The 56,086-nt window shown below is 70.6% G+C and carries 51 protein-coding genes and 2 pseudogenes (1 of these 53 cut by a window edge); 20 read left to right on the top strand and 33 right to left on the bottom strand.

Annotated features, from left to right (window positions below):
- The first annotated feature begins 418 nt into the window (after window positions 1–418).
- On the top strand, window positions 419–1,468 hold the full coding sequence (locus tag QSK34_RS29680; RefSeq protein WP_285588853.1) for an AI-2E family transporter: 1,050 nt from the start codon (window positions 419–421) through the stop codon (window positions 1,466–1,468).
- A 246-nt stretch (window positions 1,469–1,714) separates the two neighbouring features.
- Here QSK34_RS29680 and QSK34_RS29685 read toward each other — a convergent pair whose 3' ends face one another.
- From QSK34_RS29685 to QSK34_RS29705, 5 genes are all read right to left on the bottom strand, one after another.
- Window positions 1,715–3,139 carry a putative hexosyltransferase gene (locus QSK34_RS29685; protein WP_285588854.1) on the bottom strand — a complete coding sequence of 475 codons (1,425 nt, stop codon included), beginning with the start codon at window positions 3,137–3,139 and terminating at the stop codon, window positions 1,715–1,717.
- Between the two features lie 294 nt (window positions 3,140–3,433).
- Window positions 3,434–4,981, bottom strand: coding sequence for a cellulose binding domain-containing protein (locus QSK34_RS29690; RefSeq protein ID WP_285588856.1), 1,548 nt, complete (start codon window positions 4,979–4,981; stop codon window positions 3,434–3,436).
- Window positions 4,982–4,992: 11 nt separating this feature from the next.
- Window positions 4,993–6,759 carry a chitinase gene (locus QSK34_RS29695; RefSeq protein ID WP_285588858.1) on the bottom strand — a complete coding sequence of 589 codons (1,767 nt, stop codon included), beginning with the start codon at window positions 6,757–6,759 and terminating at the stop codon, window positions 4,993–4,995.
- Entirely contained in the window at window positions 6,760–8,379 is a 1,620-nt protein-coding gene (locus QSK34_RS29700; RefSeq protein ID WP_285588860.1) for a chitinase, read from the bottom strand. It abuts the gene before it with no gap.
- A gap of 234 nt (window positions 8,380–8,613) precedes the next feature.
- Entirely contained in the window at window positions 8,614–9,087 is a 474-nt protein-coding gene (locus tag QSK34_RS29705) for a GbsR/MarR family transcriptional regulator (protein ID WP_161481233.1), read from the bottom strand.
- 83 nt (window positions 9,088–9,170) lie between these two features.
- On the opposite strand from QSK34_RS29705, the gene QSK34_RS29710 reads away from it, so the two are divergent.
- The gene (locus tag QSK34_RS29710) at window positions 9,171–10,052 is read left to right on the top strand and encodes an ABC transporter ATP-binding protein (RefSeq protein WP_161481234.1); all 882 of its coding nucleotides are present in this window, start codon (window positions 9,171–9,173) and stop codon (window positions 10,050–10,052) included.
- Window positions 10,049–11,608: an ABC transporter permease gene (locus QSK34_RS29715; protein WP_285588868.1), complete on the top strand. Its 1,560-nt coding sequence runs from the start codon at window positions 10,049–10,051 to the stop codon at window positions 11,606–11,608. Before QSK34_RS29710 ends, QSK34_RS29715 begins: the two co-directional genes overlap by 4 nt.
- Before the next feature lie 72 nt (window positions 11,609–11,680).
- Here QSK34_RS29715 and QSK34_RS29720 read toward each other — a convergent pair whose 3' ends face one another.
- Entirely contained in the window at window positions 11,681–12,775 is a 1,095-nt protein-coding gene (locus QSK34_RS29720) for a YeiH family protein (RefSeq protein ID WP_285588870.1), read from the bottom strand.
- The gene (locus tag QSK34_RS29725) at window positions 12,772–12,900 is read right to left on the bottom strand and encodes a hypothetical protein (protein ID WP_269750632.1); all 129 of its coding nucleotides are present in this window, start codon (window positions 12,898–12,900) and stop codon (window positions 12,772–12,774) included. The genes QSK34_RS29720 and QSK34_RS29725 overlap by 4 nt, the downstream gene beginning before the upstream one ends.
- A 58-nt stretch (window positions 12,901–12,958) precedes the next feature.
- On the opposite strand from QSK34_RS29725, the gene leuE reads away from it, so the two are divergent.
- Window positions 12,959–13,594, top strand: coding sequence for a leucine efflux protein LeuE (gene leuE, locus QSK34_RS29730; protein ID WP_161481237.1), 636 nt, complete (start codon window positions 12,959–12,961; stop codon window positions 13,592–13,594).
- Here the strand turns inward: leuE and QSK34_RS29735 are convergent.
- From QSK34_RS29735 to QSK34_RS29755, 5 genes are read right to left on the bottom strand one after another with little or no spacing between them, the layout of a single operon-like run.
- Window positions 13,591–14,055, bottom strand: a complete 465-nt coding sequence (locus tag QSK34_RS29735; protein WP_285588874.1) for a hypothetical protein — start codon at window positions 14,053–14,055, stop codon at window positions 13,591–13,593. The genes leuE and QSK34_RS29735 overlap by 4 nt on opposite strands.
- The gene (locus QSK34_RS29740) at window positions 14,052–14,591 is read right to left on the bottom strand and encodes a hypothetical protein (RefSeq protein ID WP_285588876.1); all 540 of its coding nucleotides are present in this window, start codon (window positions 14,589–14,591) and stop codon (window positions 14,052–14,054) included. The genes QSK34_RS29735 and QSK34_RS29740 overlap by 4 nt, the downstream gene beginning before the upstream one ends.
- Window positions 14,581–15,606 (bottom strand): hypothetical protein, encoded by a 1,026-nt coding sequence (locus QSK34_RS29745; RefSeq protein WP_285588878.1) that lies wholly within the window; start codon window positions 15,604–15,606, stop codon window positions 14,581–14,583. Before QSK34_RS29745 ends, QSK34_RS29740 begins: the two co-directional genes overlap by 11 nt.
- On the bottom strand, window positions 15,606–18,731 hold the full coding sequence (locus QSK34_RS29750; RefSeq protein WP_285588879.1) for an Hsp70 family protein: 3,126 nt from the start codon (window positions 18,729–18,731) through the stop codon (window positions 15,606–15,608). Before QSK34_RS29750 ends, QSK34_RS29745 begins: the two co-directional genes overlap by 1 nt.
- Entirely contained in the window at window positions 18,732–21,059 is a 2,328-nt protein-coding gene (locus QSK34_RS29755; protein WP_285588881.1) for a hypothetical protein, read from the bottom strand.
- 290 nt (window positions 21,060–21,349) lie between these two features.
- Between QSK34_RS29755 and QSK34_RS29760 the strand changes: the two genes are divergently transcribed.
- Together QSK34_RS29760 and QSK34_RS29765 are read left to right on the top strand one after the other, a co-directional pair.
- Entirely contained in the window at window positions 21,350–21,982 is a 633-nt protein-coding gene (locus QSK34_RS29760) for a VC0807 family protein (protein WP_161481243.1), read from the top strand.
- A 28-nt stretch (window positions 21,983–22,010) separates the two neighbouring features.
- On the top strand, window positions 22,011–22,481 hold the full coding sequence (locus tag QSK34_RS29765; protein ID WP_285588885.1) for a TspO/MBR family protein: 471 nt from the start codon (window positions 22,011–22,013) through the stop codon (window positions 22,479–22,481).
- On the opposite strand, the gene QSK34_RS29770 is transcribed toward QSK34_RS29765, so the two are convergent.
- On the bottom strand, window positions 22,478–23,413 hold the full coding sequence (locus QSK34_RS29770; RefSeq protein ID WP_285588887.1) for an ROK family transcriptional regulator: 936 nt from the start codon (window positions 23,411–23,413) through the stop codon (window positions 22,478–22,480). The genes QSK34_RS29765 and QSK34_RS29770 overlap by 4 nt on opposite strands.
- 52 nt (window positions 23,414–23,465) lie before the next feature.
- On the opposite strand from QSK34_RS29770, the gene QSK34_RS29775 reads away from it, so the two are divergent.
- The 7 genes from QSK34_RS29775 to QSK34_RS29805 all read left to right on the top strand — a co-directional run bounded on the left by QSK34_RS29775 (window position 23,466) and on the right by QSK34_RS29805 (window position 29,950).
- Window positions 23,466–24,602, top strand: coding sequence for an MFS transporter (locus QSK34_RS29775; protein WP_285588889.1), 1,137 nt, complete (start codon window positions 23,466–23,468; stop codon window positions 24,600–24,602).
- A gap of 11 nt (window positions 24,603–24,613) precedes the next feature.
- Window positions 24,614–25,345, top strand: a complete 732-nt coding sequence (locus QSK34_RS29780; RefSeq protein WP_285588893.1) for an SDR family oxidoreductase — start codon at window positions 24,614–24,616, stop codon at window positions 25,343–25,345.
- Window positions 25,346–25,554: 209 nt separating this feature from the next.
- On the top strand, window positions 25,555–26,370 hold the full coding sequence (locus QSK34_RS29785) for a DMT family transporter (protein WP_285588895.1): 816 nt from the start codon (window positions 25,555–25,557) through the stop codon (window positions 26,368–26,370).
- A gap of 11 nt (window positions 26,371–26,381) precedes the next feature.
- On the top strand, window positions 26,382–27,605 hold the full coding sequence (locus QSK34_RS29790; protein ID WP_285588897.1) for a glycosyltransferase: 1,224 nt from the start codon (window positions 26,382–26,384) through the stop codon (window positions 27,603–27,605).
- A gap of 12 nt (window positions 27,606–27,617) precedes the next feature.
- The gene (locus tag QSK34_RS29795) at window positions 27,618–28,253 is read left to right on the top strand and encodes a DUF998 domain-containing protein (protein ID WP_285588900.1); all 636 of its coding nucleotides are present in this window, start codon (window positions 27,618–27,620) and stop codon (window positions 28,251–28,253) included.
- Between the two features lie 145 nt (window positions 28,254–28,398).
- Complete coding sequence (locus QSK34_RS29800) at window positions 28,399–29,061, top strand: hypothetical protein (protein WP_285588902.1); 663 nt, start codon at window positions 28,399–28,401, stop codon at window positions 29,059–29,061.
- 52 nt (window positions 29,062–29,113) lie between these two features.
- Entirely contained in the window at window positions 29,114–29,950 is an 837-nt protein-coding gene (locus QSK34_RS29805) for a phosphotriesterase family protein (protein WP_285588903.1), read from the top strand.
- Here QSK34_RS29805 and QSK34_RS29810 read toward each other — a convergent pair.
- The 7 genes from QSK34_RS29810 to QSK34_RS29840 form a co-directional block, all read right to left on the bottom strand.
- Entirely contained in the window at window positions 29,907–30,803 is an 897-nt protein-coding gene (locus tag QSK34_RS29810) for an alpha/beta hydrolase (protein WP_285588905.1), read from the bottom strand. The genes QSK34_RS29805 and QSK34_RS29810 overlap by 44 nt on opposite strands.
- A 24-nt stretch (window positions 30,804–30,827) precedes the next feature.
- Window positions 30,828–32,225: an NAD(P)/FAD-dependent oxidoreductase gene (locus QSK34_RS29815; protein WP_030455695.1), complete on the bottom strand. Its 1,398-nt coding sequence runs from the start codon at window positions 32,223–32,225 to the stop codon at window positions 30,828–30,830.
- 306 nt (window positions 32,226–32,531) lie between these two features.
- The gene (locus QSK34_RS29820; RefSeq protein WP_062344010.1) at window positions 32,532–33,320 is read right to left on the bottom strand and encodes an ABC transporter permease; all 789 of its coding nucleotides are present in this window, start codon (window positions 33,318–33,320) and stop codon (window positions 32,532–32,534) included.
- A complete protein-coding gene (locus QSK34_RS29825; RefSeq protein ID WP_285588911.1) occupies window positions 33,317–34,168 on the bottom strand; it encodes an ABC transporter permease in 852 nt (283 codons plus the stop codon). The genes QSK34_RS29820 and QSK34_RS29825 overlap by 4 nt, the downstream gene beginning before the upstream one ends.
- Before the next feature lie 4 nt (window positions 34,169–34,172).
- Complete coding sequence (locus tag QSK34_RS29830) at window positions 34,173–35,372, bottom strand: ABC transporter substrate-binding protein (RefSeq protein ID WP_285588913.1); 1,200 nt, start codon at window positions 35,370–35,372, stop codon at window positions 34,173–34,175.
- Between the two features lie 60 nt (window positions 35,373–35,432).
- Complete coding sequence (locus QSK34_RS29835) at window positions 35,433–36,527, bottom strand: ABC transporter ATP-binding protein (RefSeq protein WP_285588915.1); 1,095 nt, start codon at window positions 36,525–36,527, stop codon at window positions 35,433–35,435.
- 16 nt (window positions 36,528–36,543) lie between these two features.
- On the bottom strand, window positions 36,544–37,971 hold the full coding sequence (locus QSK34_RS29840; protein ID WP_285588917.1) for a gamma-aminobutyraldehyde dehydrogenase: 1,428 nt from the start codon (window positions 37,969–37,971) through the stop codon (window positions 36,544–36,546).
- A 182-nt stretch (window positions 37,972–38,153) separates the two neighbouring features.
- Between QSK34_RS29840 and QSK34_RS29845 the strand changes: the two genes are divergently transcribed.
- A complete protein-coding gene (locus QSK34_RS29845) occupies window positions 38,154–38,636 on the top strand; it encodes an Lrp/AsnC family transcriptional regulator (protein ID WP_030455690.1) in 483 nt (160 codons plus the stop codon).
- A 53-nt stretch (window positions 38,637–38,689) separates the two neighbouring features.
- Complete coding sequence (locus QSK34_RS29850) at window positions 38,690–40,078, top strand: Nramp family divalent metal transporter (protein WP_285588920.1); 1,389 nt, start codon at window positions 38,690–38,692, stop codon at window positions 40,076–40,078.
- Between the two features lie 37 nt (window positions 40,079–40,115).
- Here QSK34_RS29850 and QSK34_RS29855 read toward each other — a convergent pair whose 3' ends face one another.
- Window positions 40,116–41,501: a M1 family metallopeptidase gene (locus QSK34_RS29855; RefSeq protein WP_285588922.1), complete on the bottom strand. Its 1,386-nt coding sequence runs from the start codon at window positions 41,499–41,501 to the stop codon at window positions 40,116–40,118.
- Window positions 41,502–41,558: 57 nt separating this feature from the next.
- Here QSK34_RS29855 and QSK34_RS29860 point away from each other — a divergent pair, with 57 nt between their 5' ends.
- Together QSK34_RS29860 and QSK34_RS29865 are read left to right on the top strand one after the other, a co-directional pair.
- The gene (locus tag QSK34_RS29860) at window positions 41,559–42,260 is read left to right on the top strand and encodes an ABC transporter ATP-binding protein (RefSeq protein ID WP_285588924.1); all 702 of its coding nucleotides are present in this window, start codon (window positions 41,559–41,561) and stop codon (window positions 42,258–42,260) included.
- A complete protein-coding gene (locus tag QSK34_RS29865) occupies window positions 42,257–42,922 on the top strand; it encodes a hypothetical protein (protein ID WP_285588926.1) in 666 nt (221 codons plus the stop codon). The genes QSK34_RS29860 and QSK34_RS29865 overlap by 4 nt, the downstream gene beginning before the upstream one ends.
- Here the strand turns inward: QSK34_RS29865 and rlmN are convergent.
- A complete protein-coding gene (rlmN, locus tag QSK34_RS29870; RefSeq protein ID WP_285588931.1) occupies window positions 42,912–44,024 on the bottom strand; it encodes a dual-specificity RNA methyltransferase RlmN in 1,113 nt (370 codons plus the stop codon). The genes QSK34_RS29865 and rlmN overlap by 11 nt on opposite strands.
- A gap of 84 nt (window positions 44,025–44,108) precedes the next feature.
- Here rlmN and QSK34_RS29875 point away from each other — a divergent pair, with 84 nt between their 5' ends.
- Entirely contained in the window at window positions 44,109–45,143 is a 1,035-nt protein-coding gene (locus tag QSK34_RS29875; protein WP_285588933.1) for a suppressor of fused domain protein, read from the top strand.
- Here QSK34_RS29875 and QSK34_RS29880 read toward each other — a convergent pair.
- From QSK34_RS29880 to QSK34_RS29905, 6 genes are all read right to left on the bottom strand, one after another.
- Window positions 45,140–45,973, bottom strand: coding sequence for a phosphatidate cytidylyltransferase (locus QSK34_RS29880; RefSeq protein WP_285588935.1), 834 nt, complete (start codon window positions 45,971–45,973; stop codon window positions 45,140–45,142). The genes QSK34_RS29875 and QSK34_RS29880 overlap by 4 nt on opposite strands.
- A 72-nt stretch (window positions 45,974–46,045) precedes the next feature.
- Complete coding sequence (frr, locus tag QSK34_RS29885) at window positions 46,046–46,603, bottom strand: ribosome recycling factor (RefSeq protein ID WP_030455681.1); 558 nt, start codon at window positions 46,601–46,603, stop codon at window positions 46,046–46,048.
- 10 nt (window positions 46,604–46,613) lie between these two features.
- Window positions 46,614–47,429 (bottom strand): UMP kinase, encoded by an 816-nt coding sequence (pyrH, locus tag QSK34_RS29890; RefSeq protein ID WP_202610317.1) that lies wholly within the window; start codon window positions 47,427–47,429, stop codon window positions 46,614–46,616.
- A 33-nt stretch (window positions 47,430–47,462) separates the two neighbouring features.
- Window positions 47,463–48,296, bottom strand: a complete 834-nt coding sequence (gene tsf, locus QSK34_RS29895; protein ID WP_030455679.1) for a translation elongation factor Ts — start codon at window positions 48,294–48,296, stop codon at window positions 47,463–47,465.
- An 85-nt stretch (window positions 48,297–48,381) separates the two neighbouring features.
- Window positions 48,382–49,287: a 30S ribosomal protein S2 gene (rpsB, locus tag QSK34_RS29900; RefSeq protein ID WP_285589778.1), complete on the bottom strand. Its 906-nt coding sequence runs from the start codon at window positions 49,285–49,287 to the stop codon at window positions 48,382–48,384.
- A 204-nt stretch (window positions 49,288–49,491) separates the two neighbouring features.
- Window positions 49,492–50,079, bottom strand: a complete 588-nt coding sequence (locus QSK34_RS29905) for a helix-turn-helix domain-containing protein (RefSeq protein ID WP_285588940.1) — start codon at window positions 50,077–50,079, stop codon at window positions 49,492–49,494.
- Between the two features lie 72 nt (window positions 50,080–50,151).
- Here QSK34_RS29905 and QSK34_RS29910 point away from each other — a divergent pair, with 72 nt between their 5' ends.
- Window positions 50,152–51,432 carry an MFS transporter gene (locus QSK34_RS29910; protein WP_285588942.1) on the top strand — a complete coding sequence of 427 codons (1,281 nt, stop codon included), beginning with the start codon at window positions 50,152–50,154 and terminating at the stop codon, window positions 51,430–51,432.
- Here the strand turns inward: QSK34_RS29910 and QSK34_RS29915 are convergent.
- Window positions 51,365–52,630: a CoA transferase gene (locus tag QSK34_RS29915; protein ID WP_285588944.1), complete on the bottom strand. Its 1,266-nt coding sequence runs from the start codon at window positions 52,628–52,630 to the stop codon at window positions 51,365–51,367. The two genes, QSK34_RS29910 and QSK34_RS29915, sit on opposite strands and share 68 nt — an antisense overlap.
- A gap of 383 nt (window positions 52,631–53,013) precedes the next feature.
- Between QSK34_RS29915 and QSK34_RS29920 the strand changes: the two genes are divergently transcribed.
- Complete coding sequence (locus QSK34_RS29920; protein WP_285588946.1) at window positions 53,014–53,454, top strand: M23 family metallopeptidase; 441 nt, start codon at window positions 53,014–53,016, stop codon at window positions 53,452–53,454.
- A gap of 24 nt (window positions 53,455–53,478) precedes the next feature.
- Here the strand turns inward: QSK34_RS29920 and QSK34_RS29925 are convergent.
- The 4 genes and pseudogenes from QSK34_RS29925 to QSK34_RS29940 form a co-directional block, all read right to left on the bottom strand.
- Window positions 53,479–53,979, bottom strand: a pseudogene (locus QSK34_RS29925) (tyrosine-type recombinase/integrase); the annotation flags it as partial.
- A 705-nt stretch (window positions 53,980–54,684) separates the two neighbouring features.
- Window positions 54,685–54,945: pseudogene (locus QSK34_RS29930) on the bottom strand (site-specific integrase); the annotation flags it as partial.
- A gap of 6 nt (window positions 54,946–54,951) precedes the next feature.
- Window positions 54,952–56,061, bottom strand: a complete 1,110-nt coding sequence (dprA, locus tag QSK34_RS29935; RefSeq protein WP_285588948.1) for a DNA-processing protein DprA — start codon at window positions 56,059–56,061, stop codon at window positions 54,952–54,954.
- Window positions 56,058–56,086, bottom strand: partial view of a YifB family Mg chelatase-like AAA ATPase gene (locus QSK34_RS29940; RefSeq protein ID WP_285588950.1) — the 3' portion only. It continues 1,507 nt past the right edge of the window; only the last 29 of its 1,536 coding nucleotides appear in the window; its start codon lies off the right edge, out of view; the stop codon is at window positions 56,058–56,060. Before QSK34_RS29940 ends, dprA begins: the two co-directional genes overlap by 4 nt.

Below are 56,086 nucleotides of genomic sequence, written 5' to 3' on the forward strand. Positions count from 1 at the left end.
CAGAGAATTTTCCTGGCCAACATTCACATGAATGTCAACCAAAGGAATCCGTCATCAAATGACGGGGTTGTGCATCATGCACTGGCTTTTAGCACACTGTTGAGTTCTCAAGAAACGGACTTGCTTTGTTCTTTTTTCTTGCTGTTGTGCCTTTATCTTTTCAGCGTTTCCCGCTAGTGTCAAACTCGGCACTTTCTTGCGGTTCCTGCTGAAGAGCAACCCCTCCAACTTAGCCAGGTTCCAGGCGATGTCAAATCGACCGGATTTCCGGATCTTGTTGAGTGGAGTTTGCCGAACCAGGTCGACGAGTTAAAGATTAACAGCTCACCGGAGTGCTTCCGCACGGCCACGAGGTCATGGCTCGGTCAGTTGATCGCCAACAGTGGATCTCCGCCGGTCAGCGGGGTAGGAACCGCTCATGATCGAGCTGCCGCGCGCACTGGTCGTCCTGCTGACCGCTGCGGCGGCGGTCGTGACACTGGCCGGAATCCAGGCCGTGGGATCGATCGCCGGTCCGGTGATGCTGGCGCTGGTGCTCGTCGTGGCGGTGGCGCCCATCAGGGGGCTGCTGGAGAGGAAGGGCGCGCCGACCTGGCTTCAGGTGGCGGTTCCCTTTCTCGTCGTGCTGCTGGTGCTCGCCGGGATGCTGGCGATCGTCGCGGTGGCGGCGACGCAGCTGGCGACGATCGCGCCCACGTACACCGACAAGTTCGCCGCGCTGGCGGCGGAGGCGCGGGCCTTCGCGGCCGCGATCGGGTTGGGGGCCGACCAGATCGACAAGGCGATCAACTCCTTTGATCCCAGCCGGTTGCTGCCGGTCGCGCAGGGGTTGCTCGCGGGGGCGCTGGGGGCCGGGTCGGCGCTGTTCCTGATCGTGGTGTTGTCGCTGACGATGAACCTCGACGCGCCGGCGTTCACCCGGATCCTGCGGGTCGCCAAGGTCGAGCGGCCCGAGCTGCACACGGCGCTGACCACCTTCGCGTCGCGGATCCGGCGTTATCTGCTGGTCTCCACCGTGTTCGGGATCATCTGCGCGGTGCTCGACGTGATCGCGCTGATCGTCCTCAGCGTGCCGCTGCCGCTGCTCTGGGGCATCCTCGCGCTGATCACGAACTATGTGCCGAACATCGGCTTCATCCTCGGGCTGCTGCCGCCGGCGCTGCTCGCGCTGCTGGACGGGGGGTTCTCGACGATGTTGCTGGTGATCCTCGCCTACATCGTGATCAACGTGGTGGTGCAGTCGTTCGTACAGCCGAAGTTCCTCGGCGACGCCGTCGGGTTGTCGACCACGATGACGATGGTGTCGCTGATCGTGTGGGCCTTCGTGATCGGGCCGCTGGGGGCGCTGCTGGCGATTCCGCTCTCCCTGCTGGTGCGGGCGCTGGTCATCGACAGCGATCCTTCCGCCCGGTTCGCCCGGGCGCTGGTTTCCGGGGAAGCGCCCCCGCAGGGGCGTACCCCGGCATAGGGTCACCGCGTGCGCAGATGGGACATCGATGAGCGGCAGACCGGGATCGCCGACGGCACGGCGATGGATCCGCAGGTCCAGACCCTCCTGGCGTCGATGCGCCGCGACGGCTGGGTGACCGAGGAGCCGGAGGTCCACCTGCTGCCGCACCTGAGGAAGGCGTGCGGCGACCGGTGGCGGATCGTGCGTGACCGGCTCCTCGACGACGGGGTGTACGAGCTGACGCTGACGCTCCAAGAGGAGCTGTCAGGTGTCGCGCTGCACCGCGCCGCTGTCGGACTTCTCACGGCCGTCGCCGAGCCGGTCTTCTTCGTCCGGCAGAGCGAGCCCCGGGTCTTCGACTGCGTCACGGGGGTGCTCGACGGCGACCCGCCCGGGTTCAAGAGTCACGGGCACCTGGTCCGCCTGATCGTCGAATGACCGGCGGGCCCACGGCATCGCGGCGATGAGCAGCGGGAACAGGACGATCGAGCTGATCGCCCACGGCGCGTGCAGGGCACCCCAGTCCTGGCCGCGGAACTGGGTCAGCACCAGATAGCCGGTCGCGGCCCACAACGAACTGCCGATGATCGCCGGCCAGGCCCACTTGGTGGGGCGGGCGACCAGGAACGGCATGAACCAGAGCAGATACTGCGCGCCCAGGCGCGGCGTCACGACCATGAAGCCCAGCAGGATCGCGATCGACACGTCGATCGGGTCGGCCTTGCGCCACCACCACAGGCAGAACGCGGCCACGGCGTAGATCATGTACTGGCCGACGACGAGCTTCCACGGCGTGAGGTCCCAGTTGCCGCCGTTGATCACGGCCGTCCAGCCCCAGTCGCCGGTGATCGGCCGCACGTCGCTCGGCCGCAGGCTGATCTCCTTGAGCACGTCGACGAGCTGGTCCCAGCGCACCCAGCCGCCGAGCGGCATGGTCAGCAGCACGAGGATGGGCGGCACGGCCACCGCCAGCCCCGACACGATCCGCGCCCGCACCCCCGGCAGGAACATCAACATGCCCGGCACCAGGATCACGGGCCAGCTCTTGGCGCACAGCGCCAGCCCCATGAGCAGACCGGCGTAGACGGCGCGGCGGGTCACCCCGGCGGCGTCGCGCGTGAGGAGGCTGCGCACCATCCGGTCGGGCCGGTCGAGCAGCGGCTCGCTCCCCCGGAACTCCCCCGGCCCCCGCGCCACCACGTAGGCGGCCACGGCGAACACCAGCGAAACGGGTTCGACCTGCCCGTGGACCGACGCGACCAGGACCGCGAGGGGGTTGCAGGCGTACTGGAAGGCGCGGAGCCGCTGCTGCCCGCCGCCCGCCAGCCTGCCGACGAGCGGGATCAGCGCCAGGTCGGCGACGACGGTGACGAGCCGTCCGGCGATCTCCCACGGGATGCCCAGCCACATCAGCGACCCGTAGACATAGGGGATCGCGGGCAGGAAGTGCCATCCGCTGTTGACCGGGTTGCGCCCTTCGAGGATCGCCTCACCGGCCGGGCGGAAGCTGTTCACGAAGTCGATCGGCTGCCACGAGTCGGCGGCGGAGAACACCATGATCAGCACCCGGACCACGACGCCGACGCCGAGGATCGCCAGGAGAGAGGGTTGCCACCCCCTCCGCTGGGCGAGGACCGCGAGCACGACACCGGTGACGAGAAGGATTCCCGTGGGGATTGCGTAGTCCATGACGCGCCAACCTTAGCCATTCCCCGTGACATAGGAGGGCCCCGCGACAGACTGGCGATCCCGCCGTCGGCTCGTCCCGCGCCGCACTCCGGGACAGAACCGGCTTCCGTTACGGCTCCGCCCACCCCGGCCCCGCCCGCCGCTCCCGGCCCGCGCCGCGTCCGGCGCCGGCCCCCGCTCCCGCCTCGCACCGTGACGACATGAGGGACGACATGAAGGACGACATGAAGAAGGCGGTGCCGCACCCCGGCGTCCCGGCATGGGTACGGCACCGCCTTCAGCCTCCGAGGCGGCTCAGAAGCCCGCGGTGATTCTGGTGAAGTCCCAGTTCGACTGGCTGATGCCGGAGCAGTTCGACACCACGCCGCCACCCGGGCAGGGGCGGTCGCGGTTGACCGACCAGGTCGCGAAGCGGGTCAGGCCGCGCTGGACGGCGTAGTCGCGGATCGCCGTCCAGGCCGCGGGGGTGGTGGTCTCCAGCTGGTCGGAGAGGCCGACCATGCCCGAGATGCCCATCTTCGCGTAGGCCTGTGCGTCGGTGTAGCCGTACGCCGACTTCAGTACGTTCTTCAGGCCCTCGGACGCGTTGATCGTGTCCTGCTGGATGTTCGAGCTGCCGAAGTCGAACGTCATGATCGTGAAGTTGTCGATCGGCACCGCCAGGGCCCTCGCCTGGTTGATCAGGCGCACGCCGTGGGAGGTGGGGCCGCTCGTGGACGTCCCGAAGGTGACCGCGATCTTGATGTTCGGGTTGTTCTGCTTGACGATCTTGAGGCCGTTCAGGATGCGGTCCTGGACGGTGTAGTTCTCGAACTCGTCGGTGTTCTCGATGTCGAAGTCGACCACGGCCGGCCCCGTGGCGTTGATCACTGTCTGGACGGCCTGCGCGTAGGCCTGCGGCGTCGAGCAGTTCGGCCCGAGCTTGTTGCCCGACCAGCCGCCGAACGAGACCTGGATCGACCCGCCGGCCGCCTTGATCGCGTTGATGGCGTTGATGTCGGCCGCGTTGGTGAGCGGGCGGTTGCCGTCCCAGGCCGGGTTGCAGCCGCCGGACGACAGGATGAAGGCCATCGTGAACGACTTCACCCCGGTCGCCGCCATCACCGAGGCGGGCGCGGGCGGGTCGCCCCAGCCCATGTAGAGGTAGGGCGCGCCGGGCATGCGCGCGCCGCCGGTCGGGCAGCCCGTCGTGGAGCCGGTGACCGAGCCGGACGAGGACGATTCACCCACGTTGTTGTACGCCCTCACGACATAGGTCTTGGAGGTGCACGCCGCGATCCCGGAGATGGTCGCCGAGGTGCCGGTGACCTGCGCGCGCTGGGTCGAGCCCTCGTACACGCGATAGCCCACGACCGTGCCCGAGGACGCGCCCCACGAGAGCGAGATCGACGAGCCGGTCGTACCGGTCACCGTCGGGGTGCCGGGGGTGCCCGGGGTGCCCGGCGGGTTGGTCGGGCCGCCGGCGCAGGGCGCGCCGTTCAGGGTGCAGTTGGCGGGCACGGCCGAGCCGGGTGAGGCGATGAAGCCGAAGCTGGCGGTGCCGCCGGGCGGGATGGAGCCGTTCCAGCCGACGTTGCTGAGGGTGAAGCGCTGGCCGCTGCGGGAGAGCACGGCGTCCCACTGGGAGCTGACGTTGCCGCCCGAGGGCAGGTCGAAGGCGACCGACCAGCCGTTGATGGTCGAGGTGGTGCCGTTGGTGATGACGTACTTGCCCTCGAAGCCGGACCCCCATTCGGAGGTCTTGGTGAAGACGGCGGTGGCGGGGGCGGCGTGGGCGGGGGTGGCGACGAGGACACCCGCGAAGGCGATGGAGGCCGCGAGGAGCACGCGTAAGCGTTTCATCGGAACACGTCCTATCCGAGCGCGTTGAGGTAGGAGCGGTGGCTGCGGGAGAACTCGAAGTTGTTGAACCGGTCCCAGTTGATCGACCAGGTCATCAGACCCCGGAGGTTCGGGTAGACGCCGCGCGGCCGGTAGGGGCCGCAGTTGACGCCCTTGGCCAGGCAGTCGAACGCCTTCTGCACCTCGGCCACGGTGGTGAAGCCGTTGCCGGCCTGCGGGGAGGACGGCAGGCCGATGGCGACCTGGTCCTGCCGCAGCGCGGGGAAGACGTTGTTCGTGTTGCCCTGGATCGGGAACCCGGCGAGCAGCATGTCGGTCATCGCGACGTGGAAGTCGTGGCCGCCCATCGTGTGGTACTGGTTGTCCAGGCCCATGATCGGCCCGGAGTTGTAGTCCTGCACGTGGAGCAGGGTCAGGTCGTTCCGCATCGCGTGGATGACCGGGAGGTAGGCGGCCGCGCGCGGGTCGGCGCCGCCCCACTGGCCCGAGCCGTAGAACTGGTAGCCGAGCTGGACGAAGAACGTCTCCGGAGCCATGGTCAGGATGAAACGGCTCCCGTAACGGGCCTTCAGCGAGCGCAGCGCCGCGATCAGGTTGACGATCACGGGGGTGGTCGGGTTGCGGAAGTCGGTGTCACCGGCGTTCAGCGACAGGCTGTGGCCCTCGAAGTCGATGTCGAGACCGTCGAGGCCGTACTTGTCGATGATGGCGCCGACCGACTGGACGAACTTGTCGCGCGCGGCCGTGGTCGTGAGCTGCACCTGGCCGTTCTGGCCGCCGATCGAGATCAGCACCTTCTTGCCGGCCTGCTGCTTGGCCCGGATGGCGGCGATGAACTGCGCCTCGGTCTCCACGTTGGGGCACTCGGCGACCGGGCACTGGGTGAAGCGGATGTCGCCCGAGGTGACCGAGGTCGGCTCGCCGAACGACAGGTTGATGACGTCCCACTCGTTGGGCACGTCGGCCATCCGCGTGTAGCCGGAGCCGTTGGCGAACGAGGCGTGCAGGTAGCCGACCATGACCCGCTTGGGCAGGCCGGTGGGCGGCGGCGGCACACTGCCGACGACGGCGGTGACCGTGTTCGACCTCGCCGACTCACCGGCGGCGTTGACCGCGCTGACCTGGTAGCCGTAGGTCCCGGCGGCGGGCCGGTCGGTGTATGTCGTGCCGGTCGGTGAGGCGATGAGCGAGCCACCTCGGTAGACGCGGTATCCCGTGGCGCCCGAGACGGCGGGCCACGACAGGTTCACGTCGGTGGTGGTCTGGCTGAGCGACAGGACCGGCGCCGCCGGAGGCTGCGGCCCCGGCGGGTTGCCGCCGGGACCGTCGAGCACGACGTCGTCGGCGTAGTAGGTGCCCTGGCCGTACCAGCCGTTCAGGTAGATCGTCACGGAGGTCTGGGAGGCGCCGGTGGTGAAGGTCCGGGTGAGCTGGGCCCAGGACGCCCCGGGGGCGGCCCAGGTCTCGGAGAACCCGATCGCGCCGAGGAAGACGTAGGGGCCGCGCACCCACGCCGAGAGCGTGTAGGCGGTGTTCGGCTGGACGGTCACGGTCTGGGAGCACCGGGCGAAGTCGCTGCCCGCCGGGGTGGCGGCGAGGGCCCCGGAGCCCGAACGGACGGGGGTGGTGACGGCCTGGGCGCCCGAGGAGCAGGTCCAGCCGGTCAGGCCCGACTCGAAGCCGGGGTTGGTGGCGATGTTGGCGGCCTGGGCGGGCGACGCCACGAAGGCGCCGCCCAGCACGAGGGCCGCGGCTGCTATGAGGCTGCGGATCTTCATCTACGGCAGGGTGTTCAGGTGGGGGCGGACGGTCCGGGAGAAGTTCCAGTTGTTGCTGGCGTCCCAGTTGATCGACCAGGTCATCGCGCCCCGGATGCCCGGGTAGGCGCGCGGCGGCACGAAGCTGCCGCAGTTGGTCCGGGTCGCCAGGCACGTGAGGGCCTGGTTGACCATCGAGGGGGCGACCACGCCGCCGCCGGCCGCGCCGGGGCCGGCCGGGAGGCCGAGGGCGACCTGGTCGTCGCGCAGGCCGTTCTCGAGCTGGATGCAGGCGAGGGCGGTCAGGAAGTTGATCGAGCCCTGCCCGTAGGCGAAGGCCTGGTCGCAGCCGAGCATCGAGCCGGAGTTGTAGTACTGCATGTGGACGACCGTCAGGATGTCCTTGATGGCCAGGGCCAGCTTGAAGTACTCCATGCCGGTCGACTGCATGTCGATCGTCTGCGGCGCCATCGTGATGATCAGCGACGAGCCGACGCGGCTGCGGAGCTGGCGCAGGGCCTCGCCCATCCACTGGGCGTTGAGGCCGTTCTCCAGGTCGATGTCGACGCCGTCGAAGCCGTAGTTCTGCATCACCGAGTAGACCGAGTCGGCGAACTGGGCCGCGGCGGCGCTGCTGGCGACCTGGACGCGGCCGGTCTCGCCGCCGACCGAGATGATGACCTTCTTGCCGCGTGCCTTCAGGGCCTGGATGTCGGCCTTGAACTGGGCCTCGGTGTAGCCGCCGACGGCGGTGGCCAGACCCGGGTCGAGGGCGAAGGTGACCTGGCCGGGGGTGCTGGTGGCCTCGGCGAACGCGACGGCGATCAGGTCGTACTCGTTCGGCACCGCCGAGAGCTTCAGCTCGGTGGCGGGGTTGACGAAGTTGTGCCAGTAGCCGGTGAGGAAGTGCTTGGGCAGCGGCCCGATCGGGCAGCCGGTGGTCGAGCCGCTCACGGCGTCGCTGGCGACCGACTCACCCTGCGCGTTGTAGGCCTTGACCGTGTACGTCTTCGCGGTGCACGCCGCCAGCCCCGAGACGGTGGCGCTGGTGCCGGTGACCTGCGCCCGCTGGGTGGCGCCCTCGTACACGCGGTAGCCGGTGACGGTGCCCGACGAGGCGCCCCAGCTCAGCGAGATCGACGAGCCGGTGGTGCCGGTGACCGACGGGGTGCCCGGCTTGCCGGGCACGCCCGGCTGCGGCGACGGCGAGGGCGACGGAGAGGGCGAGGGGTTGGTGCCGCCGCCGCAGGACACGCCGTTGATGGTGCAGTTGGCCGGGGTCGCGCCGCCGGGGCTGGCGATGAAGCCGAAGCTCACCGAGCCGCCGACCGGGATGGTGCCGTTCCAGCCGACGTTTCCGAAGGTGAAGCGCTGGCCGTTGCGGGTGAGGGTGGCGTCCCACTGGGAGCTGACCGCGCCGCCGACGGGCAGGTCGAAGGCGAGCGACCAGCCGTTGACCACGGTGGGGCCGCTGTTGGTGATGACGTATTTGCCCTCGAACGCCGACCCCCACGAGGAGGTCTTGGTGAAGGTCGCGGTCGCGGCGGCGCTGGCCGGGCTCGCGGCGAAGGGGATCACGACGAAGGCGAGCGCGAGCGAGAAGACCGCCGTCAGCGTTCGCCAGACATACCTACGTTGCATGTCACAACCTCGGGTGAGGGGGGTGGGAGGACAGGCTGTGGATGCGTCCGGTGACTTGACGCTGTGAGTGGGAGCTTCTTTTAGTAAAGTTTCCTAAGAGTTGTGGGGATCGTAGCCCGCCGATCCCCCCGTCACAAGGCCCATCCCGTTATCCGGTGAAACATGACGAAACCGCCCCGGAACCCCGAGGCGGTCTATGTCAAAAGGTGTCAGTCCACCCTGTCAGTCACAGGGTCAGTCAAGGCCGTGTTCCACCTTGTACTCCCGCCAGAGGTCGATCAGCTTCGGCAGGGCCTCGTGGATGAACTTGAAGTATTCGTTCATCGTCTGGACCCGGCGGGCGGCCGGGGTGTCCTCGCCCAGCGCCAGCGCGACCTCCTCGGCCATGTTGGCCAGCGTGATGAAGAGGTCGTTCTTCAGGGCCGTCGCCTCGTACCAGGGGTTGTCCGGCAGCCGGTAGACATCGCTGCGGGAGCCGAGTTGCGGCTCCTTCTCCAGCATCGCCACCTGCATCAGGTAACGCACCGCGCCCGACACCGCCGCCGGGCTCACCGCCAGGCGCTCACCGATCTGGCCGGCCGTGAGCGCGTCTTCGTCGGCGGTCATCACCGTCATCAGCACCCGTGCGGCCATGCGCGGGAAACCCCAGCTCGTGAACACCATGGCCATCCGCTCGGTGGCCATCCGCACCTGTTCCTCGTCTCGCATCCACCCTCCCCACCAAAATATATACGCGTTTCATACGCGTCATGGATTTCACAAATTTGTGAAACGAGCGTACGGTCCGAACCATGGAAAACGCCATCCTGGTGTCCGGCCTCCACAAAACCTTCGGCCGGACGCACGCGCTCAACGGACTCGACCTCACGGTCAGGACCGGGGAGGTGCACGGTTTTCTGGGCCCGAACGGATCGGGGAAGTCGACCACGATCCGTGTCCTCCTCGGGCTGCTGCGCGCCGACTCCGGGTCGGCCCGCCTGCTGGGCGGCGACCCGTGGAAGGACGCCACCGCGCTCCACCGCCGCCTCGCCTACGTGCCCGGGGACGTCACCCTGTGGCCGAACCTGTCGGGCGGAGAGGTCATCGACCTGCTCGGCCGGCTGCGCGGCGGGCTGAACCCCAAGCGCCGCGCCGAACTGCTGGAGCGCTTCGACCTCGACCCGCGCAAGAAGGGCCGCGCCTACTCCAAGGGCAACCGGCAGAAGGTCGCCCTGGTCGCGGCGCTCGCCTCGGACGTGGAGCTGCTCATCCTCGACGAGCCCACCTCGGGCCTGGACCCCCTGATGGAGGAGGTCTTCCGGGAGTGCGTCGCCGAGGAGAAGACGTCGGGCCGCACGGTCCTGCTGTCGAGCCACATCCTGGCCGAGGTCGAGCAGCTCTGCGACCGGGTGAGCATCATCAGGAACGGTCAGACCGTCGAGAGCGGCACCCTGACCGACCTGCGCCACCTGACCCGCACGTCGATCAGCGCCGACCTGGCCACCCCCCTCACGTCGATCCCCGGCGTGCACGACCTGGTCGTCGACGGCACCCGCGTGCGCTTCGAGGTCGACACCGACCGGCTCGACGAGACGCTCAAGCACCTCACGACGGCCGGGATCCGCAGCCTCACCTCCCAGCCGCCCACCCTCGAAGAGCTCTTCATGCGCCACTACCAGGGGGCGGCACGATGACCGGCGTCCGGCACCTGATCCGCCTGATCCTGCGGCGCGACCGGGTGCTCCTCCCCCTGTGGGTGCTGATCCTGGCCGCCCTCCCGGCCGTGTACGCGGCCAGCTTCGCCGAGCTCACCCCCACCGAGGAGTCGCGCCTGCTCTACGCGCGCACCACGGCGGGCATCCCGTCGATCGAGGCGATGCTGGGCCCGGTCTACGGCCACAGCGTCGAGGCGCTGGCCACCCAGCGGGCCGGGCTGACCCTGCTGATCGTCGCGCTCATCAACGTGCTGGTGGTGATCCGGCACACCCGCGCCGAGGAGGACGCCGGGCGGCGCGAACTGGTCGCCGCGACCGTCGTCGGACGGCACGCCCCGCTCGCCGCCGCGCTGATCGTGGCGGCCGGCGCCGACCTGGTGATCGGCCTGCTGACGGCGGCCTTCATGGGCTTCTCGGGCGGTTCGCTGCTGCTGGGCATGTCGGTGGCGTCGGCCGGGATCGTGTTCGCCGCCGTCGGCGCGGTGGCCGCGCAGCTCACCGAGAACGCCGGACCGGCACGCGGGCTGGCGCTGGCCGCGCTCGGCGTGGCCTACCTGGTCAGGGCGGCCGGCGACGCGACCGGCTCGGATCTGTCGTGGGCCTCGCCGCTGGCGTGGAGCCAGTACACCAAGGCGTTCGCGGGCGACGACTGGCGGCCCCTGCTGGCCTCGCTCGGCCTGGCGCTGGTGCTGGCCGTGGCGGCCGGATGGTTGTCGGTCCGCCGCGACGTGGGCGCCGGGCTGCTGCCGGCGCGGCTCGGCCCGGCCGGTTCGACCTCGCTGACCGGCCCGTTCGCCCTGGCGTGGCGGCTGCAGGGGGGGCTGCTGATCGGCTGGAGCACCGGCTTCCTGGTCTTCGGGCTGGCCTTCGGCGGCGCCGCCTCGGGCGCGGCCGAGGCGTTCCGCGACAACGCGGAGCTGGCCGAGCTGTTCGCCCGCCTGGGCGGCGGGGCCTCGCTCACCGACACGTTCATCGCCACCCTGTTCGGCATCGCGGCGATCGCCGCCGCCGCGTACGGGATCCAGGCGGCGTCGCGGATGCGCGCCGAGGAGAGCGCGATGCGGGCCGAACCGGTGCTGGCCACCGCGACCGCGCGGGTGCCGTGGGCGCTCGGTCACGTCGTCTTCGCGGTGCTCGGCCCGGTCGTGGCACTGTTCATGATCGGCGTGGGTCTCGGGCTCAGCTTCGGCGCGGACGTCGGCGACATGGGCCAGGTCCCGAGGCTGATCGGCGCGGCGCTGGCGCAGGCTCCGGCGGCGGCCACCCTGACGGGCCTGACGGTCGCCCTGTTCGGCCTGCTGCCCCGGTTGTCGGCGGTGGCGTGGGGGATCCTGGCGATCTGCCTGCTGCTGGGACAGATCGGCGCACTGCTCCAGCTCAGCGAGGCCGTACTCGACCTGTCGCCGTTCACCCACACGCCCCGCCTCCCCGGCGGCGAGGTGACCGCGCTTCCGCTGGTCGTGCTCGCCCTGGTGGCCGTGGCCCTGACGGCGGCGGGCCTGTGGGGCTTCCGCCGCCGCGACGTCGGGGTGTGAAGCTACCGGCAGGGTGACGCCCCGAACAAGGGGCGTCACCCTCAGGCACGTTCCAACCGGTTGTGACCTACATCACACGGTGAAGCCGCTGAAGAGCAGCAGCGCCAGCCCGAGCGCGAGCACCAGGTTGAGCACCGCGGCCGAGGCGAACACGGCGACCGGCCGCCAGCCGGCCTCGCGGAGCGAGCTGACCTTGAACTCCAGGCCGATGCTGACGAAGGCCAGGATCAGGAACCACACCCGCAGATCGTTGGCGACCGCGATGACCTCCTTGCCCTCAGCGCTGGAGACCGTGCCGAGATACCAGGTGGCGATCACCGAGGCGGCCACGAACCCGAGCACGAACTTCGGGAACCGGGTCCAGAACTCCCCGATGCCCGGCGCCCTGGCGCCCGGGGCCCGCTCGACCCGGAAGGCGAACCACGCGGTCAGCGCGATCACCACGATCCCGATCAGCGCGTTCTGGGTGACCTTGACGATCGAGGCCACCGCGAGGGCGTCCTCGCCGACCAGCGCGCCGGCCGCGGTCACGGCTGCGGTGGTGTCGATGTTGCCGCCGATCCAGGCCCCCGCGACCTCGTCGGTCAGCCCGAACACCGAGGCCAGCCACGGCACCAGGAAGATCGACGGCAGCGCGAACGCGATCACCAGGCTGGCCGTGTAGGCGAGCTGCTCCTTCCGTGCCTGTACGGCCCCCGCCGCCGCGATGGCCGCGCTCACCCCGCAGATCGACACCGCGGCCGACAACAACGCGCGCAGCTTGTCGTCGAGCCCGAGCCGCCCCGCGAGCCACCAGGTGAAGAGGAACACGCTGGAGATGAGCAGGATGCCCTGAATGATGGCGGGCCCGGCGGCGGTGACGATCACCTTGAGATTGATGGACGCCCCGAGCAGCACGAGCCCGGTCTTGATGAAGAACTCGGTCCGGAAGCCGCCCTCGAGCCGCTCCCGCCACCCGGTGGCGGTGAGGATCGCGTTGCCGATGAGGCCGAGGACGATGGCGTAGACGGGATATTCGACGGCCTTGGCGACGTCGCCCTCGAACCAGACGGGGACGTTCTTCTCCAGGAACCGGGTGGCCGCGCCGAGCACCAGCACGACGACGACGCCGAGGACGACATGGAGCCCGGTGCTCCGGGCCTCGGTCTGGGGCCGGGTCTGGGTCATGGGATCAGCCCCGGCGGTATGACGCCGACGATGACGAGCACGAGCAGGACGAGCCCGATGACGGTGGCGGCCCAGTCCTCGTTGAACTGGGTCCGGCTCTCCTGCCGAGTGGGGGGTTCGGTCATGATTTCATACTAAACATATAGGAATTATAGGTAAAGCATCGGGGAGTATCGTGACCGCGTGTTCTTCGGCATCACCGACATATGGACCTATGTCATCGGCGCGTTCCTGATCGTCCTCCTCCCCGGCCCGAACTCCCTGTTCGTGCTCTCCACCGCCGCCCAGCGCGGCGTCCGCGACGCCTACCGCGCGGCGGCCGGCGTCTTCATCGGCGACTCGGTGCTCATGTTCGCCTCGGCGGCGGGCGCGGCCTCGCTGCTCATGTCCAACGAGCTGGTCTTCACGGTCGTGAAGTACGCGGGCGCCGCCTACCTCGCCTACATCGGGCTCTCGATGATCTGGGGCGCGTGGCGGAACCGGTCCGTCACCGGCGAGGTCGAGACGCCCGCGCTCTCCCCCGACCCGTTCCGCAAGGCGCTGATCATCAGCCTGCTGAACCCCAAGGCGATCCTGTTCTTCGTGTCGTTCTTCATCCAGTTCGTCGACCACACCTACGCGGCCCCGGCCCTGTCGTTCCTGATCCTGGGCGCGATCCTGCAGGTGTTCTCGGTGCTCTACCTGTCGGCGCTGATCTTCGGCGGGACGTTCCTGGCCGGGCAGTTCCGGCGGCGCAGGGTGTTGTCGGCGGGGCTGACGACCGGTGTGGGCGCGGTGTTCGTGGGCTTCGGGGCGAAGCTGGCGACGACGAGCCTCTAGACCGGCCGCCCCGACACCTCCCAGACCGCCTTGACCGTCCCGCAGGAGCCGCCGCCCTTCGTCTCCAGGCGGGCGTCGAACTCGGTCACGAACCACCGCCCCGCTCCCGGGTCGAAGGCGGCCCGGGTCGGGGTGAAGGAGAACGTCCGGCAACCGTCGACCTTCTTCCGGCGGGACCCGTCGTACGAGACGCAGAGGCCGCCGTCGCACGGCTCGACGGTGACCCGCTTCGCCGGCGGGCACCCGGCCGGGCCGGCGCAGCGGGTGTTCGCCAGGTCGAACACGATCCTCTCGCGGACGGTCGCGCCGGACAGGGTGGCGGCGGAGACGGTCCCCTTGGTCTGGTAGACCTCGATCGTGTCGCGCAGCCCGGCCACCTTGGCGCGGGCGACCAGCGTCTGGGCGACGACGAGGGCGGCCAGCACGCAGACGAGCGCGACGAGCACGCGGGCGCGCGTCATGCCAGCGACACGAGCACGAGCCCGGCCATCGCCAGGGCGACCATCACGGCCACGACCGGCACCAGCCACACCGGCAGGGCGGGCCGGGGCACCACCGGCGGAGGCGACGGCGCGGCCGGTTCGACCGTGGTGGCCGTCGGGATGCGCGGGATGCGCAGCTCCCGGGTGTCCTCGGCGGGTTCGGCCCAGAAGTCCGTCCGGGGATCGAAGGCGTCCCGGTCGTGGGTGGCGACCGGGATCCACCGCCCGTCGATCGCGATGCCGCGGTGGTGCCAGTGCAGCGCCCCGCCGCCCTCGGCCGCCAGCCGGTGGCAGCGGTCGGAGGCCGCCGCCGAGGTGAAGCAGAGCAGCACGAGTTCGCTCTCGGCGCTCACCTCGAACCCGATCCCGCCCGGCCAGCGGAAGCTGCGCGGCCGGGCCGCGCCGTCCATGGCCACCCAGGCGCCGCGCAGCTCCCCCGCGCCGAACTCCGCCGTGCCGCTCAGCGCCCGGACGTAGTCGTCGTCCGACGGCCAGGCGACCAGGTCAGCTGGCATAGACGACCCGCCCCGGGGTCTCGACGCCGTGCACGCTCGACCACGCCCGCACGCACGCCAGCACCTGGCCGGGCCGGTCCGGGTAGTGGACGGCGATGTCGTGGCGGGTCAGGTCGTCGGCCGCCCGGTAGCGGCCGGGCGGGAACTTGACCGTGCCCGCGCCCGAGTCGAGCGCCGCGTCCGACAGGGCGTCGTTGCAGGCGGCCCGCCACTCGCCCCACCAGGAGTCCTCCGGCGCGGGCGGCAGGTGCACCACCGAGCAGAGCGCCTCGTGCAGGCGGACCACCGACTCCAGCCACGGGCCCGAGTGCCTCCGCCGGGCGGCGACCTCCGCAAGGCGGCTGTTCAGGTGCCCGACGTAGCCGGTCCGGACGGCCGGTTCGGCCAGCCCGCGCAGGCCGGAGAACTCCAGCGCCTGGAGGCAGTGGTGCAGCGCGGGGTCGAGCCCGGCCAGCACCGGCACCATCGCCGCGAAGGCGGCCAGCTCGGCCGGGACCGGGCCGGTGGCCGTCGGCGCGCCGGCGGTGGAGACCGCCAGGCCGGGCGCGACCACACGCCCGTCGACCTTCAGCGACGGGATCAGGCGCTCGTCCTTGGGCCCGGGCAGGGTGACCGCCGCCCCGGGGCTGCCGAGCCGGGCCCCGGACCGCACGGCGGCCTCCTCGGCGGCCCGGCGCACCAGGTCGGCCTCCCGCCGGGGCAACCGCAGCGCGTCGAGGTGGACGGCGGTCCACAACGCGCCCGCGTCCTGCTCGGGCGTGGTCGAGCCGGGCGCCATCCGCTCGGCCAGGTCGCGCAGGTCCTCCCGCAGCGGGGTGCTCGTCACCGCGACCGGCCGCTCCGCCACCGGGACCGTCAGCAGGGCGGCGAGGTCGGCGGCCAGTTCCGCCGTCCCGGGGCCGGCCGGGAGATCGTCGAGCGCCGCGCGCAGCCCGGTCAGGAAACCCCGGGTCAGCATGGCGGGGGCGGTCCCGGCCTGGGCCAGGACCACGCGCAGCGTCTCCTCCAGCGCCATCAGTGGCCGCCGGTGAACGGGTTGAGCTTCTCGTCGACGTCGGGGTCGCCCGGCGTCATCGCGACGCTGAACACCGACCCGGGGTCGGCGACCACGTCGGCCGGGGACCGCGCCTCCCGGAAGCGCACGTACCCGGGCTCCACGGTCAGCCTGCCCTCGGAGTCGAGCACGGGCACCATGTCGGCGCCGAGCAGCCCCGCCTTGGGGGCGCGTACGGACTCGCCGATCTGGGTCAGGGCGTCGGGACGGCCGGGCACGGGCGTGTAGAAGGTCCAGAGCCCGTCGCCGGGCACGTCCTTGGGCAGCGGCCGGCCGATCAGACCGGCGGCGTGGCGGCCGTTGTCGGTCAGCAGGCGCTCGGTCAGCACCGTCCCGGCCGCGAAGATCGGCTGCGGGGCCGAGGCCAGGCCGCCCGCCGTGTACGGGTTGACCACGATGTCCCGCTGGAGCACGAAGCGGCCCGCCTCGTCCTTGGCCACCAGGCCGCGGGTGGCCGGGGCGGAGCCGAAGCGGGGGGCGTACACGGGACCGGACTGGTGGCAGAAGTGGGCGGTGACCAGTTCCCGCTCGTTCACCTCGAAGGTCACCATGACCTGGCGGTACCAGTCGGCCTGCTGTTCGGCGGGCACCCGCCCGTCGAGCAGGCCGTGCGTGCTCAGGTGGCTCCACAGGCTGCGCTCCTCCTCGACCGCGAACGGCTGGCGGTAGATCGCCATGTCCTGCGGCACGGGGATCCAGTCGCCGTGGCGGCGGCGGCCCTCGATCTCGCCGTCGACCTGGATGCGGTCGAACCGCTCGCCGACCTGGAAGATCGGGAACAGCTGCCCGCCGGTGGCGTCGAAGACGAGGGTGTTGGGCAGCGCGTGGAACAGGTTGTCCACGTCGATGTAGAGCTCCGTCAGGCCGCGCCGCACCCGCTGGGTCGCCTGGGAGGCGCTGGCGTAGCCCTTCTGCCGCACGTGTTCGGCCCAGCAGGCGCCGATGGAGGTGCCGGTCTTGGCGAAGACGGGGTCGTACACGACGTCGAGGGGGTTCCAGTTCACGTGGTCGCCGGCCTGCGCGAACGTCTCCAGGAGGACCCGGCGCACCTGCGGCAGCGCCGACGTGCCGCCGGAGATGACGACCTTGTCCAGGACGTCGGGCACGCCCTTCGCGTCGCGGCCCAGCCGCCGCTTGACCACGCTGAGGGCGATGGCGAAGGCGTCCCTGACCACCTCCTCGATGATGCGGTTGATCTCCTCCTGCTTGATGACCACCTCGGCGGGCTCGGTGATCTCGCGGGCCCGGCCCTCCAGCTGGAGCAGCTCGGGCACCCGGCGGACCACGTAGTCGCCCTCGTGCGTGGACTGCTGGCGTTTGGCCAGGTCGGCCTGGCTCCACAGGCGCCGGAACCGCTCCTCGGCGGCGTGCCGGTCACCGGCGGCGCTCGCCCAGCGGGTCGGCACCACCTTCTCGATCAGGTCGGCCCTGCGCTGCTCGGCGTCGGAGCCGGCGGCCGGGGCCAGCAGCGAGCCGGGATTGTAGACGCCGCCGGTCAGGTAGCCGGGGTACTCCTCGCGCACCAGCCGGGGCGAGCGGGTCAGCACCGCGTCGGCCAGCAGCGCCTTCAGGTGCTTGAAGACGCCCAGCGTGATGCGGTCGCCACCGAGCTGGGCCCGGCCCGCCTTCGCCAGCACGGCGGGCCGCAGCGCGTAGTAGCGGCCCTGGACCCGCTCGTCGCGGCCGGTCCCGTAGACGGTCTGGTCGAACAGGGTGATGCCGAGCAGCGCGATGTCGGTGGTGCCGCCGCCGATGTCGACGACCAGGATGTTGCGGTGCCACTGCTTGTCGCCCACCCGCCGGGTGTGCGCCCGGAACGCCTCGATGCCGACCGCCTGGTCGCCGCCGAAGTCGCGCATCAGGTAGAACATCGCGGCGGCGGTCGCCTCGTCGTAGGCGGTCACGACCTGGCGCATGCCGATGCGGCGGGCCAGGCGTTCGACGTCCTGCCGGATGCGCGGCGGCGACACCGTCGGATAGGTCACGACCGCGTGGGTGATCGGCTTGGTCGACACCTCGTCGGGATGGTCGTGGCAGTACTTGGCGACCTTCTCGGTCATCAGGCCCGCCCAGGCGGCGGCGATCACGTCGTCGGGCGTCACCGGGTGGCCCGCCGGCAGGCCCGGCAGCGACCGGGAGGAGCCGATGAACTGCTTGAGGCTGCGTTGCGACCGGACCTCCGGCGCCAGCGGCTCGGCCGATCCGCCGGACCGGCGCCCGTCGGCCGCCATGCTGACGGTCAGCGGGTCGAGCCCGTGGACGGCGATCTCGCTGTCGATCGTCTCCTCCCCCGCGTGCAGCGGGATCCTGATCATCCGCTGCTCCCGGATCGGCGGCACGTCGAAGGCCGCGCGGTAGAGACCCTGGAGCGCCTGGGACACGATCGGCTGCCGCACCTGGGCGGCCTGGCGCTCCATCGTCAGCAACAGCCGGTAGAGCCCCGCGCCGCTGGTGGAGGTGTCGTTGTCGAGCACGGCCCTGGCCGCCTGGAGCGGGTCGGCGGTCCCTCCGGCGGCCGCCAGGGTGCTCCCGGTGGCGGCCAGGAAACGCTGCCAGCTCTGGCCGTCGAGCCCGAACCCGGCGTGCCCGTCGAAGCGCAGGGTCAGCTCCCGGCGCAGCACCTCCCGCTGGGAGGGCGGGAAGCCGATCAGGGCGTGCTGGCGGCGCTGGTCGAACAGGGTGATCGAGGTCGTGCTCGTGCCGTAGTCCAGGGCGATCCAGCCGCTGTTGGCGTCGAGGTCGGGGCGGGACTCGGGGGTGACGGTGACGCGGCTCTCTGCCATGCGGCGGTTTCCGCCCTCGTATTCGTAGGTGATGGTCCAGGTGAGGACGGCCGGTTCGGCGGGCGCGTCCGAGGGCTCGGCCGACACCGGTCCGAGCAGCCGCCAGGCGCTGCCGCCCCGCACGCTCAGGCCGCCGGGCGGCACCCGAGGCGTCCAGCGGGTGGCGAGCGCCCCGGCGGGTTCGACGGTGATCTCCCTGATGACGGCGTCCCGCTCGGGGACGACGATCGGGAGGGGCAGCGGTCCGGGCACCCGGACCTCGGTCACGCGGCCGCCGTCGGGGCCGGCGAGGTAGAGCTCCATCTACGCGCCCCGCTTCCAGTCGGCGAACCGGGCGAACCCGAGGCCGACGCCGCCACTGGGGTAGGCGGCGCGGAGTTTGCGCAGCTCCTCCAGCAGCGGGGCGCCCTTGGCCTGCGCGGGGCGGCGGACGACGTCGGCGCGGATCTGCTCCAGGATGTCCTCCAGGGTCTCCAGGCCCGATCTGATCTGGGCGTCGGCCAGCGGGCGCAGGGCGTCGAGCCAGCCCCGCACCACCATGTCGGCGGCGTCGACGACCTGCTGGCGGAGCCGGATCACGTGGACGGGGTGCAGCTGGTGCACGAACCAGGCGTCTTCGGCGGGCCGGTCGTCGTGGGGGATCGACCAGGCGAACCGGTGGGGGCGGCGCATCGGGAAGGCGTGCTCGACGCCGCCGGTGTCGGGGCGGGGCAGGTCGGCGGCGGCGTTGGTCAGGATGCCGCGCCACTCGGCGGGCCGGATCAGCGCGGCCAGCGTCTCGCGCTCCTGGTCGGGCAGGTCCACGGCGGCGAGCCGGCGGCGCAGGTCGTCGGTGACGAGGGTCTGCGCCTTGGCCAGCACCGCCTGCTCCCAGCGGACCAGCGCCAGGTTCCGGGAGGTCGCGTAGACCTCGTGGCAGACCGTGGTGAAGGGGCCGACGAACTCCTCGGTCGACTCGGGCCCGGCCCGCAGTTCGGTGCCGGTCGCCGTGGACATGATCGCCCACCACTGGGGCCAGGCGAAGACGCGGGCGATGAGGTCGGCGCGGATCTCGTCCATCAGGGAGGGGTTGCCGCCGCCGAGCGTCTCGGCCAGCAGCGGCGGCAGGTCGGCCTTGAGGCTGCTCAGCACGGTCTTGACCTGGTTCACCAGGTTCTCCGCCTCCGCGCCGGCCGAGGCGAAGACGGTCCGGGAGGCCTGGTCGAGCGCGGCCTCCAGGTCGCCTTCGGCCAGGTCGAGGGCGGCGCGCTCCTTCATGACCCGGCTGTGGCGGGCGGTGAGGCCGTAGCCGGCCAGCCGGTCGGCCAGCCGGTTCAGGACCAGCTCCTTGCCGCCGTCGCGGGCGGCCTCGGTCAGCAGGGTCCGCAACCGGCTCGACTGCGGCAACCCGGCGGCGACCGACCCGACGGCCGCGACGACCCTGACCGCCTCCCCGACCCGGTTGTCGAGCGACCCTGAGAGACCCATGTGGTCGAGGGCCACCAGCCCTGAGTAGAAGAAGGGGTCGTCGTCGGGGTTGAGCCGTCCTGCGGTGTCGAGCAGCTTGCGCAGGGTCGGCACCTGGTCGAGCACCTCGTCGTCGGACTGCGCCTGGCGCAGCGCCGCCGTCTCGAACCGCCTGATGTCCTGGACGTCGCCGAGGTTGCCCACCCCCACCAGCACCCGCCCGCGCCGGTCGGCGGGATAGACCTCGCGGAGCAGGGAGGTCAGCTCGTCGGAGGCCATGCCGTCGGGGTTGCCGCCCTTGAGCAGGGCGATCACGGTGTCCATGTCGGGCAGCAGCGTCCTGGTGAGCGTCAGGTCGCGCTCGCCGGAGATGTCGTTGAGGAAGCCGGGGAAGTCGTAGACCACCATGCGGTCCTTGGAGACCTCGTGGTTCCACGACGCGTCGCCGAGCAGCCGGTCGAGGTCGAGCACCTCGGGGGCGACCTCGACGGTCACCGCGATGTGGTCGACGATCCAGAAGGGGTCGGGCTCGGAGACCGGCCGCCGCTCGGAGATCAGCAGCAGGTCGTCCGCCTCGGCCTGCGAGACGCCCGGCCGCGCGCCGAGCCGGCTGCCGAACTCCCGGACGGCCAGCGCGATGGCCACGAGCTGGGCCGACAGGCGGCGGACCTGGTTGGGGGCCTGGTCGGCGTACGTCCGGTGCCAGCGGAGCAGAGCCTGGCCGTCGCCGTCGCGGGCGGCGGCCTCCCAGACGGCCTGCTCGAACCCGGCGGCGGCCGGGCCGGACAGGGTGCGGCCGGCGGCGTGCAGCTCCTGCCCGATCGACTCGCGGCGCTGGGCGGCGGCGGTCTCCGTCAGGTAGCTCGCGTGCCGGCCGGTGATGACGGTGCGGGCGCCGGAGGGTCCCTGGCGCACCCAGTAGGCGGTGACGTTGCCCGTCGTGGGCTGGTCGCCGATGAGCAGGCCCTCCAGGCCGAGCAGCGAGGCGATGAACATCGTCTTGCCGGCGCTGAACTCGCCGAGCACGCCGAGCTGGTAGGGGCGCCGGGTGGCGTCGTGCAGCCGGCCCGCCTGGTCGCGGGCGCGGGCCACGGCCGGGCCGAGCTCGTCGGGCAGATCGGGGTTCTCCAGCAGGCGGCGGACGCCGGCGGCGTACTCCTCCCCCGTGCGGATGTCCTGTCTCATGTGCTCGACCGTCACGTGGTCCCTCCTGGCTGCGGCTACGTCAACCTCAGCGGAGCGGCCACCTTTCCGGCATCAGGGACAAGCCGGATAAAGGGCCGAGAACGCCCTGTTGTCCTGAGGGTTAGATCCCTCTAACTCAGCGGATGTCCCTTAGGGGGTAAGCCCGACCACCCCTAGGGGTCGGGTACTGTAACGAATCGGCCACGGCCTCCCAAACTGGTTTTCACACTCCAGCCCAGGGGTAGGCGCGGAAGCTTTAGCGTCGGTGCTCCGACGCCTGAAGGAGCAGCATGAACCACCCTCAATTCACCCTGCCGAGGCTGACCGCCCTGTTCCGGCAGGCGATCCCGCGGCTGCTCGAAGGGGTGGTCGCGCCGATGGTGGTCTTCTACACCTTCTTCGCGCTCCTCGGCCTGATCGGCGGCCTGGTCGCGGTCACCACCTGGGTGTACCTGGGCATCGTCTACCGGCTGATCCGCCGCCACCCGGTGCCCGGCACCATGCTGCTGGCCGCCATCGCGGTCACGGCGCGCGGGCTGATCAGCGCGTGGACGGGCGACTGGGTGGTCTACTTCATCCAGCCGGAGATCGGCACCGTCTGCATCGCGCTGGCGTTCCTGGCCTCGGTGCGCCTCAACAAGCCGCTGGTCCAGAAGCTCACGCTCGACTACATACACCTGCCGGCGTTCATCCTGAAGCACGAGCGGATGCGGCAGTTCTTCGCCCGCATCACCCTGCTGTGGGCGTTCGTGCTGATGTGCAACTCGGCGGTCAGCATCTGGCTGGTGCTGCACCAGAGCCTGGAGGGCTACCTCCTGGTTCGCACCGCCGCCGTCGCGGCGATCACCGGGGTGGCGTTCGCGGGGTCGGTGTGGGCGTTCAAGCGGGTGCTCCACCGGATGCACGCCGAGCCCGCCGCTTGACCTGAGCTCCTGCGGGCAGGGGTTCGCCATGAGCACTCTGACCCGGTATCGCTGGCCCGCCCTCCTCGTGTTCGCGCTGGTCGTGGCCCTGGTCGCGGTGACGGGCGGGCTCGCGGCCTCGAACGCGGGGGCCGTCTACGCCCGGCTCGACCTGCCGTCGTGGGCCCCGCCGCAGTGGTTGTTCGGGCCGGTCTGGACGGTCCTCTACGCGCTGATCGCGATCTCCGGCTGGCTGGTCTGGCAGTCGCGCGGGCTCGACCGGTCCTTCACCCCCTACGTCGTCCAGCTCGTGCTCAACGCCCTCTGGACGCCGCTCTTCTTCGGCGCGGGGCTCTTCGGGGCGGCGTTCGCCGACATCACGCTGTTGTGGGTGGCGATCGTGGTGACCATTGTGATGTTCCTGCGCAGGCACCGCGTCGCGGGCTGGCTGCTGGTGCCCTATCTGCTCTGGGTGACCTTCGCCGCCGCGCTCAACCTGTCGATCTGGCTGGCGAACTAGCCGAACGTCTCGTCCCTGGCCGCGTCGAGGGCCAGCAGGGTGGCCCCGAGCAGCACCGGGTTGTCGGCGACCGTGCTCGCCGCGACCTCCACGGGGACCGGGCAGATCTCCTCGACGGCGTGCTGGACGCGTACCGCCAGCTCTGACCCTCCCCGGTGGCCCACGCCGCCGCCCAGCACGACCAGGCCCGGGTCGACCACCTCGACGATCGCGGCGACGCCCAGCGCGACCCGTTCGGCCAGCACGTCGACGGGGGCGCCGAAGACGAGGTCGTGCAGGTCACCGCCGCGCAGCGGGAGGAAGCCGACCTCGCCCGCCGCGCCCGAGACGCCCCGGCGCAGCTTGTGGTCGAGGACCAGCGCGCCGCCCGTGCCCGAGTCGAGCCACAACAGGGCGAAGTCGGCGCGGCCCACCGCCGCCCCGGCGCGGTGCTCGGCGATGGCCGCGAGGTTGACCTCGTTCTCGATCACCACCCGGGCGCCCAGTTCCCGCTGTTCGGCGTGGCCGTCGCGGGAGCCGTGGCCGGGGGCGCCGACGACGACGGTGTGCAACGGGCCGCGCGCCACCGCCCGGACGGCCGCCACGATGCCGGGGCGGCCCCGCAGTTCCACCTCGCCGACCGTCTCGCCCGCCAGGTCGGCGCAGACCGCGCTCACGTGACCCGGGCGCACGTCGACGCCGACCACGTGAGCACGCGCCGCCGCGACCCGCCAGAGGCGGGCGTTGGGGCCGCGCCGGTCGGCGCCGGTCTCGCCGGCCGGTTCGATCAGCCGGGCGTCGTGGAGCCGTTCGACCAGGTCGGAGACCGACGGGCGGGACAGGCCGGTCAGCTCGCGCAGTTGCGGGGCCGTCAGGGGGCCCATCTCGACCAGCAGGTCGAGCGCCATCCGGTCGTTGATCGCCCGCGCGGTGCGGGGGGTCGCCTTAATCATCAGGAAGCCTAACTGTTAATTTGATCGTACCCCCTCGACAACGGAGTACGACATGCGTCGCGCGATCTCACTGGTCTTCCTCAGCCACGGAATGGTGGCGGGAAGCTGGTCCACGCGCATCCCCTGGATCCAGGAGCACCTGGGTCTGTCGGCCACCACCCTCGGTCTCGTCCTGCTGGCCACGGCGGGCGGCTCGGTCGCCGGCCTGCTCGCCGCCGGGCCGCTGCTGGCCCGCTTCGGGGCGCGGGACGCCACCGCGATCCTCGTCCCGATCTACTGCCTCACCCTCGGGCTGCCCGCCCTGTCCCCCAGTGTCCCCGTTCTCTGCCTGGCCCTCGCCCTCTACGGGGCGATGGCCGGGACCTCCAACGTCGCCGTCAACGCCGAGGCGTCCGGCATCGAGAAGGCCGCGGGTCAGCCGATCATGACCCGGCTGCACGGCATGTGGTCGGTCGGCATGCTGGCCGGGGCCGGTATCGGCGCCCTGGCCGCCTCCTTCGCGGTCGCCGCGCCGCTCCACCTGGCCACCGTCGCGGTCGTGACGGCCGGCGCCGCCCTGCTGTCGGCCCGGTCCCTTCCGGTACGCCCCTCCGCGCCCGCCCCCGAACGACGGCTCGGCCTGCCGTCCCGGCCGGTGGTCGCGATCGGGCTGGTGGCCTTCTGCTCCTCCTTCGCCGAGAGCTCCGTGGTCAACTGGTCGGGCGTCTACGTGCGCGACGTGACCGGGGCCGACGCCGTGGCGGCGGCGCTGGCCTACGTCGCCTTCGCCTGCACCTCGGCGTTCTCGCGGCTCGGCTCGGTCGCGGTGATCGTCCGGCTCGGGATCGTGACGACCATCCGGGCCGGTGCGGTGACCGCGCTCGCCGGGGGCCTGCTGGCCGTGTTCGCGCCGGTGACCTGGGTGGCCGCCCTCGGGTTCGCGCTGATCGGGCTCGGCCTGGCCACCGTCGTGCCGCAGTCGTTCAGCGCCGCCGCCGACGCCGCGCCCACCCCCGGGGAGGGCGTCTCCGGCATCGCCATGATGACGCTGTTCGCCGGGCTCGGCGGGCCCACCCTCTTCGGCGTGGTCGCCGACGCGTTCTCCCCCCGTGTCTCGTTCCTGCTGGTCACCGCGGCCGTCGCGGCCATCGCCCTGGCGGCGCCGGTGCTGCGTCCACGAGTATCGGCACCTGTCCCCGTCCCGGCGTGAAAGGAAGTCTCTTGTCTCTCGGAACCGCTCTCGTCACCGGTGCCAGCCGCGGGCTCGGCGCCGTCATCGCCGAACGGCTCGCCGCCGACGGGTGGCACGTCGTGCTGAACTACGCCCACGACACGGCCGGGGCCACCGCCGTCGCCGACCGGGTGCGCGCCAAGGGCCACTCGATCGAGATCTCCCGCTTCGACGTCACCTCCGAGGAGCAGGTCACCGCGGCGCTGGCCGCCGCCGGGCCCGTCGCGGTCGTGGTCAACAACGCCACCGGCCCACAGCCGGAGATCCCCGTCGAGGACCTGACCTGGGACGACCACCTCGACCAGCTCAGGTTCTTCGTCAAGGCGCCGCTGCTGATCCTGCAGGCGGTGCTGCCCGCCATGAAGGCCGCCGGGACCGGCCGGATCATCAACATCGGCAGCGAGGTCGCCGACCTGGGCAACCCCGAGTTCAGCCAGTACGTCTCCGCGAAGATGGCCATGCACGGCCTGACCCGGTCGTGGGCCCGCGCCCTCGGGCGCCACGGGATCACGGTCAACACCGTCGAGCCCGGCTGGATCCCGGTCGAACGCCACGCCACCGTCGCGGCGGAGAACTACGAGACGTACCGGAACAGCCTCGCCCTCCCCCACATGGGCACACCCGCCGATGTGGCCGACACGGTGGCCTTCTTCGCCTCCGACGCCTCGCGGTTCGTCACCGGGCAGCGCATCGCCGTCAACGGCGGCAAGACCATGAGCTGAGATGCGGCATTCGCCCGGGGTCGCCCCAGGGATGACCGGTCGGCATCTCAGGGGCGATCCCGGATGGATCTCCCTCCCGTTTGAACCAGGCTGCGGTTAGCAGTCAGGCACGACAGCGGAAATCTCCCACGAGTTCCCGAACCGGACGCCGTTTCGCGGCGTTCCGGCCACCGTGCCATGGCTTCATCCAGGGGAGAGGAGTCCGCACCATGACCATGCTCGCGGCAGCGCCGTCGGCGGCCGTAGCCCTCGTCGGTTCGCTCTTCTTCGCCCTCGGCGCCGCCCTCCAGCAGCACGTCGCGGCCACCGGCAACGAGCCCCGCCTGCGGGTGCTGCTGCGCCGGCCGCGCTGGCTGCTCGGCGGGGCGGTGATCGCCGCGGGCGGCCTCCTGCACGTCTACGCGCTGAGCATCGGCCCGCTGACGATCGTGCAGCCCATGGGTGTCGCCAGTCTGCTCTTCGCCCTTCCCATCGCCGCCGCCCTGCACGGACGCAGGACGTCCAGGAACGAGCTGGCGGCGGGGGCGATGGTCGCGATCGGCCTGATCGCGCTGGTCCTGATGGTTCCGGTGCCGACCCGGCCACCGAGCATGACCGCCGCCGAGGTCACCCTGATGCTGAGCCTGGCGGGCGCCGCCGCCCTGATCTGCCTGGCCGCCGCCACCCGGATCGGCCCGCCGGGGCGCACCGCCCTGCTGGCCGTCTCCGCCGGTGTCATGTACGGCGCCGCCTCCACCCTGATGCGGGTCGTCGCCGACGGCTGGCCCGCCCAGTTGTGGTTCCTCCTGGCCCTCCCGATCCCGCTGGTCGCCGCGCTGATGCTGCTCCAGAAGGCGTACGCGATCGGACACTTCGGGGTGGCCTTCGCGGCGCTGCAGGTCACCGACCCGGTGACCGCGGTGTCCTTCGGCGCGCTGCTGCTCGGTGAACCCCTTCCCGCCAACGGACTGGCGGCGACGGCGGCCGCGGCCCTCGCGGCGGCCGGCACGGTCGCGCTCGCCAGAACCACCCCCCTGTCAAGGTGAACGGAGCCCCCATGAGCCTCACCCTCGCCGAGGCGTCCGTCGCGCACTCGCGCCCCCGCCGGGTGCTGATCGCGACCGACACCTACCCGCCGGACGTCAACGGCGCCGCCTACTTCACCCACCGCCTGGCCTCGGGCCTGGCGGCGCGGGGGACGGAGGTCCACGTCGTGTGCAGCTCCGACGACGGACCCCCGGTCACCGACGTGATCGAGGGGGTGCTCGTGCACCGGCTCCGGTCGGCCCGCCTGCTGGTCCACCCGACGATGCGGTTCACCGTCCCGGCCGGGCTCGGCCGCACCATGGACCGGCTGGTCCGGCGGATCGCGCCCGACGTCGTGCACACCCAGGGCCACTTCGTGGTCGGCCGCTCGGCCGTGGCCGCCGCCAAGCGGGCCGGGCTGCCCGTGGTCGCCACCAACCACTTCATGCCGGACAACCTCTTCCAGTTCACCGGGGTGCCCAACCGGCTCCGCCGCCGCGTCGGCGAGTTGGCCTGGAAGGACCTCAACCGGATCTTCGAGCGGGCCGACCACGTCACCACGCCGACCCCGCTGGCCGCCGAGCTGCTGGCGGCCAAGGGCCTGCGCAAGAAGGTCGAGCCGGTGTCGTGCGGCATCGACCTGTCCCGGTTCCGCCCGCAGCCGCAGACCTGGGCCCGCCGCCGGTTCGGCGTGCCGGAGCGTCCGACCATCCTGTTCGTCGGCCGCCTCGACGAGGAGAAGCACCTCGAAGAGATCGTGCTGGCGCTGCCGAAGCTGCACAACGACCTCGACTGCCAGGCCGTCTTCGTCGGCCAGGGCAACCGCCGCGAGGCGCTGGAGAGGCTGGCCCACCGGGTCGGCGCCGGCGACCACGTGAGGTTCCTGGGCTTCGTCGAGGACGCCGACCTGCCCCAGGCGTACGCCGTCGCCGACGTGTTCTGCATGCCCGGCACGGCCGAACTTCAGAGCATCGCCACCCTGGAGGCGATGGCGAGCGGCCTGCCGGTCGTCGCCGCCGACGCGATGGCCCTGCCGCACCTCGTCGAGGGCAACGGCCACCTCTACACGCCCGGGGACGTCTCCGAGCTGGCCCGGCACCTCGCCTCCATCCTCACCCAGCCCGAGGAACGCGCCGCGATGTCGAAGGCGAGCCTGGCTCTGGCCGCGACCCACACGCACGAGCAGTCGCTGGCCCGTTTCGAGTCGATCTACGGGGAACTCGTGCACCGCGCACCCATATCCGCTGTCCACTGAACCGGGGGAACCATGATCCTGTTGGCCACGGCGGGCCCGGCGGCGGCCCTGCTGCTGATGCTGGCCCTGCACGTCTTCTTCGCCGACCTCATCAGCCCGATGACCGGCCTGCTGAGCGACTACGCCGTGACGAACACGGCGACCGAGACCCTCTTCGCCCTCGGCATGATGGCCCTGGCGGCCGGGTGCGTGGCCACGGCCTGGTCCCTGACCGAACCCGACCCGTCGCGGACGGCGGCCACCCGCGTCCTGCTGATCGTCGCGGCGGCCGGGCTGGTGCTCGCCACCATCTTCCCGACCGACCTGTCGGCCGACGTGACCAGCCTGGCCGGGGAGATCCACCGCTGGTCGACGGCCGTGGTCTTCACCGCGCTGCCGGTGGCCGGCTGGATCCTGACGCGGCGGGGACCGCTCGGGGCCGTCGGCGTGCTGGCCCGGGTGAGCGGAGCCGTCCTGGCCGCCTACCTGCTGAGCCACCCGACGTCGCCGGTGTCGGCGCTGATCGGCGGCGAGGCCTACTTCGGCCTGCTGGAGCGGGTCGTGGTGGTGCTGGAGATCCTGCTGGTGATCGCCCTGGCGAACGCGGGCAAGGTCGCGCAGCGGGCGGTCGCCCCGGCGGCGCGGCCGGAACACGCGTTGAACGGCTGAGCCTTTTCACCGCCCCTTTTCCCCAGAAAGGGGCGGTTCTTCATTTCCGGCATTTGACACGGTATGACCCGCTCGATGTATTCGATCGCGGCGAACTCGGCCGAATCCGCGAATCCGGCATTGGCGGCGATGGATACTCCCGTTCATGGGACACGCGCCGATCGCCGCCCGGATCACGGCCGCCGCCTGCGGAATCGCGGCCGCCACGACCTGGGCGTTCGCGAATCCGGACTTATCCGGAAAATACCTCGGACCGGTCAGCATATTCGCCGGATTCGCCGCTTCGGCACTTTTCATCATCGGGCTTCGCGGCAAACCAGAATTCCTGCCGTTCGCCATCGCCGGGTTCGCCCTGACGGTGACGGGCCTCGTCATCTCCCTCGTGCGGCAGACCGGATTCGCTCCCCCGGCCGCCGCCGTGACGCGGGCGCCGCTCGCCGTCAACTACGGGATGGTGCACATCACCCGGCCGGTCGACGGCGGCTTCAGCCCGACCTGCACGACCGTCACCGGCACCGCCATCCCGCCGGGGGCCGGGAAGTTGTGGCTGGTCGTCGGCGGCGTGGTCGTCCGCGAACTGACCACCCGCGACGACGGCGGCTGGCGGGTGCCGGTCCGCGTCGGGGCCGACGACCCGCGCGACGCCGACCGCGAGTACGACATCCGCGTCTACTGGGTGCCCGCCGGAAGCCGGCCGCCGGCGATCCCCGCGCAGGGGCGCGTGCTCGACGAGATCACCGTCGTGAAGGACCCCGCCCAACTGGCCTGCGTGTCCCCGGAGCCGACAAACGCTGACACTCCGGGGTAAAGGAATCCCAAGAATGGCCTGATCACGCCTCAAAATCGGCTAATGTCCGGTCATGTTCGAGGCTCGTATCCAGACCGTCGCCGGGACCGTCCCGGTCAGTTCCGTCGAAGGCCCGGTGCTCCCCTGGGAGACCCTGCGGGCCGACACCCGCTGGGGCGTCGGGGTCGAGTCCGATCCGGAGCGCTGGCTCGACGAAGAGGGCCACGTCACCGCCGAGCTGACCCGCCTCAACCGGGAGTTCGGCCTGTCGCTGATCGTCGACCACACCGGCCTCGGCATGGGACGCGACACCACCGCCCTCACCCGCATGGCCGCGGGCAGCCGGGTCGCGATCGTCGCCGCCACCGGCTTCGGCGCCGAACCCTTCGCCGGGGAGCTGATCAACCGCGCCGGGGTCGACGACCTCACCGGCGACCTGCTGCGGGAGATCGGCGTCGGGCTCGACGGGACCTCCGCGCGGCCCGGCCTCATCATCGCCGCCGCCCACGACGAGACGCCCACCCCGGCCGAGGAGCGGGCGACGGTGGCCGCCGCCCGCGCGTCGCTCCGGACCGACCTGCCCGTCGCGGCGTCCGGGCTGGCGCTGCTGGAGACGCTGCTGCACCACCGGGTGCCGCCGCAGCGGGTCAACGTCAGGACCGCCGACCCGCTGGCCCAGCGCAAGATCTGCGAGACCGGCGCCTACGTCACGGTCACCTGCCCCGACGACGTGTTCACCCTGCTCGACGCGGGGCACGGCGAACGGGTGCTGTTCACCTCGGGGGTCTCCCGCCGCGACCAGCTCGGCCCCTACGGCGGCGAGGGCTACGCGAAGTTGTTCGACGTCGAGGGCGTGCCCGACCTGGTCACCCGTGTGAACCCCGTGCGGTGGCTGGCAGGTGGACGCTGAGGAACTCGCCCACGGCCTCGACCGCCTGGGTGACGTAGGGCTCGGTGTCGTAGAGGTCGACGTGCTGCTTCGCGTCGAGCCACACCAGCTTCCGCGGCTCCGACAGGCGGGCGTGCACCTCGTGGGCGCCCTCGGGGGCGCAGTAGGCGTCGACCACGCCGTGCACCAGCAGCGCCGGTTTCGGTGACAGGAAGTCGGCGCCCATCATGTTGTCCATCGTGATCAGCTCGCGCAACGAGGCCCTCGTCACCTCGTTGACCCAGCCGGGGGTCTGGCCGCGGGCGGTGCCGTAGTACTGGAACGGTTCGTCGCCCGCCATCGCGGCGTCGGGGCCGCCGACCGCCGGGACGTACTCGGGCCGCGCCCCGAGGTCCTGCCGCTCCAGCGCCTCGGTGAAGGACTTCAGGGCGCCGGGCCACCAGTCGCCGGTCCGCATCGTGTAGGGGCTGTTGTAGCCGCCCGCGATGCCGACGAACACCCGCACCCGGGGGTCGAAGGCGGCGAACTTCAATGCGTAGCCGCCGCCGAGGCAGATGCCGACCGCCCCGATGGCGTCGGCGCGCACCTCGGGGCGGGACCGCACGTAGCTCACGGCGGCGCGCAGGTCCTCCAGCTTGCCCTGGGGGTCTTCGTGCCGCCGGGGCTGGCCGTCGGACTCACCCCAGTTGCGGTGGTCGAAGGCCAGCGTGACGTAGCCGAGATCGGTGAGGCGGGCGGCGTACAGGCCCGTGACCTGTTCTTTCACCCCGGTGAAGGGGCCGGTGAAGACGAGCGCCGGATGGGGGCCCGGGCCCGTCGGCACCCTCAGCTCGCCTGCGAGCCGGAGGGTGCCTGCGGTGAACTCGACTCTCATTCCCTCAGTGTTGACGTAAAGATCTCATGAGTCGAATCCCAGCCCGAGCCGGTCGAGGGTGCGCAGCCACATGTTGCGGCGTCCGCCGTTCGCGTCGGCCCGGGCCAGCGACCACCGGGTCAGCTGGATCACCCCCGACCTGACGGGCTCGGGCGGGAACGGCACCGGCTTCTGGCGCACCATGTCGAGCCGCGTCCGTTCGGTGTCGCGCCCGTCGAGGAGGTCGAGCATGACGTTGGCGCCGAAGCGGGTGGCCGCCACGCCGAGGCCGGTGTAGCCGACGGCGTAGGCCAGCCGGGTGCCGTAGCCGGTGCCGAAGAACGCCGAGAATCGGCTGCACGTGTCGATGACGCCGCCCCACTTGTGGGAGAACCGCACGTCCTCCAGCTGGGGGAAGGTCTCGTAGAAGTGCTCGGCCAGCGTGTGGAAGGTGGTGTCGCGCTGGTCGTAGGTCGGGCGGACCCGGCCGCCGTTGTAGTAGACGGCGTCGTAGCCGCCCCACAGGATGCTGTTGTCGTCGGTCAGCCGGTAGTAGTGGAACTGGTTGGCCGAGTCGCCCATGCCCTGCCGGTTCTTCCAGCCGATCGAGTCGAGCTGCGCCTCGGTGAGCGGCTCGGTCATCAGGGCGTAGTCGTAGACGGGCACGACGTAGTACTTGAGCCGCCGCAGCAGGGGCGAGAACACGCCGGTGCCCAGCGCCACCCGGCGGGCGCGAACGGTGCCGTACATCGACTTGAGCTGCAACGACGGGCCGAGCGAGGAGATCTCGCGGACCGGCGAGTGCTCGTACATGCGCACCCCGAGCTTCAGGCACGCCTGCCGCAGGCCCCACGCGAGCCGGGCCGGGTCGATCATGGCGCACTCGCCGCGTTCCCAGACGCCGGCGATGTAGGTCGGGGAGTTGACCTCGGCCCGCACCTCGTCCTGGTCGAGGTACTGGATGTCCATGCCGAGCTCGCGGCCGATCGTGTGGATCTCGCGCATCTCGTCGATCTGCCACTGCTCGGTGGCGACGTTCATCTCGCCGGTCCGCTCGAAGGAGCAGTCGATGCCGTAGCGCTTGATCGTCTCTTCGATCTCGTTGAAGTTCTCGATGCCCATCCGGTGGAGATCGGCGATCTCGTAGGGCCACCGCTCCAGGCCGTTCCCGAGCCCGTGGGTCAGGCTCGCGTGGCAGAAACCGCCGTTGCGGCCGGTCGCCGCCCAGCCGACCGTCTGGCCCTCCAGCAGGACGACGTCGCGTCTGGGGTCGCGCTCCTTGGCCAGCAGGGCCGTCCACAGGCCGGAGAACCCGCCGCCGACGATGGCCAGGTCGGCGGTGGTGTGGCCGAACAGACGCGGCAGCGTCTCGGGCTCCAGGGGGTCTTCGTGCAGCCAGTAGGGCTTGCGCTCGGCGTCGGCGAGCGCGCGTCGCGGATCCATCATCGCCTCAAAACGGGTTCGTCACCGGCGGGGATCCCGACAATTTTTCTCGTGCACCTCATCATCAAGGCCTCTTTCTTGGGGGTACGGAAAATCCCGGCATGACGGAATGACAAGCCGGTGGAGGAAACGCCGATCGGCCCCGGAGCACGGCTCGACGGGGCTCAAGAGATCAGATCAGGTGGGGGCGGCGGTCACGCCGGGCTCGCGCCGAATCAGAACGGCGCGAGCGGAGTGGTGCGGGCACTTGCCCTTCGCGGTGCTAGGAGTGCGGCTGTGCGAGGGGGTCACACATTTCACGTCCCTTTAGTGGGTCGTCTTCCTGCGGGCGGATATGGCGTTGGCGACGGCGAGCAGGACGCCTATACCAAAGATAAGGGTTCCCATGACGTTCACCTGTGGCGGGATGCCCACCTTCACGGCGCCCACGATCCACAGGGGGAACGTCTGTTCCGAGCCGTTGACGAAGCTCGTCACGACGTAGTCGTCGATCGACAGGGCGAAGGCGAGCATCGCGCCCGCCGCCACGCCCGGCATGATCGACGGAAGGGTGACCAGGCGGAACGTGGTGAACGTGCCGGCGCCCAGGTCACGGGCGGCCTCCTCCAGCGAGGGGTCGAGGCCGACCACCCTCGCCCGGACCGTCACGACGACGAACGCGAGCGAGAAGAGCGTGTGCGCGATGATGATCGTGATGTGGCCGCGCGGGGCGTTGGCCGACACGAACAGCGACAGCAGCGAGGCGCCCATGACCAGCTCGGGCGTGCTGATCGCGGCGAAGATCAGGAAGTCGGTGACGCCCTTGCCGCGGAAGCGGTAGCGGCCGACGGCCAGGCCGAGCAGGGTGCCGAGGACGGTCGCAAGGATCGTGCTGACGACCGCGATGATCAGCGAGTTGACCAGTGCGTCGGTGAGGCCGTCGATGGCGAAGAGCTGCTGGTACCACTTGAACGTGAAACCCTGCCACGAGGTGTTCGACTTCGACTGCTTGTCGTTGAAGCCGAACAGGATCATCACGGCGATGGGCGAGGCCAGCCACAGGATGATCAGCCACGTGTAGACGTAAAGGGCCCTGTCGCCCAGCTTCCCTCTCATCGGGCCGCCGCCTCCAGCACGTTCTCGGTGCCGAGGGCACGCGCGTAGATGAAGATGCCGATCAGCAGCACGGCCATCAGGGTGAACGAGATCGCCGACGCGGTCGGGTAGTCGTTGTTGACCAGGTATTCGGTCTGCACGATGTTGCCGATCATCGTGTTGCCGGTGCCGCCGAGGACCTGGGCGTTGATCGGGTCGGCCGTGGCCGGCACGAACGTCATCAGCACCCCGGCGAACACGCCCGGCAGCGACAGCGGCAGCACCACACGCCGGAAGGTCGAGATGCGCGAGGCGTACAGGTCGTAGGAGGCCTCGATGACCCGGGGGTCGACCCGCTCCAGCGCGACGTAGATCGGCAGGATCATGAACGGCAGGAAGTTGTAGACCAGGCCGCCGATGACCGCCACGGTCGTGGCCAGCACGTGGAAGTCCTGCGGCAGCACGCCCCAGCCCTTCAGCGTGCCGAACAGGATGCCGTCGTCGGCCAGCAGGAAGCCCCACGAGATCGTCCGGAGCACGAACGACACGAAGAAGGGCAGCAGCAGGAGGAACAGGAACATGGACTTGCGGTGCCCGGCCTTGAAGGCGATCCAGTACGCCACCGGATAGCCGAGCACCAGCATGATCACGGTCGCGACGCCGCCGTACACGAGAGAGCGCACGAGCTGCGTGCTGTACTTCGCGATCGCGTCCGAGTAGTTGGAGACGCTGAACGTCTGCGTGAACCCGTCGATGAGGTTGCCCGTGGTCAGCGACACCGAGGCCATGGCCGCGATGGGCACCACCAGGAAGATGGCGAGCCACAACCACGCGGGCAGGGCGAGCCAGTAAGGCGTCCAGCGTCTCATTCGATCAGCCCTGGGTGATGGTCTGGAAGAGGCCGTTGTAGACCGGCTCCTCGGCGTTGGTGAGGGTGCGGTAGGGCCGCAGCTTGGCGTAGTCGGCCTCGGTCGGGAAGATGAGCGGGCTCTCGGCCAGGGCCTTGGAGTCGTCGTCGCCCTTGGCGGCCAGAATCTGCTGCACGCCGTTGACCGGGGTGACGTACTGGATGTAGGCGGTCAGCTCGGCGGCGACCTCGGGCTTGTACAGGAAGTCCATCAGCATGAGCGCGTCGACCGGGTTGGCGGCGCCCTTCGGGATGGCCATGTTGTCGATCCAGATCGTGCCGCCCTCCTGGGGCACCACGAACTTGACCGGCTCGCCGGCGAGCTGCCGCTGGAACACGTCGCCCGACCATGCCTGGCTCAGCCACACGTCGCCCTTGGCGACGGCGTCGATGTAGTCCTGGGCGTAGTACTTGCGGACGATGCCCTGGTCGCGCTGCTCCTTGAGCTTGGCGGCGGCCTTCTCCCAGTCGGCCTGCGTCGACTTGTCGGGGTCGACGCCGACGGCGAACATGCCGAAGTTGCCGACCTCCTGGGCGTCGGCCATCATGCCGACCTTGCCCTCGTACTTCTTGTCGAACAGCGACTGGATGCTGGTGATGTCCTCGTCGACGTACTTGGTGTTGTACGCGATGCCCGTCACGCCCGCCTGGTAGGGGATCGTGTACGTGTTGTTCGGGTCGTAGGCCGGGTTCTTGTACGACGCCCCGGCGTTGGCGGCGAAGTTGGGCAGCTGCTTGTGGTCGAGCGCGGTCAGGTAGCCGAGCTGGATCATCTTGCCGAGCTGGAGACCGTTGGTCATCACGATGATGTCGTAGCCGAGCGGCTGCCCGGCCCGGAGCTGCGGCTCCGACTTGCCGAAGAACTCGGCGTTCTCCTGGATGACCTCCTTGTACTCGTACGAGATCCCGGTCGCCTGCTGGAACTGCTTCAGCGGGCCCTGGTCCTCGGGCATGTACTCGGGCCAGTTGGCGAAGACGACCCGGCCGTTCTTCTTCTGCGTGGACCAGAAGTCGGCGACGGCGCTGGGAGAGGGCGCCGCCGCCTTCTGGCCCTGCACGCCGCAGGCGGCCAGAGCGAGCCCGGCGGCCGAGTATCCGGCGAAGCGGAGGGCGTCACGGCGGGAGTATCGGGACTGCGTCAGACCGCGCAGGAGGGGATTGTTCATCAAAGCTCCGAGGGGGTTTCTATCTGGACGTTCCTGAAGTTATCCGCAAAATTCCCCCGCTTACGACAACGTGTAAGAGTGCTGCGGACGCCACGAGAGCCACACCGTGTCGCCGCGCTCCGCCGTCGTCGAGCTGTCGATGGCGTTCTGCTGGAAGACGGTGATCTCCGTGCCGTCGGCCAGCGCCACCGCGTAGCTGTTGTAGGTGCCGAGATAGGTGAGCTCGCCCACGGTGCCCTTGACCATGCTCAGCCCGGCCTCGGGCTGCTCGGTCGAGATCGTGATCTTCTCCGGCCGGACGGTCAGGTCGACGGTGTCCCCCGCCGCCGCCTGCCCGGGTACGAGGATGCGGTCCTGCTCGCCGAGCCGGACCACCAGCAGGCCGCCGTCGACGGCGTCCACGGTGCCCGACAGCAGGTTCGAGGTCCCGATGAACCCGGCCACGAACTTCGACGCCGGCCTCTCGTAGATCTCGCGCGGGTCGGCGAGCTGCTCGACCAGGCCGTCGTTCATGACGGCGATCCGGTCGCTCATCGTGAGCGCCTCGGACTGGTCGTGGGTCACGTAGACGAAGGTGATGCCGACCTCGCGCTGGATGCGCTTGAGCTCGGTCTGCATCTGCTGGCGCAACTTCAGGTCGAGGGCGCCCAGCGGCTCGTCGAGCAGCAGCGCCCGGGGCCGGTTGACCAGCGCGCGGGCCAGCGCCACCCGCTGCTGCTGGCCGCCGGACATCTCGCGCGGACGCCGCTTCTCGCGGCCCGTGAGGTCGACGATGTCCAGGATGTCGCCCACCCGCTGCTTGATCTCGGCCTCGGCCACCTTCTTGCGGCGCAGCCCGAACGCGACGTTCTCCCACACGTTCATGTGCGGGAACAGCGCGTACGACTGGAAGACCATGTTGATGTCGCGCTTGTTGGGCGGGACGTTGGTGACGTCCTGCCCGAGGAGCTTGACGAGGCCCTTCGTGGGCTCCTCGAACCCCGCGATCATGCGCATCGTCGTCGTCTTGCCGCAGCCGGACGGGCCGAGGAGGGAGAAGAACTCGCCCTCCCCGATCGTCAGGCTGACACCTTTTACCGCCTGAACCGTCTCGCCGTGCGCGAGGTATTCCTTGACGACGCCGTCAAGCTCGATGGCGGGGACATCCTCGGGCATATCACCTCTCGCTAACTCATTCGCCGATGTAGTGCATGACGTGCTTCACGCGGGTGTAGTCGTGCAGGCCGAAGACCGACAGGTCCTTGCCGTACCCGGAGTGCTTGAAGCCGCCGTGGGGCATCTCCGACACGAAGGGGATGTGGGTGTTGACCCACACGACCCCGAAGTCGAGCCGCTTCGACATGCGCATCGCGCGGCCGTGGTCGGAGGTCCAGACGGAGCCCGACAGGCCGTACTGCACGCCGTTGGCCTTGGCCAGGGCGTCGGCCTCGTCGGTGAAGGTCTGGACGGTGATGACCGGGCCGAAGACCTCGGTCTGGATCATCTCGTCGTCCTGCTTCAGGCCGTCGACCACGGTCGGGGCGAAGAAGTAGCCCGCCTCGCCGACCCGCTCGCCGCCCGTGAGCACGGTGGCGTGCTCGGGGAGGCGCTCGAAGAAGCCCTGCACCCGGGCGAGCTGGTTGGGGTTGTTGAGCGGGCCGTAGAAGGCGTCGTCGCCGGTGCCGGTGACGGTCGCGGCGGCGGCCTCCTTGAGGGCCTCGGCGAACTCGGCGTGGATCGACTCCTGGACGAGCACGCGGCAGGCCGCGGTGCAGTCCTGCCCGGCGTTGTAGAGGCCCGCCCCGGCGATGGCCTCGGCGGTGGCCTTGATGTCCTTGACGTCGTCGAAGACCACGACCGGGGCCTTGCCGCCCAGCTCCAGGTGGACCCGCTTGAGGTCGTCGGCCGCGCTCTTGGCGACGGCCATGCCCGCGCCGACCGAGCCGGTGATGGCGACCATCGAGGCGGTCGGGTGGGAGACGACCAGCGAGCCGGTCTCGCGGTCGCCGGTGACGACGTTGAAGACGCCGGCCGGGAGCACGTCGCCGATGATCTCGGCGAGCTTGACGGTGGAGACCGGGGTGGTGTCCGACGGCTTCAGCACGATCGTGTTGCCCGCGGCCAGCGCCGGGGCGATCTTCCAGACGGCCATCATCATCGGGTAGTTCCACGGCGTGACCTGGCCGATGACGCCGACCGGCTCGTGCCGGATGACCGAGGTGTGCTCGGCGAGGAACTCGCCGGCCGTCGGGCCCTCCAGCGTGCGCGCGGCGCCCGCGAAGAAGCGGAAGTGGTCGGCCGCGACGGGGGTCTCGTCCTCGCTCATGCGGGCGTAGGGCTTGCCGGTGTTGCGGCACTCGGCCTGGTTGATCTCCTCCGCGCGCGCCTCGATGGCGTCGGCTATCTTCAACAGCAGGTTCGCACGCTCACCCGGAGTCGTCTGTCCCCAGGTCTCGAACGCCGCCGCGGCGGCCTCGTAGGCCGCGTCGACGTCCTCCTGTCCGGACAGGGGGGCCTGCGCGTAGACCTCGCCGGTGCTCGGGTCGACCACGTCGGAGAAGCGCCCGCTCCGGGCGTCGACGAACTTCCCGTTGATGTAGTTCTGCAGGCGGGTGGTCACTTCGACCTCCTGTGAAGGTGTTCAAAGTTGTCGCGACTCTGACAGACATATCAGACAACGACAAGGGATTTCGTAGCGAAAGATATCAAATTGCTACGGAATCGCTTGACAAGGGACGCTGAACTGACAACATGTCGCACCTAGGCGGCAACATGTCGGAAACATGAAGGGCTTATGCGGGGATGACCACGCCGAGAGTTCGGACCACCAGGAACGGCCCCGTGGTGCTCGACGAGATCTCCAAGCAGATCGTCGAGCAACTGCAGGCCGACGGCCGCAAGCCGTACGCCGCCATCGGGAAGGCCGTCGGGCTCTCCGAGGCGGCCGTCCGCCAGCGCGTCCAGCGCCTGCTCGACGCCGGTGTCATGCAGATCGTGGCGGTCACCGACCCGCTCACCCTGGGGTTCCCCCGGCAGGCCATGATCGGCATCAAGTGCGAGGGCGACCTGGAGGCCGTCGCCGACGAGCTCGGCTCGATCGAAGAGGTCGACTACGTCGTCCTGACGGCCGGCTCGCTCGACATCATGGTCGAGGTCGTGTGTGAGGGCGATCAACACCTCCTGGAAATTCTTGGCAAAATCCGGGCGATCCCTGCGGTCAGGGCCACCGAGACCTTTGTCTACCTGAAGCTGCACAAACAAACGTACAGCTGGGGAACCCACTGACCGCACCTTCCCGGCACGCCTGAAAGGCGTCTGCGCGGGTAGCGACGGCGGCCATGAGCAGCATGCCCGCGTTCAAGGTCGCGCAGTTACCCGAGCCCCAGCCGCTCCGCCGCGTCCTCGGTCCTGGAGTGATCGCGGCCGGGGTCGGGCTCGCTTCCGGTGAGTTCGTCATCTGGCCCTACATCTCCGCCAACGTCGGCCTGGTGTTCCTGTGGGCGGCCGTCGTCGGGGTGGTGGCGCAGTTCTTCCTGAACATGGAGATCGAGCGCTACACCCTGGCCACCGGGGAGACCGCGCTCACCGGGTTCTCGCGGCTGGGGCGCCACTGGGGGATCGTGTTCGCCCTGATGGCGCTGCTGGCCAACATCTGGCCGGGGTGGGCCACCTCCAGCGCCACCGTGTTCACCTACGCGGTCGGCCAGGGGAACGTCACGGTCATCGCGGTCATCGAGCTCGTGATCATCGGGATCGCGCTGACCCTCTCCCCCGTCGTCTACCGGACCGTCGAGGCCACCCAGTTCGTCAAGGTCGCGGCCGTGCTCGTGTTCCTGGTCGTCGCGCTGTTCGTGGCGATCTCGGGAGAGGCGTACCGGGGACTGGGCGAGGCGGTGACGAGCATCGGGACGGTGCCCAGCCAGCTCGGCACGGCGCTGGTGCTGGGCGCGCTGGCCTTCGCGGGGGCGGGCGGCGGGCAGAACCTCGTGCAGAGCAACTGGGTCCGCGACAAGAACATGGGCATGGGCGCCCGGATCCCCCGGCTGGTCTCGCCGGTGACCGGGGAGGACCAGGCCGCGCCCGCCACCGGCTACACCTTCGAGCCGACCGAGGAGAACCTGTCGCGGTGGCGGAGCTGGTGGAAGGTGGCCAACGCCGAGCAGCTCGTCTCGTTCGTCGCGATCACCGTCTTCACGATCTTCCTGATGTCGATGCTGGCCTACTCGACCGTCTTCGGCTCGGGCGCCACCAACGACATCACCTTCCTCAAGGCCGAGGGCGAGGTGCTGAACCAGCGGCTGAGCTGGTTCGGCACATTCTTCTGGGCCATCGGCGCGCTGTCGCTGTTCGCCGCGTCGATGGGCATCTGCGACTACGTCGGGCGGATGGTCGCCGACGTGGTGAAGACCGTCTACCTGCCCGCCTCGGCGCGGTGGACGGAGAGCCGGATCTACTCGCTCGTCGTCTGGTTCATCGTGATCTTCGGGATCGTGATGCTGACCATCGGCTTCGACCAGCCGATCACGCTGCTGGTGATCTCCTCCAGCGTCGGCGGGATCATGATGTTCGTCTATTCGGCGCTGCTGGCCGTCCTCAACCGGAGGATGTTGCCCCAGGCGATCAGGATCCGCGGCTACCGCATGGTCGCGGTGCTGCTGGCCTTCGGTTTCTTCGGGTTCTTCTCGGTGCTCACGCTGATCGACCAGATCGGCAAGCTGACCGGCTGAGGGCGGGCCCCTTCCCGGCGGCCCGCCCCCCTGCGCGCTACAGCGCGGGCTTCTTGGCCGTGTACAGCCACTTCTTGAACAGCGGGCCGAGGTCCTTGCCGCTGAGCTCCTCGGCGAGCGCGATGAAGTCCTTGGTGGTGGCGGTCTCGTGCCGGTTGCGGGCCGCCCACTCCTTCAGCAGGCCGAAGAAGGTCTCGTCGCCGATCTCGGTGCGCAGGGCGTGGACGGTCATCGCGCCGCGCAGGTAGATCGCCTCCCAGTCGAACATGTTCTTCTTGCCCGGGGCGCCGGTCTTGACGTCCCAGAACTTGCCGGTGCTCTTGTAGTACTTGTCGAAGGTCGTCTGGGCCTTCGGGCCGTTGTGGGTCTCCTCGTAGAGCCACTCGGCGTAGCTGGCCAGGCCCTCGTTCAGCCAGATGTCGTTCCACGACTCCAGGCCGACGCTGTTGCCGAACCACTGGTGCGCGATCTCGTGCACGATCAGCAGGTCGTCGCTGGCGTCGCCGTCGTAGACCGGGCGGCCCTGGGTCTCCAGGGCGTAGTGGACGTCGAGCTTGTCGGCGATGCCGCCGGTCGAGTCGAACGGGTAGGGGCCGAAGTGCTCGACGCCCCACTTCGTCGCCTCGGCGGTCTCCTTGTGGAGGTGCTTGGAGGTCTTGGCCAGGGCGGGGTCGTAGGCGGTGATGTTCAGGACGCCCCCGGCCGTGCCCTCGCTGACCTTGTACTTGCCGATCGCGATCATGGCCAGGTAGGGGGCCATGGGCTGCTTCATCTTCCAGCGGGAGACGACGTAGCCCTTCTTGACCCGGACGATGCCGGAGTTCTGCGGCTCGCCGTTGGCCAGCACCGTCAGGCCGACGGGGGCGCTGATCTCGTAGGAGAAGGTCGCCTTGTCGCGCGGGGTGTCGTTGGCGGGGAACCAGGTGCGGGCGCCGTCGGGTTGGGAGACGACGACGGCGCCGTCCTTGGTGCGGATGAACCCGGTGACGCCGAGGTCGGAGTCGTCGACCGGCTTCGGGGTGCCGTCGTACTCGACGACGACCGTGAACGTGGCCTCGTCGTCGATGCCCTTCTTCGGCGTGACGGTCAGCTCCTGGCCCTTACGCGACCACTTGGCCTTCTTCCCGTCGACGGCGACCGACCGGACGGTGAGCCCCGACAGGTCGAGGTTGAAGCGCGACAGGCCCTTGGTGGCCTTGGCGGTGATCGTCGCGGTGGAGTCGAGCCGGCCGGACTTGGGGGTGTAGCGCAGCTTCAGGTCGTAGTGCTGGACGTCGTAACCGCCGTTGCCGGCGTGCGGAAAGTAGGGGTCGCCCACACCGGAGGAGCCCGGGGAGTGGGCGTCGGCCCATGCCGGGGCTGAGGGGGCGACTAACGCGGCCACCGCGAGCAGCGCCGCGCCGGAGATTCGTGTGCGAAGCATGCCGCACATTATCGAGATGAATCCGGCAACGGACACAATCAACCTAATATCGGTGAAGTGCGTGCGACGAACGTCTCCTTCCGTTACCGGCGAGGCGATCCCTGGGTGCTCTCCGACGCCTCCCTCGACCTCGCCCCCGGCTCGGTGGCCGAGATCACCGGGCCCAACGGCACCGGCAAGTCGACCCTCCTGCGGCTGCTCGCGGGCCTGTTGCGGCCGGTCCGGGGCCGGATCGAGGAGCGTCCGGCGGTCATCGGCTACGCCCCCGAACGGTTCCCCTCGGACCAGCCGTTCACCGTGGCGGCCTACCTGCGCCACATGGCGGCGGTCCGCCGGGTGGCCGTGCCCGAGGAGCTGACGGCGCGGCTTGGCATGGACCACCTGCTCGGCCAGAAGTTGCCCGACCTGTCGAAGGGCAGCGCCCACAAGGTCGGCCTCGCCCAGGCCCTCGCCGGGGAGCCGGGGCTGCTGATCCTCGACGAGCCGTTCGCCGGGCTCGACGCGACGGCCCGCGCCGAACTGTCGGTGATCGTCGCCGAGGTGGCCGCGCGGGGCGGCATCGTCGTCGCCAGTGACCACCAGGGCGACCTCCGGTCGGTGCCGGGCGTCACCCGTTACGAGGTGCGCGACGGGAAGATCGCCGAAGCCGCCCCGGTCGTCGTGGACGATCCCCTGACCACCCTGACGATCAAGCTGCCGCAGTCGAAGGCGGACGCGCTGGCGGCCCGGCTGCGGGCGGAAGGCCACGAGGTCTCATGATTCCCCTGGTCACGTTCCGGCTCTCGGGCTATGTCCGGTCGCACCGGATCTTCCAGCCCGTGCTCGGGCTGCTCGCCGTGCTGTCGATCATCTACGCCACCGGGGTGCCCGCCGGCGGCGAACTCCCCAGCTACTCCGACTCGGCCGGCATCCTGATGCTGGTCTTCGCGTGGGCGGCCCGGGGCCTGCTCGACAACGAGCCCGACGAACAGCGCCTCATCGCGATCACCGCCGTCGGCCGCCGCCGCGAACTCGTGGCCGGGCTGCTCGCGGCGTTGCTGCTGACCGGCGCGCTGGCGCTGGTCGCCGTGGTGTTCCCGCTGTTCGTGGGCTTCGCCGAGACGCCCGGCGGGGCCGACCTCGGCTACGGCGCCGGGCTGCACCTGCTGGCCGTGCTGGCCGGGACCGCCCTGGGCGCGCTGACGAGCCGCCCGGTGCTGGCCTCCCCCGCCGCCTCGGCCGCCGTGCTGGTCGGCGGCTACATGGCGATCCTGCTGCTCAGCTCGGCGAGCCCGTGGGCGTCGGTGCCGGTCCTCGACTGGATGAACGCCGCCCACCACCACGAACTGCCCGACCGGCTGGGGGTCATCGTGGCCTCGGCGCTGGCCTGGAGCGCGGCCGGGCTGGCCGGTTACGCGGCGGTGCGCCGGGTCAGGGGTTAGCCGCGGCGAGCTGGCCGCAGGCGCCGTCGATCTCACGTCCCCGGGTGTCGCGGACCGTCACCGCGACCCCGTGGGACTCCAGCCGCCGGACGAAGGCCCGTTCGTCCTCCGGCCGGGAGGCCGTCCACTTCGAGCCCGGGGTCGGGTTGAGCGGGATCAGGTTGACGTGGACGAGCTTGCCCTTGAGCAGCTTCCCGAGCAGGTCGGCCCGCCATTCCTGGTCGTTGACGTCCTTGATGAGGGCGTACTCGATCGAGACCCGGCGCTTGGTCTTGGCGGCGTAGTCCCAGGCCGCGCCGAGGACCTCGGCCACCTTCCAGCGCGTGTTGATCGGGACCAGCGTGTCGCGCAGCTCGTCGTCGGGCGCGTGGAGCGAGACGGCCAGCGTCACCGGCAGGCCCTCGTTCGACAACTTCTCGATCGCCGGGACGAGGCCGACCGTGGAGACGGTCACGCCGCGCGCGGAGATGCCCAGGCCCTCGGGCGACGGGTCGACCATGCGGTGGACCGCGCCGATCACGGCCTTGTAGTTGGCCATGGGCTCGCCCATGCCCATGAAGACGATGTTGCTGACCCGGCCGGGCCCGCCCGGCACCTCGCCCCTGGCCAGCGCCCGCTGCCCGGCGACGACCTGCTCGACGATCTCGGCGGTCGACATGTTGCGGGTCAGCCCGGCCTGGCCGGTCGCGCAGAACGGGCAGTTCATGCCGCAACCGGCCTGCGAGGAGACGCACATCGTGACCCGGTCGGGGTAGCGCATCATGACCGACTCGACCAGGGAGCCGTCGAACAGCTTCCAGAGGGTCTTGCGGGTCATGCCGTCGTCGCAGGTGATCTCGCGGACCGAGGTCAGCAGCGACGGCAGCAGCCGGCCGAGCGTCTCGCGGGAGGCGGCCGGGAGGTCGGTCATGTCACCCGGCGACTCGGTCAGCTTGGCGAAGTAGTGGCGCGAGAGCTGGTCGGCCCGGAACGGCTTCTCACCGAGTTCCGCGACGGCGGCACGGCGCTCGGCCATGGTCAGGTCGGCCAGATGGCGCTGCGGCTTCGCCCGTCGCGGTGCGACGAACGTGAGCTGACCGGCCTTGGGGGCGGCCTCGGACATAACGAACCCTCACGATCTCAAAACGACGACTGCTCTTACGGCCGGGCGGCACCGGGCTTAGAGTCCTGATCTGGGAGGTGAGGCGTGGACAGCACCATCGTGCTCACCAGCACCAATCCCTACGGGAGCCGCGTCCTTACCGTCGAGCGCGATCAGGTGTCCTCGGTAGCTTACCTGCGCGACCCGGCCGGATCCGTCCGCGGAGCCGTCTGGCTGGGCAACCACGTGACGGCCCCGATGTCACTCGACCTCGCCCGTCTCAACACCGGCCGGCCCCCGGTCATGCCCAGAGCGGGCACCCGCCGCCCTTTCGGCACCGCCCACCTCGACGCGGCCCGGCTGCGCGTGTTGTGGTTCGAGGAGGGTGACGGCGTCGCCCTCTACGACGACGAGGGCCTGCTGGCCGTGATCCCCGGCTGGGCCGATCTGGAACGTGGCATGCCCGGCTACGCGCGCGACGCGGTCGGCGAGTGGCCGTTCGCCTGGGCGTTGTCGGAGGCGCTCGAAGGCCTGAGCCCCCGGGTCGCCAAGGCCGAGGCCTACTGGCAGTGGCGGGCCGGCGAGGCGTCGTGGGCGTCGTTCCAGCAGTTCGTCATGGGCCACCTCGACGGGCGGCTGGGCCCTCCGGGCCGGTTCTGGGACGCGAGCGGCGGCCGGTTGCCCGCCCTCGGGGTCACCGAGCGCCCGCCCGCCTACGGCCGCGACTTCACGGTCCTGTCGACGGTCGGGATGAGCTGCCAGCGCATGCCGTCAGCGGAGCTCTACGACACCCCGACCCGCGTCGAACTCGCCGTCGCCACCCGGGGCGACCCCCGGTCGGCGGCCCGGTTGTTCCTCTGGCTCGGCCAGTATCCGTGGCGCTCGGTCACCTGGCTCGGCGACGGCCACACGGCCCGCTGGTATCACCAGCCCGGCACCTTCCCCATACCCGGCGGCTACGAAGGTGTGATGATGCTGGCGGCACCGCACGGCCTGCCCGACCTTTCGGGGTTCCAGGTCGCCGGAGACGTGGTGCGGTGGCTCTGGCTGGTCCCGGTGACCGACGGCGAGCTCAAGGTCGCCGCCGAACGCGGCCACGACGTCATCGCGGCGCGGCTGAGCGCCGTCCACCGCATCTAGCGGACGAAGGCCGCCAGCAGCAGCCAGCAGGGCACCAGCGTGAACAGCAGGGAGTCGATGCGGTCCATCATGCCGCCGTGGCCCGGCAGCACCGAGCCCATGTCCTTGACGCCGAGGTCACGCTTGATGACCGACTCGATCAGGTCGCCCACCGTGGCGCAGACCACGACCACGGCGCCGAGCAGCGCGCCCTGCCAGATCTGGCCCTTCAGCAACCAGGCGACCAGCCAGCCGCCGACCGCGACGCAGGCGATGGCCGAACCGGCGAAGCCCTCCCAGGTCTTCTTCGGGCTGATGATCGACATCTTGTGGCGGCCGAAGAGGACCCCGGCGGCGTACCCGCCGATGTCGGAGGAGGCCGTCACGGCCACGAAGATGAGCGCCCGGTTGGCGCCGTCGGGCGGCGCCAGCAGCAGGCCCACGAACCCGGCGAACAGCGCCGGGTAGACCGCCATGAAGACCGTCGCCGTGGCGTCGCGGACGAACCCGTCGGACCCCTGGAACAGCCGCCACCCCAGCACGCCCATGACGGTGATCGCGAAGATGCCGAGGAACACCCCCGGCCCGAAGTAGTAGGCACCGGACACCATCGCCGCCATGCCCGCGAGCACGGGGACCAGCGGCACGTGGATGTCGCGGGTGGCCAGCCCCTTCACCAGCTCGTGCATCCCCACGCCGACGGCGGCGATGACGACCACGAGGAACGCGGGCTTGTACAGGTAGAGCGATCCGAGGATCACCGCCGCCAGCCCGAGCGCGGACGCGATCGCCGCCGGCAGGTTCCGGCCGGTACGGCTCCCGCCCGCCGGGGGTGACACCGTTCCGTCCAAGATGTCCTACTCCCTACATGCGCGCGATCCTTGCCCCTTGCGTCATCGGGGCAAGGATCGCGATGGTGCTCGTCAGACTTCGAGCAGCTCGGCTTCCTTGTGCTTGAGCAGCTCGTCGATCTTGGCGACGTGCTTCTGGGTCAGGTCGTCGAGCTCCTTCACCGCGCGGTGGACCTCGTCTTCGCCCGCCTCGCTGTCCTTGACGAGCTTGTCGAGCACTTCCTTGGCGTGCCGCCGGATGTTCCGGATGGACACGCGGCTGTTCTCTGCCTTGGTCCGGGCGATCTTGATGTATTCCTTGCGGCGCTCACCCGAGAGCTCGGGGAACACCACGCGGATGACGTTGCCGTCGTTGCCGGGGTTGACGCCCAGGTCGCTGTCGCGGATCGCCTTCTCGATGGCGCTCATCGAGCCCTTGTCGTAGGGCTGCACCAGCACCATGCGCGCCTCGGGGACGTGGAAGGAGGCGAGCTGCTGGACCGGGGTCAGCGACCCGTAGTAGTCAACATTGATCTTGTTGAACATCGCGGGGGTGACCCGGCCGGTGCGGATGGCCGCGAAGTCCTCCTTCGCGACGGTCACCGCCTTGTCCATCTTCTCTTCGGCCTCGAAGAGGGTTTCCTCGATCACTGTTGGCTCCCTATTTCCCTGCCGGACTCACCAGCGTGCCGATCTTCTCTCCGCGGACCGCCCGCAGGATGTTGCCTTCGCCCATCAGCTCGAACACCACGATGGGCAGGCCGTTGTCCTTGCACAGGCTGATGGCCGTGGCGTCCATCACCGCGAGGTCACGCGTGAGGACCTCGCCGTATTCGAGCCGGTCGAACCGGACCGCGTCGGGGTTCTTCCGGGGGTCGGCGTCGTAGACGCCGTCGACCTGGGTGCCCTTGAGCAGGGCCTCCGCGCCGATCTCCAGCGCGCGCTGGGCGGCGCAGGTGTCGGTGGAGAAGAAGGGCGAGCCCAGCCCGGCCCCGAAGATGACCACGCGGCCCTTCTCCAGGTGGCGGATCGCCCGGCGGGGCAGGAACGGCTCGGCGACCTGCTGCATCGTGATGGCGGTCTGCACGCGCGTTTCCACGCCGCGCTTCTCCAGGAAGTCCTGCAGCGCGAGACAGTTGATGACGGTGCCCAGCATGCCCATGTAGTCGGCGCGGGCCCGGTCCATGCCGCGCTCGGACAACGCGGCGCCCCGGAACATGTTGCCGCCGCCGACGACCACCGAGACCTGGACGCCGTCACGGACCGCCTCCGCGATCGAGTCGGCGATCTTGGCCACGACGACCGGGTCGATGCCGAGGGAATCCCCGCCGGCGAACGCCTCGCCGGAAAGCTTCAGCATGACCCGCTTCCAGCGCAGCGGCCCGTCATACGACGAAGCCGCCGGGGCGGGTTCGGTGTTCTCCTGCACGGCGGCGGCCTCCTCAGTGGATTTCGGGCTGAACAGGTCGTCCCGCATGATTACGGGACGACCTCGGGTGACAGCCCCAGACTATGCCTGGCCGACCTTGAAGCGGGTGAAGGCCAGGACCTTGACGCCGGCCTCGTCCGCGTACTTCTTGATCGACTTCTTGTTGTCCTTCACGAACGCCTGCTGGAGCAGCGTGAAGTCCTTGTACCAGCCGTTGACGCGACCCTCGACGATCTTGGCGATCGCGGCCTCGGGCTTGCCCTCCTCGCGGGTCATCTCCTCGAAGAGCGCGCGCTCCTTCTCGATGACCTCGGCGGGCACGGCGTCGGCGTCGAGGTACTTCGGCGCCATCGCGGCGGCGTGCTGCGCGATGTCCTTGGCGACCTCGGCGTTGGCCGAGTCGAGCTGGACCAGGACGCCCACGGCCGGCGGCAGCTGCGGGTCGGTCTTGTGCATGTAGGCGCCGATGTAGCCGCCCTCCAGCACCGAGAAGCGACGGATCTCGATCTTCTCGCCGAGCGCCGCGTTGGTCTCGTCGAGCAGCTCCTTGACGGTCTTGCCGTCGAGCTTGGACTCGAGCAGCTCGGCCACGTCGGCCGGCTTGGTCGCGAGGATGTGGGCGACGACCTGGGCGGCGACTTCCTGGAAGCGCTCGCCCTTGGCGACGAAGTCGGTCTCACAGTTGAGCTCAAGGAGGGCGGCGGACGAGTCGCCGTCCTGCTTGAGGGCGACCAGGCCGTTGGAGGCGGTGCGGGCCTCGCGCTTGCCGACGTCCTTGGCGCCCTTGAGACGCAGGAGCTCGACCGCGCGGTCGAAGTCGCCCTCGGACTCCTCCAGCGCCTTCTTGCAGTCCATCATGCCGGCGGCCGTCAGCTCGCGAAGCCGCTTGACGTCGGCCATGTTCACGGAAGCCATTGTCATTTCCTCATGGGTTTCGTCGTGGAGCGGGTGGACGTGTCATCGTGCCGACACGCCCACCCGGAAGAGCTTTGGGGAAGGACTACGCCTTCGACTCGTCACCGTCGGCCGGGGCCTCCGGCGACTCGGCGGCGGGGGCCTCGGCGGCGGGCGCCTCGGCAGCGGCCTCGGCCGGGGTCTCAGCCGGGGCCTCGGCGGCGGGGGTGCCCTCGAGCAGCTCGCGCTCCCACTCGGCCAGCGGCTCGGCCGCGGCCACACCGGCCGGCTTGTCGTCGCCGCCGCGCGAGGCGCCGGCGCGGGTCATGAGACCGTCGGCGACCGCGTCGGCGATCACCCGGGTCAGCAGGCTGACGGCGCGGATGGCGTCGTCGTTGCCCGGGATCGGGTAGTCGACCTCGTCGGGGTCGCAGTTGGTGTCGAGGATCGCGACGACCGGGATGCCGAGCTTCTTGGCCTCGGAGATCCCGATGTGCTCCTTCTTGGTGTCCACGACCCAGACCGCGCTCGGGACGCGGGACATGTCCCGGATGCCGCCGAGGGTGCGCTCGAGCTTCTCCTTCTCACGACGGCGGAGCAGCAGCTCCTTCTTCGTGAGGCCGGAGGCGGCGACGTTCTCGAAGTCGAGCTCCTCGAGCTCCTTCAGGCGCTGGAGCCTCTTGTGGACGGTCGAGAAGTTGGTCAGCATGCCGCCGAGCCAGCGCTGGTTCACGTAGGGCATGCCCACGCGCGCCGCCTGCTCGGCGATCGACTCCTGCGCCTGCTTCTTGGTGCCGATGAACATGATCGTGCCGCCGTGGGCGACCGTCTCCTTGACGAAGTCGTAGGCCCTGTCGATGTAGGACAGCGACTTCTGGAGGTCGATGATGTAGATGCCGTTGCGCTCGGTGAAGATGAAGCGCTTCATCTTCGGGTTCCACCGGCGGGTCTGGTGGCCGAAGTGAACGCCGCTCTCCAGGAGCTGTCGCATGGTGACGACGGGGGTGGCCATGAAATGGTCCTCCACGATCTCGGTTATACGCACGGGCCGGCGGCCCGCGCCCTGACGCCCCGAACCGTTCCAGCCGCCTTACCGGCGGACCGAGAGGACGTTTCGTGAACGGGCGTGCGAATTCGGCCTCACCAACGGAGACCACCGGACAGTCTACCCGGAACCGGTGGACGACTTGACCTGCCCGCGCGCCCGGGCGGGCCCTCAGGACCTCTTCGGGGCCCGGGGGAAGATCCGCAGCTGGAACTCGGTGACGCGCGCGCCGTTGGGGGCGGTCCCCGGGTCGCGGTCGGTGATGCGGTAGGGGGCGACGAGCTCGTCGACGCGCCCGGCCAGCGCGCGGATCTCGTCGGGGTCCATGTAGAGGACCATGTGGGCGAGCCGGGTGGCCTGACGCCAGTCGGCCGACTCCCGCGACGACTGGGCCAGGTACTCCGACAGGCGCCGGGACGCCTCGTCGAGGACGGTCTGGATGACGGCGCTCTGGGCGGCAAGGAGTTCGGCGGTGAGCTCGCCGCTCTCGGGGTCCTTCATGCCCCAGCCCTTCTGGAGCGCCCGCCACACGCGCTCGCGGCCGTCGCCCCGCGCCGGGGCCTCCTCGATGAGGCCGTGCTTGGCGAGGGTGCGCAGGTGGTAGCTGCACGCGCTCGGGGACAACCCGGCGACCTCGGCGCACTCGGTGGCCGTCGCCGGGCCCTCCTCCTGGAGCCGGCCGAGGATGGCCAGCCTCGCCGGGTGGGCCATGGCGCGCAGCAGCCCGACGTCGTCGGTGACCATCCGATGGCTGTTCATGGGGCTCCACGGTAGGGCGTCGGCAGATGTGAAGCATTGCCTTCATAACTCTGAAAGAGTACTTTCACAATTATGATCCCCCTTCGCCGTCAGCGCGACTACCGCCTCCTCTGGTCCGCCCGGGCCGTCACCGAAGCCGGCAGCGAGGTGTCCCGCCTGGCCGTCCCGCTCACCGCCGTCACCCTGCTCGCCGCCTCGCCGCTGGAGATGGGCGTGCTCACCGCCGCCGCCTCTCTGCCGTTCCTCTTCGTCGGCCTCCCCGTCGGGGTCTGGGCCGACCGCGTCCGGCGCCGCCGCCCGGTCCTGGTGCTGTGTGAACTGATCTCCGGTACGGCCGTCGCGACGATCCCCGTCGCCTGGCTGCTCGGCCTGCTGACCGTCCATTGGCTGATCGGCGTGGCCCTGGTGGTCGGCGCCTGCACGGTGACCTTCCGGAACTTCACCATGCCCCACCTGACCAGCGTCGTCGCCGAGCCCCAGCGGACCGAGGCGATCGCCGGCATGCAGTCGGTCTTCTCCATCGCCCAGCTCGGCGGCCCGGGCCTGGCGGGCGTGCTGGTGAGCGTGTTGTCGGCGCCGCTGGCCCTCGTGGTGAACGCCGTGACGTTCGTGACCTCGGCCCTGCTCCTGCGCTCCATCCGCGCCGAGGAGCCGGCCCGCCCGGCCTCCCCGAGGCGGTCGCTGCGGCGCGAGATCGCCGAGGGCATGTCCGCGCTGGCCCGCCACCCGGTCCTGCGGGCGTTGGCCCTGTGCGGGATGACGGTCAACCTGTTCGCCGCCGCCCAGCTCGCCGTCTACGTCCTGTACGCCGTCCAGGTCCTCGGGCTGCCGGGCGGGCTCGTCGGGATCATGATGATGGGCTTCGGGGCCGGCGGGCTCGTGGGGGCGTTCGTGGCCCCCAGGTTGTCGCGGCGTCACGGAGGCCCGGCGGTGCTGCTCGCGGCCGTGTTGTTCTTCCCGCTCGGGTTCCTGGTCATGGCGGCCGTCAGCGGCCCGGTGTGGTGGTGCGTGCTGCTGATCGGCGCGGCCGAGGCCGTGGTGGGCGTGGCCGTGGTCTGCTTCAGCGTGTGCTCCGGGGCGATGTCGTTGCAGGAGACGGCTCCCGAGCTGATCGGCCGGGTGAACGCCTCGATCAACTTCCTGACGCAGGGCGCGCTGGGGATCGGCGCCCTGCTCGGCGGGGTGGCGGGAGAACTCCTGGGCCTGCGGCCGGCGATGTGGGCGTGTTTCGCGGGGGCGCTGCTGACGATCCCGTGCCTGTGGTTGTCGCCGCTGGTGGGCCAGGTCACCAGACGGGTTCGTGCTCCCCGGGACGCGGCGGAGGCGACCACGCTGGAGCACGCCCGGCGATGAGACCGGGTGGCCTGACGAAGGTGTAGCCGTCGCGCGTCTCCAGCAGGTCGTCCACCTCGGGTTCGCCGCCGGGCGGAGTGCGGCCCAGGGCGCCCAGCCAGTGGGCGGTGGCGGCGAGCGAGAGCGTCGCGTGCCACGACCCGCCCTCCCGCCGTCGGCGGAGCAGCCCCGCGGCCGCCGCGAAGGCGGCCAGATAGCCGGTGGCGTGGTCGAGCGCCTGACACGGCAGCGGACCCGCTTCGGCCACGATCCCCGTGGCCATCTGCACGAGGCTGTCGAACCCGCGCCGCCCCAGCCACGGCCCCGGCCCGTAGGCGGAGACGTCCACCACGACGAGACCGGGCCGCAGCCGGAAGAGATCGGCCGTCCCGAACCCGAGCCGGTCGAGCGCACCCGGGCGATAGCCCCGGACGACGACGTCGGCCCCCCTGACGAGTTCCCTGAGCCGCTCGGCGTCAGCGGGCAGATCGACCAGGCACGACCGTTTCCCGGCGGCCGTCTCCAGCACCAGCCCCGGCACCTCGGGGATCCGGCTCCCGCAGACGTGCATGACCTCGGCCCCGCGCGAGGCGAGGAACCGGCTCGCGACCGGCCCCGCGATCACCCGGGTCAGGTCGACCACCCGCATCCCCGTCTCCCCCGGCGGCGGCCCCGGAAGCCGGTCGAGCGTGAGCAGGGGCCGCCCGGCCACCACCCGCCCGTGCGGGTGCCCCGCCCATTCGCGCCCGCTCCGCATCGCGGCCGCGCATCCCCCAGCCCGGGTGACCGTCTCCTCGATCTCCAGGCCTGTACGTGTCGTGCACGCCCTCTCCACCTCCTCCCTGGTGGCGTCCAGGGGCAGGCCGAGAGCGACCAGCGCCGCGTCCCGATGGTGATCGAAGTTGGCGTGGATCCTGACCCGGCCGTCGGCGCAGGCGTAGTCACCGCTGAGCGGCGCCCACAGCGGGATCGCCTCGTCGCCGATCCGGAAGTGCCGCTCACTGCGGAAGGCTACGGCGGCGTGCCTCATGTCGACCTCCACCCGCCCGTGCTCCCCGGTCAGCGCAGCGAGGGCCGCCGTCGCCGCCCCGATGGCGGACGCGGCGGCGGTCCCGATGCGGAACGGCGAGGGCATGACCGGCTCCCGGCCGGTGACCGTGACATGGCCGAGGTCCACCCCGGCGAGCCGCCCCAGCTCCCTGATGACGTCGCCGGTCATCGCACCCCCATGTGGTCTCTCATCTGATGGCGGGCCAAGGGGCCGCGCGGAAGCTCGCGACTCCTCATCTCCGGGCATACGCGCGACGGGTTTCCACAGGATGACGTGGCCGGTCATCGCATCCCATGTCGTCTCTCATCTGATGGCGGGCCAAGGGGCCGCGCGGAAGCTCGCGACTCCTCACCTCTGGGCATACGCACGACGGGTTTCCACAGGATGACGTGGCCGGTCATCGCATCCCCATGTGGTCTCTCATCTGATGGCGGGCCAAGGGACCGCACGGAAGCTCGCGACTCCTCACCTCCGGCAATAGGTGGGACGGGTTTTCCACAGACGGTCGCCGGGGAGTCGCCGAGCGCGACGATTTCGCCAAGCTGTGGTCCATGTTGTTCCCAGCTTCCTTGGCGCTCGTGATCGCGGCCCAGTGGGGGTGGCCCTTGGCGGGCGAACCCCGGCCCGTCCGCCTCTTCACTCCCCCGCCGGAACGCTGGTTGTCCGGCCATCGCGGGGTCGACCTGCCCGCGGTGGCGGGACAGGAGGTGCTGGCGGCCGGCGAGGGGGTGGTGACGGTGGCCCGCGAGGTGGCCGGGCGCGGCGTGGTGACGGTGACGCATGCCGACGGGCTGCGGACGACGTACCTGCCGGTCGACGCGACCGTGACCGAGGGGCAGCGGGTGCGGACGGGCGAGGTGCTGGGCACGGTGGGCGGGCCTGACGGGCACTGTCCGGCGACGTGCCTGCACTGGGGGCTGGTGAGCGGGGACCTCTATCTGGATCCGCTGCTCCTGCTGGGCCTGGGCCAGGTCAGGCTGCTGCCGAGCTGACGTGTCGCGGCGAGTGCCCAGGAATCAAGCCCGGGGGTGGGCCTGCTGGTAGGCGGCCCTGAGGCGCTCGATCGAGACGTGCGTGTAGATCTGGGTGGTGCCCAGAGAGGCGTGGCCGAGCAGCTCCTGCACACTGCGGAGATCGGCGCCGCCTTCCAGGAGATGGGTGGCCGCCGTGTGGCGCAGCCCGTGGGGTCCCATGTCGGGCACTCCCGCCGCGCCCAGCCGGGCGTGCACCACTCGCCGCACGGCGGTCTGGTCGATGCGACCGCCCCTGACGCCGAGGAACAGCGCCGCCCCCGAGCGCCCGCCGACGACGGCCGGCCTCCCGCGTACGCACCAGGCGTCCACCGCGTCGAGCGCGGGCATGCCCAGCGGCACGACCCGCTCCCTGCCGCCTTTGCCGAGGACGCGGATGGTGCGCCGCTCCCGGTCGACGTCGTCCACGTCGAGTCCGCACAGTTCGCCGACCCGGATTCCGGTGGCGTAGAGCACCTCCAGGAGGGCCTGATCCCGCAGCTCCTTCGCCACGACGAGGGGGTCGTCGTGGGCCGGCGCCGAATCGCTGCCCGAGACCGGCCTCGCATGACGAGAAGGGTCGTGGGAAGCGGTCCCCCCACTGCCGGAGACCAGCCCCCCATCGCGAGAAGAACCGTGAGAAGCGGTCCCCCCGCTGCCGGAGACCGCCCCTCCACGGCCAAAAGAACCCTGGGAAGCGGGCCACCCGCTGCCCGAGACCGGCCCTCCACGGCCAGAAGCGTCGTGGGAAGCGGTGCCCACACTGCCGGAAACCGGCCCAGCATGGCCAAAAGAACCCTGGGAAGCGGGCCACCCACTCCCAGAGACCGGCCCAGCATGGCCAGAAGAACCGTGGGAAGCGGTCCCCCCACTGCCGGAAACCGGCCCAGCATGGCCAAAAGAACCCTGGGAAGCGGGCCACCCACTCCCAGAGACCGGCCCACCATGATCAGAAGAACCGTGGGAAGCGGTCCACCCGCTGCTGGAAATTGGCCTCTCACCCTCTGAAGCATGGGAAGTCGGCCGGAAACCGAGATCGTCACCGGCGGCGGGAGGGCCGTCAGATCCAGCGGCCGCCTGGGCTGCGCCGAGCCCCGGATCCAGCATCCGGATCGCTTCGGCCTGGTCGAGGACCTTCGGCAGGGTGCGTCTGGCCTTGGCCGTGCCGAGGAGGAGGCCCGGGTCGGCCGTCAGCCAGCCCGCGCGGTGGCAGAAGGCCGTGAAGGAGCGGGCGCAGGCGGTGCGGCGGGCCAAGGTCGCGCGGGACTTGCCCGTCTCGTGTTGCTCGCCCAGCCAGTCGCGCAGGACCCGCACGTCGATCAGTTCGACCCGGTCGACGCCCACGTCGATGAGGTGGTCCGCCAGGGACGACATGTCGCCCATGTAGGCCCGCACGGTGTTGGCGGCCAGGCCGCGTTCGACCCGGAGGTGGCGTTCGAAGGCCTGGATCGCGTCCTCAAGATCTCCCGACATATCCGTCTATCTTCCCCTTCCTCTGGCGGTCAGCCGCCAGCCGTTCCCCTCCCGCTTCAGGTAGCCGCCGGCCTCCAAATTGCCCAGGCAGCCCAGTGCCACCGGCAGGGGCAGACCGGCCTTGAGCGCCACCTCTGCCGGGCCGATTACGGCCGTCCCGCCCGGCATCGCGTCGAGGACGCGCTTGGACTCCAGGCTGAGCAGGTCACGACGGGTGACCGCGCCTCGGGGGATGGGCGCGATGTCGTCTCCGGCCTGGCCGACCTGTTCCAGGATCTCGTCGGCCGACGTCACGCACACGGCTTTTCCGAGACGGATCAGGTTGTTGCAGCCGACCGACACGTCGCTGGTCACCGGGCCCGGTATGGCCATCAGCTGCCGGTTCAGCTGGAAGGCGTGATGGGCGGTGTTCAGCGCGCCCGAACGCGGGGCGGCCTGCACGACCACCGTCCCGCGCGACAGCGCCGCGATGACCCGGTTGCGGACGAGGAAGCGTAACCGCGTCGGGTTCACCCCCGGCGGCGATTCGCTGATCACCAGGCCTTCCTCGCGGATGGCGGCGAACAGGTCCTGGTGGGCGGCCGGATAGGGGACGTCCACCCCACAGGCCAGGATCGCGACCGTCGGCGACGGACCGGCCAGGCAGCCTCGGTGGGCGGCGGCGTCGATGCCGTACGCACCCCCGGAGATCACCGAGTAGCCCCGGTCGGACAGACGGCAGGCCAGTTCGGAGGCCACGTTGACCCCGTAGGCGCTGGCCGTCCGTGACCCGACCAGTGCGACCGAGCGGGCGCCGGCCCGGCGTAGATCGCCTTTGCCGTCGACCCAGAGGCCGGTCGGACGGGCGTCGCGCAGGTCGTCGAGTTGCTCCGGCCAGTCGGGGTCTCCGGGGACGACGAAGCGGAACCGCGCCAGGTCGTCGTCGGGGTCGCCGGCGGCGAGGGCCCTCATCCGCCAGGCCGTCGCCTTGCGTTCGTCGACGCCCTCCAGGGTCCCGGCGCGGATCCCGGCCAACACGGCCTCCGCGCCGTGTGCGGCGATCTGGCGGCCCATGGTCTCGTCGCCGGTCTCGGCGATCCGGGTCAAGGCCGCGCGTGCGGCCCGGTCACCGGTCACAGTTCCTCTCCCATCCACATCGTGA

Origin of the sequence: Herbidospora sp. NBRC 101105 (assembly GCF_030269205.1) — a bacterium.
GTDB lineage: Bacteria > Actinomycetota > Actinomycetes > Streptosporangiales > Streptosporangiaceae > Herbidospora > Herbidospora solisilvae.

Excerpts from the sequence above, each read along its gene's own strand:
- QSK34_RS29760 (WP_161481243.1), top strand. The coding sequence starts at position 21,350 with ATGAACCACCCTCAATTCACCCTGCCGAGGCTGACCGCCCTGTTCCGG.
- rlmN (WP_285588931.1), bottom strand. The coding sequence starts at position 44,024 with ATGTCCGAGGCCGCCCCCAAGGCCGGTCAGCTCACGTTCGTCGCACCG.
- QSK34_RS29845 (WP_030455690.1), top strand. The coding sequence starts at position 38,154 with ATGACCACGCCGAGAGTTCGGACCACCAGGAACGGCCCCGTGGTGCTC.
- QSK34_RS29775 (WP_285588889.1), top strand. The coding sequence starts at position 23,466 with ATGCGTCGCGCGATCTCACTGGTCTTCCTCAGCCACGGAATGGTGGCG.
- QSK34_RS29805 (WP_285588903.1), top strand. The coding sequence starts at position 29,114 with ATGTTCGAGGCTCGTATCCAGACCGTCGCCGGGACCGTCCCGGTCAGT.
- QSK34_RS29755 (WP_285588881.1), bottom strand. The coding sequence starts at position 21,059 with ATGAGACAGGACATCCGCACGGGGGAGGAGTACGCCGCCGGCGTCCGC.
- QSK34_RS29795 (WP_285588900.1), top strand. The coding sequence starts at position 27,618 with ATGATCCTGTTGGCCACGGCGGGCCCGGCGGCGGCCCTGCTGCTGATG.
- QSK34_RS29680 (WP_285588853.1), top strand. The coding sequence starts at position 419 with ATGATCGAGCTGCCGCGCGCACTGGTCGTCCTGCTGACCGCTGCGGCG.
- QSK34_RS29740 (WP_285588876.1), bottom strand. The coding sequence starts at position 14,591 with ATGCCAGCTGACCTGGTCGCCTGGCCGTCGGACGACGACTACGTCCGG.
- QSK34_RS29830 (WP_285588913.1), bottom strand. The coding sequence starts at position 35,372 with ATGAACAATCCCCTCCTGCGCGGTCTGACGCAGTCCCGATACTCCCGC.
- QSK34_RS29790 (WP_285588897.1), top strand. The coding sequence starts at position 26,382 with ATGAGCCTCACCCTCGCCGAGGCGTCCGTCGCGCACTCGCGCCCCCGC.
- QSK34_RS29800 (WP_285588902.1), top strand. The coding sequence starts at position 28,399 with ATGGGACACGCGCCGATCGCCGCCCGGATCACGGCCGCCGCCTGCGGA.
- tsf (WP_030455679.1), bottom strand. The coding sequence starts at position 48,296 with ATGGCTTCCGTGAACATGGCCGACGTCAAGCGGCTTCGCGAGCTGACG.
- QSK34_RS29690 (WP_285588856.1), bottom strand. The coding sequence starts at position 4,981 with ATGAAACGCTTACGCGTGCTCCTCGCGGCCTCCATCGCCTTCGCGGGT.
- QSK34_RS29700 (WP_285588860.1), bottom strand. The coding sequence starts at position 8,379 with ATGCAACGTAGGTATGTCTGGCGAACGCTGACGGCGGTCTTCTCGCTC.
- QSK34_RS29905 (WP_285588940.1), bottom strand. The coding sequence starts at position 50,079 with ATGAACAGCCATCGGATGGTCACCGACGACGTCGGGCTGCTGCGCGCC.
- QSK34_RS29810 (WP_285588905.1), bottom strand. The coding sequence starts at position 30,803 with ATGAGAGTCGAGTTCACCGCAGGCACCCTCCGGCTCGCAGGCGAGCTG.
- QSK34_RS29695 (WP_285588858.1), bottom strand. The coding sequence starts at position 6,759 with ATGAAGATCCGCAGCCTCATAGCAGCCGCGGCCCTCGTGCTGGGCGGC.
- QSK34_RS29750 (WP_285588879.1), bottom strand. The coding sequence starts at position 18,731 with ATGGAGCTCTACCTCGCCGGCCCCGACGGCGGCCGCGTGACCGAGGTC.
- QSK34_RS29745 (WP_285588878.1), bottom strand. The coding sequence starts at position 15,606 with ATGGCGCTGGAGGAGACGCTGCGCGTGGTCCTGGCCCAGGCCGGGACC.
- QSK34_RS29785 (WP_285588895.1), top strand. The coding sequence starts at position 25,555 with ATGACCATGCTCGCGGCAGCGCCGTCGGCGGCCGTAGCCCTCGTCGGT.
- QSK34_RS29815 (WP_030455695.1), bottom strand. The coding sequence starts at position 32,225 with ATGGATCCGCGACGCGCGCTCGCCGACGCCGAGCGCAAGCCCTACTGG.
- QSK34_RS29725 (WP_269750632.1), bottom strand. The coding sequence starts at position 12,900 with ATGACCGAACCCCCCACTCGGCAGGAGAGCCGGACCCAGTTCAACGAG.
- QSK34_RS29915 (WP_285588944.1), bottom strand. The coding sequence starts at position 52,630 with ATGACCGGCGACGTCATCAGGGAGCTGGGGCGGCTCGCCGGGGTGGAC.
- QSK34_RS29735 (WP_285588874.1), bottom strand. The coding sequence starts at position 14,055 with ATGACGCGCGCCCGCGTGCTCGTCGCGCTCGTCTGCGTGCTGGCCGCC.
- QSK34_RS29865 (WP_285588926.1), top strand. The coding sequence starts at position 42,257 with ATGATTCCCCTGGTCACGTTCCGGCTCTCGGGCTATGTCCGGTCGCAC.
- QSK34_RS29705 (WP_161481233.1), bottom strand. The coding sequence starts at position 9,087 with ATGCGAGACGAGGAACAGGTGCGGATGGCCACCGAGCGGATGGCCATG.
- pyrH (WP_202610317.1), bottom strand. The coding sequence starts at position 47,429 with ATGCGGGACGACCTGTTCAGCCCGAAATCCACTGAGGAGGCCGCCGCC.
- QSK34_RS29825 (WP_285588911.1), bottom strand. The coding sequence starts at position 34,168 with ATGAGACGCTGGACGCCTTACTGGCTCGCCCTGCCCGCGTGGTTGTGG.
- QSK34_RS29835 (WP_285588915.1), bottom strand. The coding sequence starts at position 36,527 with ATGCCCGAGGATGTCCCCGCCATCGAGCTTGACGGCGTCGTCAAGGAA.
- QSK34_RS29710 (WP_161481234.1), top strand. The coding sequence starts at position 9,171 with ATGGAAAACGCCATCCTGGTGTCCGGCCTCCACAAAACCTTCGGCCGG.
- QSK34_RS29850 (WP_285588920.1), top strand. The coding sequence starts at position 38,690 with ATGAGCAGCATGCCCGCGTTCAAGGTCGCGCAGTTACCCGAGCCCCAG.
- QSK34_RS29770 (WP_285588887.1), bottom strand. The coding sequence starts at position 23,413 with ATGATTAAGGCGACCCCCCGCACCGCGCGGGCGATCAACGACCGGATG.
- QSK34_RS29820 (WP_062344010.1), bottom strand. The coding sequence starts at position 33,320 with ATGAGAGGGAAGCTGGGCGACAGGGCCCTTTACGTCTACACGTGGCTG.
- QSK34_RS29715 (WP_285588868.1), top strand. The coding sequence starts at position 10,049 with ATGACCGGCGTCCGGCACCTGATCCGCCTGATCCTGCGGCGCGACCGG.
- QSK34_RS29910 (WP_285588942.1), top strand. The coding sequence starts at position 50,152 with ATGATCCCCCTTCGCCGTCAGCGCGACTACCGCCTCCTCTGGTCCGCC.
- rpsB (WP_285589778.1), bottom strand. The coding sequence starts at position 49,287 with ATGGCCACCCCCGTCGTCACCATGCGACAGCTCCTGGAGAGCGGCGTT.
- QSK34_RS29920 (WP_285588946.1), top strand. The coding sequence starts at position 53,014 with ATGTTGTTCCCAGCTTCCTTGGCGCTCGTGATCGCGGCCCAGTGGGGG.
- QSK34_RS29685 (WP_285588854.1), bottom strand. The coding sequence starts at position 3,139 with ATGGACTACGCAATCCCCACGGGAATCCTTCTCGTCACCGGTGTCGTG.
- QSK34_RS29765 (WP_285588885.1), top strand. The coding sequence starts at position 22,011 with ATGAGCACTCTGACCCGGTATCGCTGGCCCGCCCTCCTCGTGTTCGCG.
- QSK34_RS29855 (WP_285588922.1), bottom strand. The coding sequence starts at position 41,501 with ATGCTTCGCACACGAATCTCCGGCGCGGCGCTGCTCGCGGTGGCCGCG.
- QSK34_RS29720 (WP_285588870.1), bottom strand. The coding sequence starts at position 12,775 with ATGACCCAGACCCGGCCCCAGACCGAGGCCCGGAGCACCGGGCTCCAT.